Origin of the sequence: Bradyrhizobium betae (genome assembly GCF_004123905.1) — a bacterium.
In the GTDB taxonomy this organism is placed as follows: Bacteria; Pseudomonadota; Alphaproteobacteria; order Rhizobiales; family Xanthobacteraceae; genus Bradyrhizobium; species Bradyrhizobium betae_A.
This window is the reverse complement of the sequence record NZ_MZXW01000054.1, coordinates 229,049-285,192: the sequence shown is the minus strand read 5'-3', so window position 1 is coordinate 285,192 and position 56,144 is coordinate 229,049. Positions and strand designations below refer to the sequence as shown.

Annotated in this window: 54 protein-coding genes and 2 tRNA genes (2 of these 56 running past the window's edge); 36 read left to right on the top strand and 20 right to left on the bottom strand. The window is 64.3% G+C overall.

Annotated features, from left to right (window positions below):
* The 4 genes from B5V03_RS39180 to B5V03_RS39165 all read left to right on the top strand — a co-directional run.
* Positions 1–81 carry the final stretch of an SIR2 family NAD-dependent protein deacylase gene (locus B5V03_RS39180; protein ID WP_129275732.1) on the top strand. 681 nt of this gene lie to the left of the window's left edge, so 81 of the gene's 762 nt are visible here — the last part of the coding sequence; its start codon lies off the left edge, out of view; its stop codon occupies positions 79–81.
* 199 nt (positions 82–280) lie between these two features.
* Positions 281–913: a cold-shock protein gene (locus tag B5V03_RS39175; protein ID WP_164988583.1), complete on the top strand. Its 633-nt coding sequence runs from the start codon at positions 281–283 to the stop codon at positions 911–913.
* Positions 914–1,029: 116 nt separating this feature from the next.
* Positions 1,030–1,515 carry a DUF192 domain-containing protein gene (locus B5V03_RS39170; RefSeq protein WP_129275730.1) on the top strand — a complete coding sequence of 162 codons (486 nt, stop codon included), beginning with the start codon at positions 1,030–1,032 and terminating at the stop codon, positions 1,513–1,515.
* Between the two features lie 74 nt (positions 1,516–1,589).
* Positions 1,590–1,666, top strand: a tRNA-Pro gene (locus B5V03_RS39165).
* A 221-nt stretch (positions 1,667–1,887) separates the two neighbouring features.
* Here the strand turns inward: B5V03_RS39165 and B5V03_RS39160 are convergent.
* On the bottom strand, positions 1,888–2,502 hold the full coding sequence (locus B5V03_RS39160) for a hypothetical protein (protein WP_129275729.1): 615 nt from the start codon (positions 2,500–2,502) through the stop codon (positions 1,888–1,890).
* A 216-nt stretch (positions 2,503–2,718) separates the two neighbouring features.
* Between B5V03_RS39160 and B5V03_RS39155 the strand changes: the two genes are divergently transcribed.
* Together B5V03_RS39155 and B5V03_RS39150 are read left to right on the top strand one after the other, a co-directional pair.
* On the top strand, positions 2,719–2,964 hold the full coding sequence (locus tag B5V03_RS39155) for a hypothetical protein (protein ID WP_129275728.1): 246 nt from the start codon (positions 2,719–2,721) through the stop codon (positions 2,962–2,964).
* Between the two features lie 244 nt (positions 2,965–3,208).
* A complete protein-coding gene (locus tag B5V03_RS39150) occupies positions 3,209–3,934 on the top strand; it encodes an outer membrane protein (protein WP_129275727.1) in 726 nt (241 codons plus the stop codon).
* Between the two features lie 23 nt (positions 3,935–3,957).
* Here the strand turns inward: B5V03_RS39150 and B5V03_RS39145 are convergent, their stop codons facing one another.
* Positions 3,958–4,119 (bottom strand): RNA-binding protein, encoded by a 162-nt coding sequence (locus tag B5V03_RS39145; protein WP_245502484.1) that lies wholly within the window; start codon positions 4,117–4,119, stop codon positions 3,958–3,960.
* A 56-nt stretch (positions 4,120–4,175) separates the two neighbouring features.
* Positions 4,176–4,637 carry a hypothetical protein gene (locus B5V03_RS42645; RefSeq protein ID WP_245502483.1) on the bottom strand — a complete coding sequence of 154 codons (462 nt, stop codon included), beginning with the start codon at positions 4,635–4,637 and terminating at the stop codon, positions 4,176–4,178.
* Here B5V03_RS42645 and B5V03_RS42640 point away from each other — a divergent pair.
* Positions 4,636–4,812: a hypothetical protein gene (locus B5V03_RS42640; protein ID WP_245502482.1), complete on the top strand. Its 177-nt coding sequence runs from the start codon at positions 4,636–4,638 to the stop codon at positions 4,810–4,812. The genes B5V03_RS42645 and B5V03_RS42640 overlap by 2 nt on opposite strands.
* A gap of 813 nt (positions 4,813–5,625) precedes the next feature.
* The gene (locus B5V03_RS39135; RefSeq protein ID WP_129275724.1) at positions 5,626–5,817 is read left to right on the top strand and encodes a hypothetical protein; all 192 of its coding nucleotides are present in this window, start codon (positions 5,626–5,628) and stop codon (positions 5,815–5,817) included.
* 151 nt (positions 5,818–5,968) lie between these two features.
* Here B5V03_RS39135 and B5V03_RS39130 read toward each other — a convergent pair whose 3' ends face one another.
* On the bottom strand, positions 5,969–7,144 hold the full coding sequence (locus tag B5V03_RS39130) for an OpgC domain-containing protein (RefSeq protein WP_129275723.1): 1,176 nt from the start codon (positions 7,142–7,144) through the stop codon (positions 5,969–5,971).
* Between the two features lie 265 nt (positions 7,145–7,409).
* On the opposite strand from B5V03_RS39130, the gene B5V03_RS39125 reads away from it, so the two are divergent.
* Positions 7,410–7,715 (top strand): ETC complex I subunit, encoded by a 306-nt coding sequence (locus B5V03_RS39125; RefSeq protein ID WP_129275722.1) that lies wholly within the window; start codon positions 7,410–7,412, stop codon positions 7,713–7,715.
* Between the two features lie 31 nt (positions 7,716–7,746).
* On the opposite strand, the gene B5V03_RS39120 is transcribed toward B5V03_RS39125, so the two are convergent.
* Complete coding sequence (locus B5V03_RS39120; protein WP_129275721.1) at positions 7,747–9,237, bottom strand: hypothetical protein; 1,491 nt, start codon at positions 9,235–9,237, stop codon at positions 7,747–7,749.
* A gap of 283 nt (positions 9,238–9,520) precedes the next feature.
* Between B5V03_RS39120 and B5V03_RS39115 the strand changes: the two genes are divergently transcribed.
* Both B5V03_RS39115 and B5V03_RS39110 read left to right on the top strand, forming a co-directional pair.
* Complete coding sequence (locus B5V03_RS39115) at positions 9,521–10,006, top strand: Lrp/AsnC family transcriptional regulator (protein ID WP_129275720.1); 486 nt, start codon at positions 9,521–9,523, stop codon at positions 10,004–10,006.
* A 239-nt stretch (positions 10,007–10,245) separates the two neighbouring features.
* Entirely contained in the window at positions 10,246–10,539 is a 294-nt protein-coding gene (locus B5V03_RS39110) for a DUF3551 domain-containing protein (RefSeq protein ID WP_129275719.1), read from the top strand.
* 73 nt (positions 10,540–10,612) lie between these two features.
* On the opposite strand, the gene B5V03_RS39105 is transcribed toward B5V03_RS39110, so the two are convergent.
* On the bottom strand, positions 10,613–11,641 hold the full coding sequence (locus B5V03_RS39105) for an AraC family transcriptional regulator (protein WP_129275718.1): 1,029 nt from the start codon (positions 11,639–11,641) through the stop codon (positions 10,613–10,615).
* A 155-nt stretch (positions 11,642–11,796) separates the two neighbouring features.
* Between B5V03_RS39105 and B5V03_RS39100 the strand changes: the two genes are divergently transcribed.
* Genes B5V03_RS39100 through B5V03_RS39085 form a run of 4 tightly spaced genes read left to right on the top strand, consistent with a single transcriptional unit; the run spans position 11,797 to position 17,474 of the window.
* The gene (locus B5V03_RS39100) at positions 11,797–12,924 is read left to right on the top strand and encodes an isovaleryl-CoA dehydrogenase (RefSeq protein ID WP_129275769.1); all 1,128 of its coding nucleotides are present in this window, start codon (positions 11,797–11,799) and stop codon (positions 12,922–12,924) included.
* 24 nt (positions 12,925–12,948) lie between these two features.
* Positions 12,949–14,553 (top strand): carboxyl transferase domain-containing protein, encoded by a 1,605-nt coding sequence (locus B5V03_RS39095; protein WP_129275717.1) that lies wholly within the window; start codon positions 12,949–12,951, stop codon positions 14,551–14,553.
* 4 nt (positions 14,554–14,557) lie between these two features.
* Positions 14,558–16,561 carry an acetyl/propionyl/methylcrotonyl-CoA carboxylase subunit alpha gene (locus tag B5V03_RS39090; RefSeq protein ID WP_164988581.1) on the top strand — a complete coding sequence of 668 codons (2,004 nt, stop codon included), beginning with the start codon at positions 14,558–14,560 and terminating at the stop codon, positions 16,559–16,561.
* A gap of 1 nt (position 16,562) precedes the next feature.
* On the top strand, positions 16,563–17,474 hold the full coding sequence (locus B5V03_RS39085; protein WP_129275715.1) for a hydroxymethylglutaryl-CoA lyase: 912 nt from the start codon (positions 16,563–16,565) through the stop codon (positions 17,472–17,474).
* A gap of 105 nt (positions 17,475–17,579) precedes the next feature.
* On the opposite strand, the gene B5V03_RS39080 is transcribed toward B5V03_RS39085, so the two are convergent.
* From B5V03_RS39080 to B5V03_RS39065, 4 genes are all read right to left on the bottom strand, one after another.
* Entirely contained in the window at positions 17,580–18,506 is a 927-nt protein-coding gene (locus tag B5V03_RS39080; protein WP_129275714.1) for a dihydrodipicolinate synthase family protein, read from the bottom strand.
* A gap of 68 nt (positions 18,507–18,574) precedes the next feature.
* On the bottom strand, positions 18,575–19,558 hold the full coding sequence (locus B5V03_RS39075) for a TRAP transporter substrate-binding protein (protein ID WP_129275713.1): 984 nt from the start codon (positions 19,556–19,558) through the stop codon (positions 18,575–18,577).
* Positions 19,559–19,581: 23 nt separating this feature from the next.
* On the bottom strand, positions 19,582–20,847 hold the full coding sequence (locus tag B5V03_RS39070; RefSeq protein ID WP_129275712.1) for a TRAP transporter large permease: 1,266 nt from the start codon (positions 20,845–20,847) through the stop codon (positions 19,582–19,584).
* Positions 20,847–21,455 carry a TRAP transporter small permease gene (locus B5V03_RS39065; RefSeq protein WP_129275768.1) on the bottom strand — a complete coding sequence of 203 codons (609 nt, stop codon included), beginning with the start codon at positions 21,453–21,455 and terminating at the stop codon, positions 20,847–20,849. The genes B5V03_RS39070 and B5V03_RS39065 overlap by 1 nt, the downstream gene beginning before the upstream one ends.
* A gap of 231 nt (positions 21,456–21,686) precedes the next feature.
* Between B5V03_RS39065 and B5V03_RS39060 the strand changes: the two genes are divergently transcribed.
* Positions 21,687–22,379: a GntR family transcriptional regulator gene (locus tag B5V03_RS39060; RefSeq protein WP_129275711.1), complete on the top strand. Its 693-nt coding sequence runs from the start codon at positions 21,687–21,689 to the stop codon at positions 22,377–22,379.
* A gap of 116 nt (positions 22,380–22,495) precedes the next feature.
* Here B5V03_RS39060 and B5V03_RS39055 read toward each other — a convergent pair whose 3' ends face one another.
* Genes B5V03_RS39055 through dctP form a run of 3 tightly spaced genes read right to left on the bottom strand, consistent with a single transcriptional unit; the run spans position 22,496 to position 25,424 of the window.
* A complete protein-coding gene (locus B5V03_RS39055) occupies positions 22,496–23,854 on the bottom strand; it encodes a TRAP transporter large permease (RefSeq protein WP_129275710.1) in 1,359 nt (452 codons plus the stop codon).
* Positions 23,851–24,405, bottom strand: a complete 555-nt coding sequence (locus tag B5V03_RS39050; protein WP_129275709.1) for a TRAP transporter small permease — start codon at positions 24,403–24,405, stop codon at positions 23,851–23,853. Before B5V03_RS39050 ends, B5V03_RS39055 begins: the two co-directional genes overlap by 4 nt.
* Positions 24,402–25,424 (bottom strand): TRAP transporter substrate-binding protein, encoded by a 1,023-nt coding sequence (dctP, locus tag B5V03_RS39045; protein ID WP_129275708.1) that lies wholly within the window; start codon positions 25,422–25,424, stop codon positions 24,402–24,404. Before dctP ends, B5V03_RS39050 begins: the two co-directional genes overlap by 4 nt.
* Positions 25,425–25,790: 366 nt before the next feature.
* On the opposite strand from dctP, the gene B5V03_RS39040 reads away from it, so the two are divergent.
* Complete coding sequence (locus tag B5V03_RS39040; RefSeq protein ID WP_129275707.1) at positions 25,791–26,033, top strand: pentapeptide MXKDX repeat protein; 243 nt, start codon at positions 25,791–25,793, stop codon at positions 26,031–26,033.
* Between the two features lie 119 nt (positions 26,034–26,152).
* Here the strand turns inward: B5V03_RS39040 and B5V03_RS39035 are convergent, their stop codons facing one another.
* A complete protein-coding gene (locus B5V03_RS39035; protein WP_129275767.1) occupies positions 26,153–26,500 on the bottom strand; it encodes a DUF6481 family protein in 348 nt (115 codons plus the stop codon).
* Positions 26,501–26,764: 264 nt separating this feature from the next.
* Between B5V03_RS39035 and B5V03_RS39030 the strand changes: the two genes are divergently transcribed.
* The 3 genes from B5V03_RS39030 (at position 26,765) to B5V03_RS39020 (ending at position 28,251) form a co-directional block, all read left to right on the top strand.
* Complete coding sequence (locus tag B5V03_RS39030) at positions 26,765–26,992, top strand: hypothetical protein (protein WP_129275706.1); 228 nt, start codon at positions 26,765–26,767, stop codon at positions 26,990–26,992.
* A gap of 71 nt (positions 26,993–27,063) precedes the next feature.
* Positions 27,064–27,288: a hypothetical protein gene (locus B5V03_RS39025; RefSeq protein ID WP_164988580.1), complete on the top strand. Its 225-nt coding sequence runs from the start codon at positions 27,064–27,066 to the stop codon at positions 27,286–27,288.
* A 174-nt stretch (positions 27,289–27,462) separates the two neighbouring features.
* Positions 27,463–28,251, top strand: coding sequence for a hypothetical protein (locus B5V03_RS39020; protein WP_129275704.1), 789 nt, complete (start codon positions 27,463–27,465; stop codon positions 28,249–28,251).
* 389 nt (positions 28,252–28,640) lie between these two features.
* Here the strand turns inward: B5V03_RS39020 and B5V03_RS39015 are convergent, their stop codons facing one another.
* The gene (locus tag B5V03_RS39015) at positions 28,641–28,817 is read right to left on the bottom strand and encodes a hypothetical protein (protein WP_164988558.1); all 177 of its coding nucleotides are present in this window, start codon (positions 28,815–28,817) and stop codon (positions 28,641–28,643) included.
* 648 nt (positions 28,818–29,465) lie between these two features.
* Between B5V03_RS39015 and B5V03_RS39010 the strand changes: the two genes are divergently transcribed.
* Both B5V03_RS39010 and B5V03_RS39005 read left to right on the top strand, forming a co-directional pair.
* Positions 29,466–29,687 (top strand): hypothetical protein, encoded by a 222-nt coding sequence (locus tag B5V03_RS39010; RefSeq protein ID WP_129275703.1) that lies wholly within the window; start codon positions 29,466–29,468, stop codon positions 29,685–29,687.
* A gap of 290 nt (positions 29,688–29,977) precedes the next feature.
* Positions 29,978–30,196: a hypothetical protein gene (locus tag B5V03_RS39005; protein WP_129275702.1), complete on the top strand. Its 219-nt coding sequence runs from the start codon at positions 29,978–29,980 to the stop codon at positions 30,194–30,196.
* A gap of 135 nt (positions 30,197–30,331) precedes the next feature.
* Here B5V03_RS39005 and B5V03_RS39000 read toward each other — a convergent pair whose 3' ends face one another.
* Both B5V03_RS39000 and B5V03_RS38995 read right to left on the bottom strand, forming a co-directional pair.
* On the bottom strand, positions 30,332–30,550 hold the full coding sequence (locus B5V03_RS39000; RefSeq protein ID WP_245502481.1) for a hypothetical protein: 219 nt from the start codon (positions 30,548–30,550) through the stop codon (positions 30,332–30,334).
* Positions 30,551–30,711: 161 nt separating this feature from the next.
* Positions 30,712–30,788 (bottom strand) — tRNA-Arg (locus B5V03_RS38995).
* A gap of 404 nt (positions 30,789–31,192) precedes the next feature.
* Here B5V03_RS38995 and B5V03_RS38990 point away from each other — a divergent pair.
* The 6 genes from B5V03_RS38990 to B5V03_RS38965 all read left to right on the top strand — a co-directional run bounded on the left by B5V03_RS38990 (position 31,193) and on the right by B5V03_RS38965 (position 42,400).
* Entirely contained in the window at positions 31,193–36,397 is a 5,205-nt protein-coding gene (locus tag B5V03_RS38990; protein ID WP_129275700.1) for an alpha-2-macroglobulin family protein, read from the top strand.
* Between the two features lie 122 nt (positions 36,398–36,519).
* Positions 36,520–38,628: a penicillin-binding protein 1C gene (gene pbpC / locus B5V03_RS38985; protein ID WP_129275765.1), complete on the top strand. Its 2,109-nt coding sequence runs from the start codon at positions 36,520–36,522 to the stop codon at positions 38,626–38,628.
* Positions 38,629–38,678: 50 nt separating this feature from the next.
* Entirely contained in the window at positions 38,679–40,421 is a 1,743-nt protein-coding gene (locus B5V03_RS38980; RefSeq protein WP_129275699.1) for an ArnT family glycosyltransferase, read from the top strand.
* Between the two features lies 1 nt (position 40,422).
* On the top strand, positions 40,423–41,268 hold the full coding sequence (locus B5V03_RS38975) for a phosphatase PAP2 family protein (RefSeq protein WP_129275698.1): 846 nt from the start codon (positions 40,423–40,425) through the stop codon (positions 41,266–41,268).
* Positions 41,269–41,330: 62 nt separating this feature from the next.
* Complete coding sequence (locus B5V03_RS38970; protein WP_129275697.1) at positions 41,331–42,065, top strand: glycosyltransferase family 2 protein; 735 nt, start codon at positions 41,331–41,333, stop codon at positions 42,063–42,065.
* Positions 42,062–42,400, top strand: a complete 339-nt coding sequence (locus B5V03_RS38965; RefSeq protein ID WP_129275696.1) for a lipid-A-disaccharide synthase N-terminal domain-containing protein — start codon at positions 42,062–42,064, stop codon at positions 42,398–42,400. Before B5V03_RS38970 ends, B5V03_RS38965 begins: the two co-directional genes overlap by 4 nt.
* 8 nt (positions 42,401–42,408) lie before the next feature.
* Here B5V03_RS38965 and B5V03_RS38960 read toward each other — a convergent pair whose 3' ends face one another.
* Positions 42,409–44,100 (bottom strand): Na/Pi cotransporter family protein, encoded by a 1,692-nt coding sequence (locus B5V03_RS38960; protein WP_129275695.1) that lies wholly within the window; start codon positions 44,098–44,100, stop codon positions 42,409–42,411.
* 155 nt (positions 44,101–44,255) lie between these two features.
* A complete protein-coding gene (gene metC, locus B5V03_RS38955; RefSeq protein WP_129275694.1) occupies positions 44,256–45,440 on the bottom strand; it encodes a cystathionine beta-lyase in 1,185 nt (394 codons plus the stop codon).
* Positions 45,441–45,819: 379 nt separating this feature from the next.
* On the opposite strand from metC, the gene B5V03_RS38950 reads away from it, so the two are divergent.
* The 5 genes from B5V03_RS38950 to B5V03_RS38930 all read left to right on the top strand — a co-directional run bounded on the left by B5V03_RS38950 (position 45,820) and on the right by B5V03_RS38930 (position 50,965).
* Positions 45,820–46,836, top strand: a complete 1,017-nt coding sequence (locus tag B5V03_RS38950) for an amino acid ABC transporter substrate-binding protein (RefSeq protein ID WP_129275693.1) — start codon at positions 45,820–45,822, stop codon at positions 46,834–46,836.
* Positions 46,837–46,862: 26 nt separating this feature from the next.
* The gene (locus tag B5V03_RS38945; RefSeq protein WP_129275692.1) at positions 46,863–48,068 is read left to right on the top strand and encodes an amino acid ABC transporter permease; all 1,206 of its coding nucleotides are present in this window, start codon (positions 46,863–46,865) and stop codon (positions 48,066–48,068) included.
* A complete protein-coding gene (locus B5V03_RS38940) occupies positions 48,065–49,570 on the top strand; it encodes an amino acid ABC transporter permease (protein ID WP_129275691.1) in 1,506 nt (501 codons plus the stop codon). Before B5V03_RS38945 ends, B5V03_RS38940 begins: the two co-directional genes overlap by 4 nt.
* An 11-nt stretch (positions 49,571–49,581) precedes the next feature.
* Positions 49,582–50,319: an amino acid ABC transporter ATP-binding protein gene (locus B5V03_RS38935; RefSeq protein ID WP_129275690.1), complete on the top strand. Its 738-nt coding sequence runs from the start codon at positions 49,582–49,584 to the stop codon at positions 50,317–50,319.
* 217 nt (positions 50,320–50,536) lie between these two features.
* Complete coding sequence (locus B5V03_RS38930) at positions 50,537–50,965, top strand: DUF805 domain-containing protein (RefSeq protein ID WP_206736243.1); 429 nt, start codon at positions 50,537–50,539, stop codon at positions 50,963–50,965.
* Between the two features lie 19 nt (positions 50,966–50,984).
* Here the strand turns inward: B5V03_RS38930 and B5V03_RS38925 are convergent, their stop codons facing one another.
* A complete protein-coding gene (locus B5V03_RS38925; protein ID WP_129275689.1) occupies positions 50,985–52,019 on the bottom strand; it encodes a cysteine synthase A in 1,035 nt (344 codons plus the stop codon).
* A gap of 661 nt (positions 52,020–52,680) precedes the next feature.
* On the opposite strand from B5V03_RS38925, the gene B5V03_RS38920 reads away from it, so the two are divergent.
* The 3 genes in view from B5V03_RS38920 to B5V03_RS38910 are tightly spaced (at most 36 nt apart) and all read left to right on the top strand, a layout consistent with a single transcriptional unit that may run on beyond the window.
* Positions 52,681–54,132: an efflux transporter outer membrane subunit gene (locus tag B5V03_RS38920; protein WP_129275688.1), complete on the top strand. Its 1,452-nt coding sequence runs from the start codon at positions 52,681–52,683 to the stop codon at positions 54,130–54,132.
* Positions 54,122–55,531, top strand: a complete 1,410-nt coding sequence (locus B5V03_RS38915; protein ID WP_129275687.1) for an efflux RND transporter periplasmic adaptor subunit — start codon at positions 54,122–54,124, stop codon at positions 55,529–55,531. Before B5V03_RS38920 ends, B5V03_RS38915 begins: the two co-directional genes overlap by 11 nt.
* 36 nt (positions 55,532–55,567) lie before the next feature.
* Positions 55,568–56,144: the 5' end (the start) of an efflux RND transporter permease subunit gene (locus B5V03_RS38910; protein WP_129275686.1), read on the top strand. It continues 2,573 nt past the right edge of the window; only the first 577 of its 3,150 coding nucleotides appear in the window; it begins with the start codon at positions 55,568–55,570; its stop codon lies beyond the right edge, outside the window.

Genomic DNA, 56,144 nt, shown 5'->3' with positions numbered 1-56,144 from the left:
CCAACCGAGCAGGACGACATCGCCGACCTCGTCATCCGCCACGACATCGGCGAAACGCTCGGACCCTTTGTCGGGAATTGAGGCGTTAATTTGATTCGCTGCTGTGCAAGCTGTTCATAGGTTCCGGCGAATCTCTTTTTTGTCTATGCGTCGCAACCGGGAGTGTTATCTTTTGAGTCGAAAGATTCGCGTCGCGTCGAAGTGAGAACATTCTCTTAAGACGCGTGATTCGAGCGCCGCCAATGTGGCGGGTTGCATGGCATGTGTGGGGTCCGGGGTTATGGGGTCGTCGGACGGATTTGAGTCCAAGAAGGTTGGGGTTCCCGCGGTCGGCGAACACGGCAGCGGTCGCGACGGCGCGCTCAGCCCTTTCACCGGGTTAGGTGAGGCCAGCGCCAACCTCGTCGAGGTTCACGGCGTCATCAAATGGTTCGACGCCTCAAAGGGCTACGGCTTCATCGTTCCCGATAATGGCTGGCCCGACGTGCTCCTGCACGTTACCGTGCTTAGGCGCGACGGCTTCCAGACCGCCTACGAGGGCGCCCGCATCGTCGTCGAGTGCATCCAGCGCGCCAAGGGCTACCAGGCTTTCCGCGTCGTCTCGATGGACGAATCGACCGCGATCCATCCGGCGCAGATGCTGCCGCCGCGCACCCATGTCACGGTGACCGCGACCAGCGGGCTCGAGCGGGCCCAGGTGAAATGGTTCAACCGGCTGCGCGGCTTCGGCTTCCTGACCTGCGGCGAGGGCACGCCCGACATCTTCGTGCACATGGAGACGCTGCGTCGCTTTGGCATGACCGAATTGCGCCCCGGCCAATATGTGCTGGTCCGCTTCGGGCCTGGTTCCAAGGGCATGATGGCGGCCGAGATCCATCCCGAGACGGGGTCGCCAGGGCTGCAGTCGCACTAGTAGCTTCTCCAATTCCCGCAATCGTGAGCAGAGGCGCGCCGGCCAGCCGGCGCGCCTCTGGCTTTTCGGGCGGTCGCCGCGTAGGACTGTTCCATTCCCACGCCTTGAGTGCCCCCATGAATTTCAATCGAACGGCCGCCTGGTGCTTTGCCCGGAGCTGGCTTGCCGCCGTCCTCGTCATTGCAGGCCTGACCGCCGCCAGCGCGCCTGTTGGCGCCGCCGACTTCCAGCCGCTAGAGATCGTCACGAAGAACGGCGTGCAGGTGTTCTCGGTCGAAATAGCGACGACCGAGCAAGAGAAGCAGACCGGCCTGATGTATCGGAAGGAGCTCGCAGACGGCAAAGGCATGCTGTTCGACTTCAATCCCGAGCAGGAAGTGTCGATGTGGATGAAGAACACCTATGTCTCGCTCGACATGATCTTCATCCGTGCCGACGGCCGCATCCTGCGCATCGCCGAGAACACCGAGCCGATGTCGACCAAGATCGTCTCGTCGAGGGGGCCCGCCCGGGCCGTTCTGGAGGTGGTGGCGGGAACGGCGCAGAAATACGGCATCCGCCCCGGTGACCGCGTCGGCCACCCCTTGTTCGGAAGCAAATAGGGCCAGCCGGCGGCGGCGTTGCCAGCCTTGCTGGGCCGCCTGGAAGCGTGTATCGACGGGGCTCGCCGGACATTCGGGGTATAGCGCAGCCTGGTAGCGCGGCAGTTTTGGGTACTGCAGGTCGTTGGTTCGAATCCAGCTGCCCCGACCAGCAACTTCAAGCACTTACGATAGAAAAGAGCGGTCCGACCCTCCCGGAAATGCCCCTTGGGAAGAAACGGGCAGGACGCTGCCCTCCATCGCAGCCCGATCGCTTGTCGCCATGTCCCGCGGGCCGGCGCGCTCCGGCGGTAAAGCGTGTCGGCCGCTCTAGCCGCTCCGTGTCGTATCGGCGGCGCCCAGCACCGATCAGAGTCCGTCCGGCAAACAACGTCAATCGGTGGAGCGAACGAAGGTGAATTGCTGACTGCCCCGCTCGCGAGGATCCGGTCCACTCTCGCTCAACTGGTATCCGTTGTGAGCGGCAACAAAAGCTCCTTCTGGAATCCAGTGGCGCTCATACTTGACCAGCTTGTCAGTATCCGCTGCGAGCTGGCCCGGGCCGTTGTTGCTGAGTAACGACGTCTGCACTTCTGCCCTCGCAACGTCGCCGATCGGGACGCGATACCAGACCATCCTGGCGGGCCGTGCCGCGCATAGCGCTTCCACGGTTTCGAGGGCGTCGTCGACATACTGGATCGCGCCGTTGGAATGCATCAGGTCGATGCTCCCGAGCCAATTCGCAGCCTTCTGGATGTCGTCGAAAAACTTCAACTGATCGGTCGCCAATTCACTGGCCCTCCGAACCATCGCTGGCGTCTCGACAACAGCCCAGCGAATGCCCGGCGACTGCTGCCGCGCGAGCTTATAATGAATGCCGGCCCCACCCCCGAAATCAAGCACTGCCTTCAAATTCGCGACGAGCGGCCAATCGCCCTCGGGCCGAAAAGCAACGGTCTTGCGATAGATGGTCTCTATGAGCTGATCGTTTTCGTAGCCTTCAATCACGTCCCGGGGCGGGAAAAGTCTTCTACGCAGCCTCTGTATCAAACTCATTAGCGGGGTTGGCCCGAGGTTTCTGGTTGCATGACGCGACGGACACAGCCAGAAACATTTGGAAATGTACAGCCCGAAAGAGAACAATTCCGGTTGATCAATCAAGGGGACCCTTGAAACACGTTGCTTCGGCGATATCCCCATGGGGACCCCGCTTCATGAGGCAACTTGACGCATTTCGACTTGTTAGTCTGGAAAGCGCTTGGTACGTGCCGTCAGGGCAGGTGGGGGCGGCACCAACTTATGGGTAAAGAGAAAAAACCGAAGAAGGCCTTGAAAGGCATCAGTCCGAAAGCAGATGCCGAGAGACTGGAAGCCCACTTGAAGCTGATCGATGATCTCGCATCTGACGCGAAAAAGGCGGAGGGCGAGACCGACGTGCTCAAAAGATCAGACGATGCAGAGTCGGACTGACATGACCAAAGAAGAGCTTGGCCAGCTGATCCGCGTCGGTATCGAAGACGTGCAATAGCTCGCGCGCGGTCCGCGGCCCAAACGATTGATGGTTTGCCTCGGCTTCGACCCGCGGAATCCCCGGTCGTCGCAACCCTTGCGGTCAAGCCGGCAGACCGCTCCCGCGACATCTTGTCCTGCACACAACCTCCGCGCCAGCCTCGCGTACCAATGTCTCCGCGCGTGCAACGGGGAATGTCCGAACATGTTGAGAGCTCTATGCGGCGCGGCGATTCTCGCTTTGTCTGCGACGACGGCGTCAGCGGCTGATTATGCGCTAGCGACGCCTGCGCCTCCGGTCACATTCAACTGGACCGGTTGCTATGTCGGCGTCCATCTCGGCGGCGCCGCGAGCGATGATCGCACGATCAACAGCGCCGGGGGGACACTCGATTTCGGTGCGGCCGGCTTTGTCGGCGGCGGACAGATCGGCTGTGATCATCAATTCGCATCCAACTGGGTCGTCGGCGCCGAGGGCCGTGCCGCGGGAGCGAGCTTGTCGAGCCACCATGGCAGCAGCGTCAGATTTCCCGCGCTCGGCTACATCGCCGTGCCGTCGCAGTTCGGCCTAAAGAACGATTTTCTGGCCTCGATCACCGGACGGATCGGCTACGCCTACGGCCTGGGCTGGCTGTTCTATGCACGGGGCGGCGTCGCCTGGACCCACGAGAAGGTCGACGATGCCTACATCAGTCCGGCCGCAGGTTTTGCGATCGATCCCAGCGCGTCGGTGATGCGGACCGGCTGGACATTGGGCGCCGGCGTCGAATGGGCGTTTGCGCAAAATTGGTCGGCCAATGTCGAATACAATTACCACGACTTCGGCACCAAGGGCCCGATCCAGCTGATCAGTCCCGTCGAAGGCATCACCGTGGCCCATCTCAAGGATACGATCCATGCCGCAACCGTCGGCGTGAACTATCACTATTGATGTGATCGGGGATTGCCGGGACGTCAGAACAGCAGCCAGTCAACGAGGCGCCAGGCGATCCAGGCGAGGGCGCCGACCCAGCCCAGCATCGCAATCCCGGCGACGCCGAGCCCGCACAGAGCGAACAACGAGCTTCCGGTCTCCGGCGCCTCGGCGAGTTTGTCGGTGGTATCGATCTGACTCACAGCATCCCCTTGCCTTGTGGTCCGCTGTTCATTGGTCTCAGCTCGCCTGAATAAATTCACCGGCCGTGCTCCAGCTCACACGGACGTGAGACGAGGTAATTGTCCCGGCAGGCCCCGCTGAGGCGTGGCGGATACCCGGACAGGTGGGAAAGCGGCAACGCGCTGCGCCGCGTTTGGTTGCTCGCCTCGGGCGCGGACATACGTGGCAATCGATTTTTTTCCGCCACCGGCGCCTGCTTCGCGCGCCTGCCGCGTTCAAGGGGAGAATAGGGCGCGCAACTGTTGCTGCGCCCCGGGGCTCTTCCAGGCGAGGCTTTCATGTCGATCAGTGCGATTGCGTCAACCAGCGCGGCGGCGACGACGTCCGCATCGACCGCCACGTCGTCGTCCGCGACAACATCGACATCAGCGACGTCCTCGACCTCGGCGACATCGTCCTCGCAATCGGCGGGCGGAAGCTCGGGCTCGGGCGGCGGTGGCTCGGCCAAGACCGTCGTCAGCGAGGTCTCCATCACCATGGACGGCATCACCACCACGACGATCACCTATTCCGACGGCACGACCGAGGTCGAGACGTCGGGGAGCGCGCAAAACAGTCAAGGCAGCCAGGCGGGACAGACCTACAACGCGCAGGGCTCGCTCGGCACGAATGCTCAGAGTGCTTCCAGTGCCAATGCCAGCGCCGGCATCTAGCCGGACTTGATGGCCCGGAGCAGGCGCCCGGCCTATTGCGTCCCGAGACGTTCGCGCGGACCAGGCCCGAGCGCTCCAAAGCCAGCGATCCAAAGCCTTGGCGCTCATTCCCTGCACAACGCTACTTCCGCGCGATATTTCAAGGCATTGGCGCTGTCCGAGCGGCACAGAATTAGTACGGATTCATCGAACCTTTGGCTGTCGCCGTAGACATATGAGTGTTGGGGGATTTCAGCGCCCAATACCTAAACGGACGCCGCCAAGCGATGATATTCCGCTTGCGCGGCGTTGCGCTTTTCAGACCTTGATTGTTTTCAGATATGTCCCAATCAGCTTGATGCGTGCCAGCCGGGCGGAAACGGCACGAACGGCCAGACCATCTGGTTGTCATTGGCGGGCTTCAGCGGCTCCTGGACCGCCGTCCTGATGAGTGGAGCAGGCGGCGTCGACCGCACCGCCAAGCGCAAACATGCACATTGCAAATTCATTTGTGGTCGCCCCCGGCCCGTCAATGCTTTTTAAAATTCCAGTTCTTTAGAAATCAACGTCAGTTCAAAATTACGATGCGTCCAAAACGGCGCACGCATTCTCAAATCACGTACGCATTGTAGAAAACTCGGCGCCGGCTTTCAACCGGTCTCGATGCTTGCATATGACGGGTAAGGTTGATCGGTTAGGTTAAGGGCGAGCCGTTGTTGCGCTCGCCTTCGTGATTGTTATCAGATCGGTGCCGGCTCGCGATGGGCTGCCTGAATCCGTGCTCACACATGATCACAGTTCGTCGCGGCGCTCATATCCTGTGAGTTCTGCGTCATGTCTTTCGATCGCAACGTCAAAACCGTCCATCCGCAGTCGAGCTGGACTGAAATCTGGCACCTCTGGACCGTGATCGTGCCGCGCCGCTCGATCAACGGGCAGCTCGTGGTCGGAAAAGTCTGGCGCCGCCACGACGGCCGCGACTGGATCTACAAGAAGTTCACCGAGTACGACAGCGAAGCGGCCTGAAGCGCGATGAGGTTGGGTTGAATCGTCATCGCGCAACAGGTTGTTGTTTGCGCATGATCTCCGCCCAAACACGTTCCGCGTTTGTCGCGAGGGAAAACCGCTTCGCACTTTTCCGGATCATGCTTCAGGCCGGCTTCGCCGCCGCGTGGGATCAGGCGGCCTTTGCAGGCGCGCTTGCGGCCGGCTTGGCCGGTGGCTTCAGCGGCTTGTCCTGCTTCTTCGACCACGAAATGTAATAGGCCACCGTCGTCATGATCGCGATGCCGGCGATGCTGACGAAGAGCTGCGCGAACAGCGAGCCCGAGCTCATCGACAGCTCGAAATGGCCGACAAAGGACAGGAACACGCCGACGCAGAACACGGCGAGCGACTGCTGGCCGCACACGATCACCGGATCGAAGATCTTCCATTCGAGGCCCGGCCACTCTTTCGGCACGAAGCGGATCACCAGGATCACGATCACGACGAAGTGGATGAAGCGGTAGGGCGCAAGATTGGTCTTGTCGTTGGGGTTGAAGGCCGAGAACAGCCATTCCGGGAACATGCCGCCAAGGGTGGGGAAGCGGCCGGCCATGGTCATGACCAGCGCGAAGGCGAGGTAGCCGAGGCAGAGCCATAGCGTAACAGGCGAATTGATCACGGCTCCAGAACGCCGGGCGCCGCCCATCGCACACCAGGCGCCGAACACGAACAGCACCTGCCAGGCATACGGGTTGAAGTACCACTGGCCGGCCGGATAGGCGGTCAGATTCCAGCCGAAATGGCGAGCGGCGAGCCACAGCACGATCGACAGCACCATCGTCAAATCGGGCTTGCGCAGCATGAACCACAGCACTGGCGGAAACAGCCCCATCAGCACGATGTAGAGCGGCAGCACGTCGAGATTGAGCGGCTTGAAGCGCAGGAACAGGCCCTGGCGCAGCGTCTCGGTGGCGTTGTCGACGAGGCCGGCGACGTTGAACTCGTTGATCATGTCGGAATCGCCGAACCGCAGCGCGAGATAGCTGATCGAGGCGATGTAGATCACGAACAGGATGATGTGGGCGACGTAGAGCTGCCAGACCCGCTTGGTCAGCCGCGTGGCGCCGACGATGAAGCCGCGCTCCAGCATCATCCGCGCATAGACGAAGGAAGCAGTGTAGCCGGAGATGAAGACGAACAGATCGGCGGCGTCGGAAAAGCCGTAATTTCGCGTCGTGATCCAGTTCACGACGTTGTCAGGGATATGGTCGAGGAAGATCGCCCAGTTGGCGACACCGCGGAACAGGTCGAGCCTGAGGTCGCGGCCTTTCTCGGGGAGCGTAGCGCTGACGTTCAGGAAGGCCATGCGAGGTGGGCTTTCGAAGGAGACGGATAGGTGGGGGACGAACTCTTGGGGGGCGAGGCGGGGGGGCCGGGCAGGATCCCCGGGCGGACGGCGGGTACGCAATTGTCACGGTGCAGCATAATGACTATACCCGTCGACGAGGCATCCGGGGGCCCGGAATCACCGATCAGTTCCCGAAAGGTGTCTGTATACTATGCCCGCGGTTTGCACCAACTGCTACCGTGACGCATCGAATTCGAACGAAAAGACGAGGCCCGGACCGACCATGACCGCACGCATTTTCAAGCCCGCCAAGAACGCGATGCAATCCGGCCGGTCCAAGACCAGGGAATGGCAGCTCGACTACGAGCCGGAGCAGCCGCGCGCGGTCGAGCCGCTGATGGGCTGGACCTCGTCGGGCGACATGAAGCAGCAGATCACTCTGCACTTCCATTCCAAGGAAGAGGCCATCGCCTATTGCGAGCGCAAAGGCATCGCCTACCAGGTGATCGAGCCCCAGGATTCGATCCGCCGCCCGGTCGCCTATGCGGATAATTTCTCGTTCCGGCGCGGCGAGCCCTGGACGCATTGAGCCATCCCGAAGCCGTGACGCCAGAGGATCGTCAGCCCGCAACGTCTGCCGTCGGCGATCTCAGCTCATAAAGGTGATAGATGTTGGCCGCCGGTGTCTCCGGCGGCGCACGACCGGCATACACCTCGCGCGTGGTCCAGCCGCGACCACGCAGGGCCTCGACGAGACCGAATCTGCGATCCCAATCCTGCAACACGAGCAGATATTGCGGGTGGAATGCGTCGGCGATTTCGGCGATCGCTGTTGAGCGGTACAGACCGACGCTCGGGTAGGTCGTCCGCTTGTGGAACTCCATCGCAGCCGGAGTCTTGAGCCCGACCAAATCCACCAGCGCAGCATGTCCGGCATAGGCGACGTAACCGGCGTCATGAACCATCACCAATGGCCTGTCCGGCAGATTGGCGTTCAGCCATGTCACCACGTCGGACAGACTTCCCTGAGTGCCGGCAATCTGCGTCCTGTAGTCGTTCAATCGTGTGATAAATCCCTGCGGCAGGAACAGGATCGAAATCGCGACCAGGCAGAGCGTTTGCTTGCGAAACACCGACGAGAGCCCGCACGCCACGCCAAACAGAACGATCGGCGCGAGCAGATACAAATATCGTCCTCCGTTGTGCAGCAGGCCGCTCGGAAATCTCCAGAAGTAGGCGCCGAGGAAGATCACGACAAACAGCGCGAGCATGCGTCCCACCACGGGCGGCCGCGTGAAGCGGAGGCAGAGAAAGAGCGGAAAGCTCGCCAGGGCGGCTTGAAGGACCGCCAGAAGCATCAGGAACAATTTATCCGACCAATCCGCATAACGTTCGGCAAAATAGTACATCTTGGCACTCACGGTGTTCGGCACCAATGAACCGGTGTCAGACCAGTACCAAAGCAGGAAGGGCATTGCGCTCGAGGCCGCCACCAGCACGGCTGCGATCTTGAAGCGGACGGAGGTCTCGATCTCACTGAACAGGACGAGCATCGATGCGGCGGACAGGACACCGAGCTCCGGCCGGATGAACGGCATGACGCCGCACAGAACAGGAAGCCAGAGGCCGCGCCTCCTGTCCGTCAGCAGCTTGATGGTCCACGCCACCGCGGCCATTGCCAGTCCGGTGTCCATCCCGTTCAGGAGCTGGAACAGCGTGCCGGCGAGAACCAGGCCTCCCAGGGAGATCAGTGCCGCTTCCAGGTCCGGACATCCGAGATTGCGGCACATGAAGAAGAGACCGAGCACATAAGCGACGCCGCTGAGCGTGCCGAGCGCGAACAGTGCGGCAGTATCGGGATAGACAAGCTGCTCGACAGCCAGCAGCAGCGCGAGGTGCGCGCCGCTCGTCGCGCCGACAAGAGCCGGCACGCCGAGATAGGTCTCGTCCTGACCGAGACGCAAGACCCGGGCATTGTGCAGGTTGATGAAGGCATCGTCTGAGGGAAAAGCCGCGCCACCATTGGCGTAGTAAACGATCGCAAAGACGGCGAATGTGACGAGTGCACAGGTTCCAGGAGCGAGCCACCGGCTCCTCAGATCGATCGTCATATTCCGCCGACTCCTGCTATGGTCGAGCCTGCGGGTTACAACCTGTGGTATAAGGTTGCGTTAATTTGAGCGCGCACGCTTTACGTGATGGCCGGGTTCCGTCCAAGTACCCGACTGATTCATGCCAGGGGGAACGGTCGAGCTTGCTCTGATCCGATCCCGGCGCGGGATGCGGTCTGTAACCTCGTGAGACGATCCGCAACTCGCCTGGCATATCCCTTGGCAGCGATTGTTCCGCGTGCTTCGTTGGCGCGGACATGACGGGTTCATGACGAGGGTGGGGATGGCCGGGCGTGACCAGCTCGACGGCGTCGATCTGAAGATACTGTCCGAGCTGCAGCAGGACGGGCGTATCCGCAACAACGAGCTGGCGCTGCGTGTCGGCGTGTCCGCACCCAACTGCCTGCGGCGGCTGAAATCGCTGTTCAGCCGCGGCGTGATCCGGGCGGTGCGGGCCGTCATCGACGAGCGGCTGCTCGGCTATGAGGTGGTGTCGTTCGTCTCGATCCAGCTCGGCAGCCAGGCCCAGCCGGTGCTGGAGGCGTTCGAGAGCTCGATATCAGCGATCCCGCGCATCCAGCAGTGCTGGCGGATTTCGGGCGACACCGACTATCTCTTGAGATGCGTGGCGCCGAGCGTCGAGAGCATGCGGCAACAATTGCTGCATTTTGCGGCGATGCCTGATGTGAAGAACGTCCGCAGCTTCCCGGTGCTGGGCGTCGCCAAGGACGTGCCACTGCCGCTGCAGGAGGGCGTGGCGGCGGGGTAGGGCGACTGCGCGCTTTCCGGCGTGGACCGGGTGGCGATTTCAATAAAACCGAAGAATTGGGCTCGCCTAATACATTAGTAACTCACATAACTGTGACATGTGATTTAGACAGCCCTGCAATGCGCTGAACCGTGATTGTCGGCTTCCGTGCCCCGCCTACATGCGAGGTGTAAATGAACCTTGGCGTGCGCCGCGTGCCGAGGACTCTTCTGTGGGACCCTGAAGCAGGAAAAGACAACATGACCTCGACCTCGAAGACGTTCGTCGCCTCCGCTGCGACGCTGTTCGCCTCTGCGTTTTTCATGATGACGGCGCCGGCTGCGAAGGCCGACGATTACTGCATCACCAACGGTGCCCAGGCCGCGCATGGCTGCGGCTATCCGACGATGGAAGCCTGCCGTCAGGCTGCCGGCGGCATCGGCGGATCGTGCTCGCAGGCCGGCGGCGCGAAGCCCAATAACGACGCGCTCGCGTTCCAGCCGAAGCAGACCCGTGCAAAGACGCGCCCGGCCAAGGACACGTCCTCGAACTAAGCCGATATCTCCAGTTCAGGCGCAAGATGCGGCCTCTGCGTTCGATCGCGGAGGCCGTATCTGTTTGTCGGCTTCACCGATACCGGCCGCGAAATTCGCGAGGGGAGGCGCCGGTCCAGGTGCGGAACGCACGCGAAAAACTCTTCTCGTTGCGGAAGCCGGCGATCTCCGCGATCCGCTTGATCGGCGTGCGGCCGCGCATCAGCTCCTGCTTGGCGAGCTCGAACTTTGCTTCTTCCTTGAGATCGCGCAGCGAGGTCGCTTCCTCGCGCAGGCGCCGGTGCATGGTGCGGGTGGAGAGCGCCAGCTCGCTTGCGACATCCTCGGCGCCGAGACTGCGTCCGCGCGCATCGCGCAGCACGCGGCGGACACGTTCGACCAGCAGGCGGTCGCGTCGATAGGGCAGCACGGTCAGGCGCAACGCGCCCTTGAGCATATTGTCGAGATCGGGCGCGCTGCGCGTCAGTGGCAGCGAGAGATAATGCTTGTCGAAGGTGATGGACGCGTGGTCCGCATCGAAGCGGATATTTCGGCAAAAGATGGTCGGGTAGACCGAGACATGGCCGGGTTCGGGGTGCGGGAATTCCGCGGCGCGGAGCGCGATCCTGGAGTCCACCGCCCAGCAGGAAAAGCCCAGCGCATATCGGAGCAGCGTGACCAGGCAGAATTCGCGCAACGGTCCGAGGTCGCGCAGCTCGCGGATCGACACGGTCGCGGTCTCCTCGCCGATTGCGAGATCGAGCAGCACGTCCTCGGTGAGCAGGCGATGATGCCGGCACCAGCGTTTTAACGCGACTTCGAGCGTCGGTGCCGTGATCGAGGCGCGGCACAGCATGCCGTAGCTGCCCCATGGCAGCCGGCGCGTGAACCAGCCGAGCGCCTCGTCGTCGAGCTCGCGCATGGCATGGCCGGCCAGGGCCTCGAACTGGGCGGCCGTCACCCGTCCGTCCGGAGAATTGACAAGGTCTGGCGCTACCTGACCCCGCGCCAATGCCTCGGCCGGGTCCCGTCCGTACCGCGCATAGGCGGCAACCACGCCGCGAACGAAGGCGGCTGGGGTCACGGCGCGGCGCGGGAGCGCAGTTGCGGTCTGAAAAGGCATCGGATTCCTTTCGGAAATCCTCGCCAAGTTTGGCGGAAAATGCAACCTTTTCGACCGCAGAAGGGCCCTGATGCCGTTAGGTTCGGTCCCCAAAATACGGAGGAATCGCCTTGAACATCCCGAGCATCGATTTCGATCTGGGCGAAGACATCGGCATGCTGCGCGACACGCTCCGCGCCTTCGTGGAGGCGGAGATCGCGCCGCGCGCCGCAGAGATCGAGAAGGCCAATCTGTTCCCGGCCGACCTCTGGAGGCGCCTCGGCGACCTCGGCCTGCACGGCATGACCGCGCCGGAGCAATATGGCGGCTCCAACATGGGCTATCTCGCCCATATCGTCGCCATGGAAGAGATTTCGCGCGGCTCGGCGGCCGTGGGCCTGTCCTACGGCGCCCACTCCAACCTCTGCGTCAACCAGATCCGCCGCAACGGCAACGATGCGCAGCGGCAGCGCTATCTGCCGAAACTGATCTCCGGCGAATATGTCGGTGCGCTCGCGATGTCCGAGCCCGGCGCCGGCTCCGACGTCGTCTCGATGAAGCTGCGCGCCGACAAGCGCGGCGACCGCTATGTGCTCAACGGCTCAAAGATGTGGATCACCAATGGCGGCGACGCCGACGTGCTGGTGGTCTACGCCAAGACCGATCCGGAAGCCGGCCCCCGCGGCATGACCGCCTTCCTGATCGAGAAAGGTTTTAAGGGCTTCACCCACGGCCAGCATCTCGACAAGCTCGGCATGCGCGGCTCCAACACCTATCCCTTGTTCTTCGACGACTGCGAGGTGCCGGAGGAGAACGTGATGGGCAAGGTGGGCGAAGGCGTCAAGGTGCTGATGTCCGGCCTCGACTATGAGCGCACGGTGCTGTCGGGCGGTCCGCTCGGGATCATGGCGGCCTGCATGGACGCGGTGGTGCCCTACATGCATGAGCGCAAGCAGTTCGGGCAACCGATCGGCGATTTCCAACTGATGCAGGGCAAGCTCGCCGACATGTATGCGACCTGGCAGTCGGCGCGCGCCTATGTCTATACGGTCGGGCGCGCCTGCGACCGCGCCGACCACGCCCGCAGCTTGCGCAAGGACGCGGCCGCCGCGATCCTCTACTCCGCGGAAAAGGCGACATGGATGGCCGGCGAGGCGATCCAGGCGCTCGGTGGCGTCGGCTATACATCCGAATTTCCGGTCGGCCGGCTCTGGCGCGACGCCAAGCTCTACGAGATCGGCGCCGGCACCTCGGAGGTGCGGCGCATGCTGATCGGCCGCGAACTGATGGCCGAGACGGCTTAAAACCTTGACCTGATTGGAATCAACATGCCGCTCCATTCCAGCATCGATATTTCTTCATCGGATTTTGCGCGCAACTCCGAGGCCATGCGCGGGCTCGTCGCCGACTTGCGCGAAAAGCTCAGCCAGGTCGCCGGTGGCGGCGGCGAGGCCTCGCGCAACCGCCACACCTCGCGCGGCAAGATGCTGGCGCGCGAACGCGTCGACCTGCTGGTCGATCCCGGCACCTCGTTCCTGGAACTGTCGCCGCTCGCGGCCTACGGCCTCTATGGCGGCGACGTGCATTCGGCGAGCGTCGTTACCGGCGTGGGACGCATCGCGGGCCGCGAATGCGTGATCGTCGCCAATGATGCCACCATCAAGGGCGGCACCTATTACCCCATGACCGTGAAGAAGCATCTGCGGGCGCAGGACGTGGCGCGGCAGAACAATCTTCCCTGCGTCTACATGGTCGATTCCGGCGGCGCATTCCTGCCGATGCAGGACGAGATCTTTCCGGACGAGCGGCACTTTGGCCGCATCTTCTACAACCAGGCGCAGATGTCCTCACAGGGCATTCCGCAGATCGCGATCGTGATGGGCTCCTGCACCGCGGGCGGCGCCTATGTCCCCGCGATGTCGGACGAGAGCATCATCGTGCGCAATCAAGGCACCATCTTCCTCGGCGGCCCGCCGCTGGTGAAGGCTGCGACCGGCGAGGTCGTGACCGCGGAAGAGCTCGGTGGCGCCGACGTGCATTCGCGCCAGTCAGGCGTGACCGATCACTACGCCCAGAACGATGCGCACGCGATCGGCATCGCCCGCCGCATCGTCGGCACGCTGAAGCCGTCGGTGCGGCCGAACCTCAACATGCATCCGCCGCGTGCCCCGCTGTTCGCCGCGGAGGAGATCTATGGCGTGGTACCGGTCGACGGCCGCAAGCCGTTCGACGTGCGCGACATCATCGCGCGTGTCGTTGATGGTTCCGAGTTCGACGAGTTCAAGAAACTCTACGGCACGACGCTGGTGTGCGGCTTCGCTCACATCTGGGGCTATCCGGTCGGCATCATCGCCAACAACGGCATCTTGTTCAGCGAGAGCTCGCTGAAGGGCGCCCATTTCATCGAGCTGTGCTGCCAACGCGGCATTCCGCTGGTGTTCCTGCAGAACATCACCGGCTTCATGGTCGGCAAGAAATACGAGGCCGGCGGCATCGCGCGTGACGGCGCCAAGCTTGTGACGGCCGTGGCGACCGCATCCGTGCCAAAATTCACCGTCGTGATCGGCGGCTCCTACGGCGCCGGCAATTACGGCATGTGCGGCCGCGCCTATTCACCGCGCTTCCTCTGGATGTGGCCGAATGCGCGTATCTCGGTGATGGGCGGCGAACAGGCCTCGATGGTGCTGAGCCAGGTCCGCCGCGACAATATCGAGGCCAAGGGCGATAGCTGGTCTAGGGAAGACGAAGACAAATTCCGCAAGCCCATTCGCGATCAATATGAGAGCCAGGGGCACCCCTATTACGCGACCGCGCGCCTGTGGGACGATGGCGTGATCGACCCCGCCGACACGCGGCTCGTGCTCGGCCTTGGCCTCTCGGCGGCGTCGAATGCGCCGATCGAGCCGACGAAATTCGGCCTGTTCAGGATGTGATGCGATGGATCGCCAAAAACTCTACCGCCGTTTTCGCACGCTCCTGATCGCCAACCGCGGCGAGATCGCCTGTCGCGTCATCCGCACCGCCCGCGCCATGGGCCTGCGCACGGTCGCGGTCTATTCCGAGGCTGATCGCGACGCCATGCATGTCGCGCTCGCGGATGAGGCCGTGCTGCTCGGGCCCGCACGCGCCCGCGACAGCTATCTCAATGTCGAGCGGCTGATCGACGCCGCGCGCAAGACCGGCGCCGAGGCCGTGCATCCCGGTTACGGTTTCCTCTCGGAGAATGCCGAGTTCGCGCAGGCCTGCTACGACGCAGGCCTCGTCTTTGTCGGCCCGACCGCCGCGATGATGACTGCGATGGGCTCGAAATCAGGCTCGAAAGCGCTGATGGAGAAAGCGGGTGTGCCGCTGGTGCCGGGCTATCATGGCGAGGCCCAGGACGACGCGACGCTGGCGAAGGCGGCCGAAAAGGTCGGCTTCCCGATCCTGGTGAAGGCGTCTGCCGGCGGCGGCGGCCGTGGCATGCGTGTGGTGCGGTCCGCTGACGAACTCGGGCCTGCTATCGTCAGCGCCAAGCGGGAAGCAAAAGCCGCGTTCGGCGACGACCGCATGCTGATTGAGAAATATGTCGACAATCCCAGGCATATCGAGGTGCAGATCGTCGGCGACAGCCACGGCAATCTGCTGTCGCTGTTCGAGCGCGAATGCACGTTGCAGCGCCGGCACCAGAAGGTGATCGAGGAAGCGCCGTCGCCGACGCTGAATGCCAGCCAGCGCGAAACGGTTTGTGCCGCCGCGCGAAAGGCGGCCGGCGCGGTGAACTATGTCGGCGCAGGCACCATCGAATTCGTTTCCGACGGCAAGGACGTGTTCTTCATCGAGATGAACACGCGCCTTCAGGTCGAGCATCCGGTGACCGAGCTGATCACGGGGATCGACCTCGTCGAATGGCAGTTGCGCGTCGCCTTCGGCGAGGCGCTGCCGCTGAAGCAGGACGAGATCAAGCTCAACGGGCACGCCGTCGAGGCGCGCGTCTACGCGGAAAACCCGACCAAGAACTTCATGCCATCGGTCGGCAGGATCTCGACCTGGCGCCTCCCAGCCGACACCGGAGGCTTGCGCATCGATGCCGGCTATCGCGAGGGCGATATGGTCTCGCCCTACTACGACGCCATGCTCGCCAAGATGATCGCATGGGCGCCGACGCGGGACGTCGCGATCGAGCGGCTGAATCGCGGGTTGGAGGAATCCGACGTTCGCGGCATCGTCACCAATATTCCGTTCCTCTCCGCGCTGATGACGCACCCGAAGGTGCGAACCAATGCGATCGACACCGGCTTCATCGAGCGCGAGCTGGCGGTGCTGACACAGGCCTCGCCGGCGCCCGGCGAGCTCGAGCTTTGCGCTGCCGTGGCCGCGATCGTGAATGACGAGCGGCAGGCCGCGCAAGCGGGCGCAAATTCGCCCTGGCAGACCTTTGGCTGGCAGCCGGTCGGCCGCCGCCAGCGCAGCTTTGCCTTCCGCGTCGGACACGGGCCGGAACAGAAGGTTACGCTGAACTATGGCAGCGGGCCGTCGACGCTTCTGATTGGCGAGCGCGAACTGGCGTTCGCGATTGTGCCGAAGGATGGCGGCTTCGGCCTGACGCTGGACGGCGTGAAATCGTCCGTTGCCGCCGTGATCTCTGGCCATGAGCTGTATCTGCGCACGCGCAACGGCCGCTTCGACCTGCACTGGGTCGATCCGTTTGGCGGCGAGACCGAGGAGCACGCCGGCGAGGACAAGATCGCAGCGCCGCTGCCCGGCACGGTGGTCGCCGTGCTGGCCGAGGAAGGGGCAAAACTCGAGAAGGGCGCGCCGATCCTGACGCTGGAGGTGATGAAGATGGAGCAGACGCTGCGGGCGCCCTACGCCGGCGTGCTGAAGTCCATCAAGTGCAAGGTCGGCGACATCGTCCAGGAAGGCGTCGAGCTCGCCGTGGTCGAGCCGTCGGGGGAATGAGATGAGCGATCCGGTCCGCATCATCGAAATGGGGCCGCGCGACGGTCTCCAGAACGAGAAGACGCCCGTCAGCGTCGAGGCCCGCATCGCCTTCATCGAGGCGCTGGTCGCGGCCGGGCTCAATACGGTCGAAGTCGGCGCCTTCGTCTCGCCCAAGGCGATCCCGCAAATGGCAAGCTCGGATGCCGTCTTGCGCGGCGTGAGCCATGTGAAGGGTGCCGAATTCCACGTCCTGGTGCCGAACGAAAAGGGCTATGACGCCGCGCGTGCCGCAGGCGCAAAGGTCGTCTCAGTGTTTGCCGCGGCCTCGGAAGGCTTTTCGCGCGCCAACATCAACTGCACCGTCGCGGAGTCCATCGAGCGCTTCAGGCCGGTGCTGGCGCGCGCCAAGGCGGACGGCGTGCCGGTGCGCGGCTATATCTCCTGCGTGCTCGGCTGCCCGTTCGACGGTGAGATCAAGCCGAAGGCGGTCGCCGATCTCGCCAACACGCTGTGGGAGCTCGGCTGCTACGAGATTTCGCTTGGCGACACCATCGGCGTCGGCACGCCTGATAAGGCCAAGGCGATGCTGCGCGCGGTCAGCGCCAACATCCCGCCGGCAAAACTCGCGATGCATTTCCACGACACCTACGGCCAGGCGCTCGCCAATCTCTATGCCGGCCTGGAGGAGGGCGTCCGCGTCATCGATGCCGCCGCCGGCGGCCTCGGCGGCTGCCCCTACGCGCCGGGCGCGACCGGAAATGTCGCGACCGAAGACGTCGTCTATATGCTCGAGGGCATGGGCATCAGGACCGGCGTCGATATGGACCGACTTTTGGCGGCTACCAACGAGATGAGCGGCGTGCTGGGCAAGCCGCCCGTCAGTCGGGTGGCGTCCGCGCTGAATGCGAAGAAGAAGCGGGCTGCTTCCTAGTTCTCCGTCATTGCGAGCGTAGCGAAGCAATCCAGAGTCTTTCCGCGGAGGGATTCTGGATTGCTTCGCTTCGCTCGCAATGACGTGGAGAGAGCTTTCGTCGGATCAGGCCGCCCTCAGCCCGACATCCGGCAGGCGCGGCCGGTTCTTGAGGGCCTTGGCCATCATGGCCTCGACCTCGGCCTTTTCCTGCGGCAACAGCGCCAGGCGGGGCGGGCGGGTCAGTGCGGTGCCGCGGCCCATGATGTGCTCGCACAGCTTGATGCACTGGACGAGGTCGGGGCGTGCGTCCAGATGCAACAACGGCATGAACCATTCGTAGAGCGGCATGGCCTCGGCCAGGCGGCCGGCCTTGGCCAGACGAAACAGCGTCTCGCCCTCGCGCGGGAAGGCGTTCGACATGCCGGACACCCAGCCCACGGCGCCCATGGCGATGCTCTCGACGATGACGTCGTCCAGCCCTGCGAACAACACGAAGCGGTCGCCGACCATGTTCCTGGTGTCGATGAAGCGCCGCGTGTCGCCGGAGGAGTCCTTAAAGCAGACCACGGTCTCGACGTCGGCGAGCGTGGCCAGGATGTCGGGGGTGACGTCGTTCTTGTAGATCGGCGGATTGTTGTAGAGCATCACCGGCAGGTCGGTCGCGGTGGCGACGGCGCGGAAATGCGCGGCGGTCTCGTGCGGCTTGGACGAATAGACCAGCGCCGGCATCACCATTACGCCGTCGATGCCGACGCGCGCGGCTTCCTTCGCCGTCTCGACCGCGAAGGCCGTGGTGAATTCGGCGATGCCGCACAGCACGGGCACGCGGCCTTTCGCGACGGACTTCGCCGTCTCCATGATCGCGACCTTCTCCTTGCGCTCCAGCGAGGTGTTCTCGCCGACCGAGCCGCAGACGATCAGGCCGGAGACGCCGTCGCGGATCAGTCCGTCCATGACCTTCGCGGTCGCGTCGATGTCGAGCGAGAGATCGTCGAAAAATTGCGTGGTGACGGCCGGGAAGACGCCTTCCCAGGAAACGCGGCGGCTCATGATGTGACTCCAGATGGATTGGCCGGCGGGGGGGCCGCCGGCTGCTGTGAAGAGGATGGCGGGTGGGATCAGAGCGTCGCGCCCACCTTGCGCAGCTCGGCGAGAACAGGGGCCTTCGGCAGCCAGACCTTGTCGAACTCGGCGATGATCGCTTCGGTGTCGCCGGCCGGGACCTGGCGGATCGGGATCGGCGCGTTTTTGAAGTTCTCGATCAGCGCCGGCTCGTTGCCGGCGAGCTCGTCGATCTGCGCGTCCAGCGTCGCCTTCACGGTCTTGGCGATCAGCTCGCGGTCGGCCGCTGGCAGCGTCTGCCAGACCCGGCCCGAGACCACCGCCGCCATCGGCATGAAGACGGCATTCATCTGGAGGATCACCTTGGACACCTTGTCGAAGCGCTGGTTCCAGGAGAATTCGAGATCGGCCTCGAGGCCGTCGACCTGACCGTTGGCCATGGCGTCGAACACCTGCGGCGTCGGGATCGGGGTCGGAGCCGCGCCCAGCGAGGAATAGAAATCGCGATAGACCGGCGTCGGATTGATGCGCAGCTTCATGCCCTTTATGTCGGCGAGCGAATTCAGGTCCTTCGAGGAGAACACCGCGCGCATGCCGGTGATGCCCCAGCCGAGCCCGATCGTGCCGGTCTCCTGCGGCAGCACGTCGAACAGTTTTATCGCCGCGGGATGCCGCACGAATTTTGCGACCGCCGGCGTCGAGCGGACGATATAGGGTGCGTTGATCGCGGCGATGTGCGGCACGCGCGAGCCGAGCTCGGCGGCCTGGATGAAGCCCATGTCGAGCGCGCCGGATTGCAATTGCTGCATCATCGCGGGCTCGTTGCCGAGCTGGCCGGAATGAAACACGGTCAGGGTCAGGCGGCCGTTGGTCGCGGCCTTGAGATCGTCGCCGAATTTGAGTGCGGCCTTGTTCCAGGAATGGCCGTTGGGCGTGATCAGGCCGAGGCGGAATTCCTTGGCCTGGGCGAGCGCCAGCGACGGCGCGAACACCGAGGCGGCGGCGCTGGCAGCGAGAAAGCGGCGGCGGGAAAGCGGCATGGTCGGGCTCCTTTGGGACGGGCCTATTTGATCAGGATCAGCGAGAGCGAGGGATAGAGCGAGAGCAGCACCAGGAGGACGCAGGAGATGACGAAGAACGGCAGCGTCACCATGAACATCTTGCCGGGCTTGGCGCCGGTGACGGCGGCTGCGACGAAGAAGCAGAGCCCGACCGGCGGCGACAGCAGGCCGAGCACGAGGTTGATCACCACCACGACGCCGAAATGCCGGGGATCGATGTGATAGACGTCGGTCGCGACCGGCAGCAGGATCGGCACCGTCATGATCAGCCCGGGAATGCCGTCGATGACCGTGCCGATCACCAGCAGGATGACGTTGCAGATCAGCATGAAGCTGATCGGGTCCTTGGCGGCGGACTGGATCCAGCCGGCGGTTTCCTGCGGCACCTTGCCGAAGATCAGCACCCAGGAGAACACGGCCGCGGCTGCGACCAGGAACAGCACGATCGCCGAATAGATCGCGCTACGCAGCATCATCTGCGGCAGCTGGGAGAACTCGAACTCCCTGGTCCAGTATTTTCCGACCACGGCTGCTGCGACCGCGCCGACGGCTGCGGATTCCGTCGCGTTGGCGAGGCCGCTCAGAATCGTGCCGACGATGACGATCGGGATCAGCAGCGTCGGAGACGTCCGCAAGATCGTCATGACGCGCTGGCGCGGCGTCTGATAGTCGGCGCGGGGATAATTGTAGACGTAGCCCATCAGCGCGATGACGAGGCAGAACATCACCGTGAGGATGACGCCCGGCACGATGCCGGCGATCAGCATGTCGCTGACCGAGACCTGCGCCAGCACGCTATAGACCACGAACATCACCGAGGGCGGGATGATCGGGCCGAGCATGCCGCCATAGGCGGTGAGGCCTGCCGCAAAGGTCTTGTCGTAGCCCTTCTTCTCCATCTCCGGCACCATGATCTGGGCCATGATCGCGACCTGCGCGGTCGCCGATCCCAGGATGGAGGAGATGAACATGTTGGCGAGGATGTTGACGTAGGCGAGCCCGCCCTTGAGCGAGCCGACGAACGCCATCGCCATGTCGACGATGCGCCGCGTGATGCCGCCGCCGTTCATGATCTCGCCGATCAGGATGAAGAGCGGAATGGCGATCAGGCCGTAGCTGTCGACGCCGCCGAACAGCTGGAGCGGATAGGACTGGAACAGTACGGGATTGCCGGATGCGGCGATGTAGACGAGGCCGGCAAGGCACAGGCAGAGCCCTATCGGCACGCCGACCAGCATGATCGCGACGAAGGCGGCTGAGGTGACCATCAGTTGACCCCGTCGAGCTCGGAGAGCTGAAAGCCCTTCGGCGGTGTGCGCGGGACCAATTCAAGATCTTCCAAGAGATTGGCGAGGCCGTGAATGGTCATCGACACCGCGAAGATCGGCAGCGTCAGATAGAGCACCCAGGTCGGCCAGTTCAGCGTCTGGGTATGCTCGGTGTAGAGGAAGTTGAAGGTTTCGGCCGCGAGTTTGCGGCCGTCGAAGCCGGCGCGCGCAAGCCCGATCGGGTCCATCCAGAGCATGCAGGTGATGATCAGGGCGATGCCGAATACGACGACGAGGCCGGTCGAAATCACCTTGGCGATCTTCTGGTGCTGCGGCGACAGACGCTCCGTCAGCATGGTGACCGCAAAATCGAGCCGCAGCCGCGTCATCGCGGACGCCCCCACGAAGGTCAACCAGACCACGCAGTAGACCGCGGATTCGTCGATCCAGTAGATCGGGAAACGTGCGTAGCGGGTGATGACGTTCACCAGGATCAAGCCGGTGAGCAGGTACATCAGGCCCATCAGCGCGACGCGCTCGACGGCGAGCAGGGCGCTGGACGCGCGGACGACCATGTGTCGAGCGCTGAATGCACGCGTGGCCGGCATCGTCTGCTCGATCATGAAAGAGGGCCCCAACCCCGGAAATTTATCGTGCTATCGTCGAATGTATAATTTATACATTTTGAGTGTCAAACGGAGATTGCGGTCATTTCGGCGGCAGGACGCGCGTTTGCTGGGCACTGTCTTTTGCCGGCGCCCTGGCTTTTGTTAGGTCCTTCAGCATGCAAGAGAGGGACCGCTTCGGCCGATGAGTCGGGAAGGACAACAGAAGGTCAGATGAAACAGCCTCTGAAGCATCGCACACTGTCGGCGGCGATCGTCGACCAGCTCAGGCAGGCGATCCTCGACGGCACCTATCCCGCGGGCTCGCAGCTGCGGCAGGATGCGCTTGGCGAGACCTACGGCGTAAGCCGCATCCCTGTTCGCGAAGCGCTATTCCAGCTCGAGGCCGAAGGGCTGGTGCGGATCGTGCCGCAGAAGGGCGCCATCGTCTCGGAGCTGTCGCTGGACGAGATCAACGACGTGTTCGACCTGCGCCGCATGCTGGAGCCGCGGCTGCTGGCACAATCAGCGCCGCATTTCTCAGCGGACGATTTCGATGCGCTGGACGACATCCACAGGCAATTCGAGAAGGCAATCAAGGCGAAGAATGTCAGCGACTGGGGGCAGCTCAATGCCGACTTTCATTTGGCGCTCTATATGCACGCCCCGCAGCCGCGCACCCGTGCGATCGTGCTGTCGCTGCTCCAGACCAGCGACCGCTACACGCGTCTCCAGCTCTCCAACACCAAGGCGATGGGGATTGCGGAGAAGGAGCACGCCCATCTGATCGCGCTGTGCCGCGCGCAGAAGGTCGAGGAGGCCTGCCGCTTCCTGGAACGGCACATCGAAGCGGTGCGCAAGGACCTGTTGCAGGTGGTTGCCGGCAGCACGATCGTGCCGAAGGGGCGGCGGAAGAGCGGGCCGTAATCACAGCTCTCGTAGGGTGGGCAAAGGCGCAACGCGCCGTGCCCACCATTGTTTCCGCAGTCGACAGACGGTGGGCACGCTACGCTTTGCCCACCCTACGGCAGCTGGGATTGCCGCTACCTGCTGCCGTCCGGCCCCATCACCAGGTCCGGCAGTGCGGTCGAGATACCCGGCACGAAGCAGAGCAACAGCACCGCGAGCATCATCAGCAGCACAAACGGCAGGGTGCCCCAGATGACCTCGCTCAGGGGAATATCGGGCGCGACGTTGCGGATGACGAAGATGTTGAGGCCGACGGGTGGATGGATCAGTCCCATTTCCATCACGATGGTCATGACGACGCCGAACCAGATGATGTCGAAGTTCGCGGCGCGCAGCGGCGGCAGGATGATCGGCGCGGTCATGAGGATAATCGAGACTGGCGGCAGGAAGAAGCCGAGCACGACGACCATGACCAGGATGGCGAACAGCAACCCCCAGCGCGGCAGGTGCATCGCGACGACGGATTCGGCGACCGACTGCGAGATGTGCAGATAGCTCATCACGTAGGAATAGAGCAGCGACATGCCGATGATCATCATCAGCATGGTCGATTCCCGGATCGTCGATTTCAAGATGGGCGCAAGGTCGCTCGGCCGCCACACGCTGTAGATCGCCGCGATCAGCGCCAGCGCCAAGAGGCCGCCGAGGCCGGCGGTCTCCGACGGCGTGGCGTAGCCGCCATAGAGCGCGATCATGACGCCGGTGAGCAGCAGCACGAAGGGGATCACGCGCGGCAGGACGCTGAAGCGTTCGGCCAGTGTGTACTCGTCGCGGGCGAGGATCGCCGCCTCCGGTCCGCCGTTCTTGTAGATTGCTTCGGCCGCCGCATATTCCTGGCGGAAGCGGATCACGGCATAGGCGCCGAACAGCGAGACCAGCAGCAGGCCCGGCCCGATGCCGGCGAGGAACAGCCGGCCGAGCGATTTTTCCGCGGCCACCGCGAACAGGATCATTGTGATGGACGGCGGAAGCAGAATGCCGAGCGTGCCGCCGGCGGCGATGATGCCGGCCGCAAAGCCGCCGGAATAGCCGCGCTTGCGCATCTCGGGGATGCCGGCCGAGCCGATCGCCGAGCAGGTCGCTGGGCTCGAGCCCGCCATCGCTGCGAACAGCGCGCAGGCGAACACGTTCGCGACGCCGAGGCCGCCGGGCACGCGATGCAGCCAGGCGTGCAGCGCCGAATAGAGATCCTGGCCCGCGCGCGACTTGCCGATCGCCGCGCCCTTCAGGATGAAGAGCGGGATCGACAGCAGCGTGATCGAGGCCATTTCCTCGTAGACGTTCTGCGTCACCGTATCCAGCGATGCCGCTGGCATGTAGATGCCCATGAACACGACCGCGACGGCGCCAAGCGCGAACGCAATGGGCATGCCCGAGAACATCACGACCAGAGTCGCGATGCCGTAGGCGATGCCGATACCGAAAACGCTCATGGACGCTTGGCTCCCGCGAAAGGCAGCGCAAGCTGCACGAGGATCTGGACGCAGAGCAGGCTCATCCCGAGCGCCATGAGCGAATAGGGAATGGCAAGCGGCGGCGACCACATCGAGTTGGAGACCTGGCCGTCGACATAGGCCTCATGGGCCAGTGTCCAGGACTTCCAGGTGAAGAAGGCGCAGAACAGGAACGTCGCGACATCGACCAGCCAGAGGCGGATCTTGTTCGCGAGCGGCGAGAGCAGGCTGACGAACGCCTCGATGCCGATATGGCCGCGGTTCTGCTGCACATAGGCGGCCGTCATGAAGGTGGCGCCGACCAGCAGGAACACGGCGGCCTCGTCCTGCCAGTAATTGGCGGCCTTGAACAGCGCGCGGCTGAGCACGCTGTAGCTCAGGATGGCGCAGGCCGCGATCAACGCGATCGCGGCGAACACGACAATGATGCTGTTGAGGACGGCGAGACCGCGATCAATCGCCGCCGCAAGACCGGTGCTTGCGGCAGCGCTCATCTGGTCGTCACGATCCGGAAGCGGACCGTGGCTCATGCGCCGACGTCGGAGGCGAGCTTGAGCAGGTTCGCCGCGGTCGCGGTCTTGGCGCCGTAATCCTTCCACGCGGTGTCGCGGGCGATGTCGCGCCATTTGCCGACGGTGGCGGCATCGAGCACCGAGACCTTGGCGCCGGCCTTCTCGTAGACCTTGGCGACCTCGACGTCGTCATCCTGTGCGCCCTTGCGGCCGAAGGCCTCCAGCTCGGTGCCGACCGTGAGCAGCACGTCCTGCTGGTTCTTCGGCAGCTTGTCGAAGATCGCCTTCGACATCATCAGCGGCTCCAGCATGAACCAGTAGGAGGCGCCGGCGCCTGAGGTCAGCGACTTCGCGACCTCCTCGAGGCGGAATGAGATCAGGCTGGTGGAGGAGGTGATGCCGGCGTCGCATGCGCCGGTCTGCATCGCCGCATAGATTTCGTTCGACGGCACCGAGAGCACCGAAGCGCCCGCAGTCTGCAGCACCATGTCCATCTCGCGCGAGCCGCCGCGCACCTTCATGCCCTTGGCATCTTCGGGCGCGACGATCGGCTTGGAGCGGCTGGCGACGCCGCCGGCCTGCCAGACCCAGGAGAGCAGGATGATGCCCTTGTCGGCGAGGAAGTCGGTCAGCGCCTTGCCGACCGGCTCCTTCTTCCAGCGCATGCCCTGGTCATAGGTGGTGACGAGGCCGGGCATCAGGCCGATATTGGTCTCAGGCAGCTCGCCGCCGGCGTAGGGCATCGGATACAGCGAGATGTCGAGCGCGCCCTTGCGCATCGCGGAGAACTGCGCGTTGGTCTTGATCAGCGAGGAGTTCGGATAGATCTCCGCGGCGACGTCGCCGTTGCTGCGCTTGGCGACTTCGGCGGCGAACATGCGGCAGAGCCGGTCGCGGAAATCGCCCTTGTCGATGGTGCCACCGGGGAATTGGTGCGAGATCTTCAGCGTGGTCGCGGCATGCGCGGTGCCAATGCCGAAGCGGAGAATGGCGGGTGCGGCGACGGCGGTCGCGATCAGATGGCGGCGCGTGAACATGGTGTAATCCCCTTGGACGGTTCTTTGAACGGTTCTTGTTTGGTGATTTGGGTGAGGTCTTGTGAGACCGGCGTTGAGGCCCATCCTAGCCGGTCTTCCAGGCGATATTCTCTCATCTGATAGTTCGAGACCGAATGCCGCGGCAAGGGCCGGCCTTGCTGCGCTGCACACTTGCCGTCCATCTGCCATCCATCTGGCTTGCGGATTGGGCGGCGCCATGCGCGAACGCGATTGCGGCGAATGCGTGGACGGCAGCAGCCCGCAGAAATTTATCGGTCGGGGCGTAACAACGCTGGCGGTCAATCCGTCGAGATTGAATAGCGGCGTCCGTCGCTGACAAACACCATCCCGAAGGGAAGATGATCCATGACCATTCGCACCCGCATCGCGCTCGGCGTCTCGGCTGCCGTTCTCTCGCTTGGCCTCGCGTTCGCGCCGGCCGCTTTCGCCCAGGACAAGATGGGCAAGGACGACGGCATGATGAAGAAGGACACGATGTCCAAGGACGGCATGAAGAAAGACACCATGTCCAAGGACGACGGCATGAAGAAGGACCACATGTCGAAGGACGGGATGAAGAAGGACGACGGGATGATGAAGAAGAACTGATCGTCTCCCGTCGTCGCGTAGCGTTCGCTGGCGCGCGCAAGTGTTCGGGGGCGGTCACGTGGACCGCCCCCGAAAATGGCGCTTCAGTTCAAATTCAATAGAACGTTACTGGAGAACGTTTACTTCCGCTTGGCCTTGCGGGCGGCGTAGCGGGCGTCGCGCTTGGCCTTCTGTTCGGCCTCCATCTCTGCCGCCTTGGCGATCGCTTCCTCCGCTTCGCGGGCGATCCGTGCGGCCTCAGCGGCTGCAGCTTCTTCCGCGACGCGCTTCTGCTCGGCCTTTTCGGCCTCACGCGCGGCCTTGGTCTCGGCGCGCTTGGCCGCGAGCGCCTCGCGCTCGGCGCGACGTGCCACCACCTCCGGATCGTCGTGACCCGGCTGCGACTTGAATTTGTTCAAAAGATTTTTGCGTGCTTCCTGCGCGGCTTTTTGCCGGTCGGAGAATCCTGGTTCCCTGAATCCACTCATCGAACGAACCTTGTCATCCTCGCTTTCAGTCCTACATAACTGCGTGTTGGTACGTCGGCTGGGCATAGCAGGCGCCGCGCGACGCAGATGCGTGTACATCCACGCGCGCCGCAAAGCCATAGATATTGCAGCCGATCAGGTAGACGAAAAATCGTCCCCAACGATCTCTCGTAGCCCGGAAAAACTGCCGAATTGTGATGTCCCTCATAAGGGAGCACAGGGGCGGGACCTAGCGTCCGTCCCGGTACGAGACGGAGCACGGGCATGACAATCTCAAGACTGAGCCTGAAGGCGCTCGCAATCGCCGTCGCGGTGGCCGCCGTGGCTGGTGCCGCGCTGCTGCTCGCCCGCCCGCAGCCGATCGACAGCGCCGTTCTGGGCGCCGATTGGGAGTGCACCCAGACCGCGTTCGTGCTCACGACCTGCGCACCGCGGGCGACCCCGGCGGTCGAAACCTCGCGCAAGGATCTGGTCCGGCCGACCCGCGGGTAAACTGTCTGAGCGGGATGTGACGCCAGGTCGCAGAGGTGATAAAGCCGGCTCACCTCTGTGATCAGTCAGTCATGTCCGAGCCTGCTTCCAAGCCCGAACCGGGCACCAAGTCCAAATCCCCGGCAAGACCTCAATCGGGCGGTAACCGCCGCGGCGCGATTGCCGGCCTGATCATCATCATTGTGATCCTCGGCGTCGGCTGGTGGCTTGCCCGCGATCTCACCGCCGCCAGCAAGATGCAGGACTGCCTGATGTCGGGACGGCGCAATTGCAACGTGATCGAGCCGGCCCGCTAGAAGCGCTCCAGCGCAGCCCTTTGCAGCCGAAAAATTGCCGTGATCTTAACCATTTGTAACGGGACTAGCCTGTCAAAGCAGGTCAGTTATGTCAGCCGGCATCAGCCCGGCGCGAGGCGAATCGTCTATTGCGCTGAGGACCACGGCAATCGAGAGAGTAGGGGGCAAGCACGCATGAGTGCGTCCAGCCGCATGAAGATCATCATTCCCTTGGTTTCGGCCATGTCATTGCTGGCGCTCTCGGCGCAGGCGCAGGATTCTGGGCCGCCGAGGCACGACGGCCAGCCGCCGCATGGGCCGGGCGCAGGCGCGCCGCCCCAGAACAATCAGAACATGCGCAAGGGTCCGCCGCCGCAGCAGGCTGTCAGGCCCGCGCCGCAGCCCGGTGGTCAACCTCACGCCGGCGGCCCGGGCCCCGGTCCCGGCCCGCGCGGGGCAGGCGGCCCGCCGCCCGGACGCAATTACGCCAGAGGTCCCGCACCGGCGCGCGACTGGGGCGGACACGCCTATCGCGGCCATGTCGCCTGGGATGGCGGACGCTGGCGCCACGAGGTCCATAATGGCCGCTCCGGCTGGTGGTGGGACGTCGGCGGCGTCTGGTATTATTATCCGCAGCGGATGGAAGGCCCACCCGCCTACATTTCGGAGGACTATTACGACGACGTGCCGGTGGCCTACGCCCCTGCGCCGCCGCCGGTCGCTTACGATCCGCCGCCACCTCCGCCGCCGGCCGATCCCGGCGCGAGCGCGCTTGGCGGCGCCATTGTCGGCGGCGTGCTCGGCGGTCTGATCTCGGGCAACGCCTCGGGCGCAGCCGCAGGTGCCGTGATTGGCGGCGCCACCGGCGCGATTGCCGGCGCGACGGCGGCCTCACGTCCCGGCTACTATCTGGCCCAGGGCAATTGCTACTACCGCTATCCGAGCGGCCAATATGTGCAGGCCGATCCGCGCGCGTGCTACTGAGAGTCCGAACTCGAGATCGAGAACGAAGAGGCGGGCGAAAGCCCGCCTTTTTGTTGTGGCGCTGACGCAGCTATCGCGTTCGGCGGTGCACAACAATTGCCTCAAATTAGCGCTGGCGCTCGTTGCCGCTTCTGGCGAATCTCGAAAGAAAACGTCGGGACAAGATTCGCGGGGACGTGGGACATGCTGGATGCAATCCAGATCAGCGTGGCGTTATGGGCCATGATCGTTTGCGGTGGGATCAAGCTGGCGCAGGTGGCGCAGTGCCTGTTTTAGCGCATGATCCGCGGGGCTAAGCATGATCCGGAAAAGCGCGAAGCGGTTTTCCGAAAAGATCATGCGCAAACAAGAAGCCTTGCGCGCAGAGGAGAGGTTGATCGCCTCGCCCGTCAGGACACGAGCCAGTTGAAGAACACCATCACGCCCCAGATCAGGCCTCCGATCCAGGCCAGCATCACGATTCCGATGGTCGCAAGCAGCGTGACGCCGAACAGGTCGGACCTTTCCCGTGGTGTCGGGACCTCCGTCTCGGCTGCTGCTTCCTGTGTCATGACCGGCTGGACCACTGATGTCTTCTCGCGTCCTTGCGAGTGCTAGGCGCTGTTTAGCGGAGACGCCGGACGCAGGTTGTGACGCAATTCACAGATCCGTCTGAATGACGTCCGGTCTCACCATTTCGTGCGGGACATGGCCGGAAACAATCACGCCATTCACGGCTGACCGTGGGCGATCAGCTTCACCGGAATTGAACGCGATCACTTGTCCGGGTTGCCGGGAAATAACACCGCAATCATACGGACGAAATTGCCATCCGTTTGTCCAGATCGGCCGGTTAGGGTGAGGCTCATGTGTACCAAGTACGACCCTCAGCACGAGGCCGAGGCCGCAATGAAGCGCGCCGCGGCGTCCGAAGGCGACGACCGGCAAAGACTGATCCAACTGGCCCTGGCCTGGCATCAGCTCGCCCGCGATCGGCGCGACGAGCAGGCGGACTGATCCGGCCGGCCGACGATCGCCGCCCAACCTTCGGTTTCGGAAAAATGGTATTCGACCGGACGGCGTCATCCGTGACCGGCGGCGAATGCCGGCGCGCAGCTGACGGCACGGCCCTGCGCGGCAGCCGTTGTCGCGATGCGTCGCGGCCTTGCTGTAATTCTCATCGATAGGACAGAAAACCCAATCGTCTCAATGTTAAAATACCTCTGGTTGCTCGATTGCGTTGTTTTTGGGTTTACAGCTTCGTCGGTCTTGGCGGCGTCGGCTCCGCGCGGTTCACCGTGTTCGGCACGATGCCGGCCCGCGACCTCGCGCTGGCCACGGCCGGTGCCGAATGGCGCACCGCGAGCGGCGTCTCGTTCCTGGTGAAGTTCGAGGGCGAATTCAGCGACCGTTCCCAGACCTACTCCGGCACGGGCCGCATTCGTTACACCTGGTAAGCGGGGGCTCGCTGGGGCTCGAGGCGCGAGGCCGGGCATGCCCGCCTCGCGCCTTCGTTTTTGAAGGTGGCATGAGAAAGCCCCGTGCTCGGGGGACAAGCACGGGCCCTTCAAAGCCGACCGGGGCTGGCGGGTCGGCACCACTTGATTTCATGTCATCCAATGCGCCGGTCGTGATCTCGTTCCACGACGCTTTCGCATTTTTCGCGTGCCGCCACGCGTTGCGCGGTGAAGCCGTTCGGCCCGGCTCTCGCGTAGGAACGTTCGTTCCGCACCAACGTTGGCCGGCCATGACCGACACCGAGTTGCGAGCACAGTCTTTCGAGATCGCCTGGACATATCTCGATCAGTGCGGCCTGCTCACAGGCGAGCAGAGGGACTCGGCCCGCTTCATCCTGAACCGGATCGACCGCATGATGCTGCGCGGAGAGCGCCGCAGGCTGCTGCTGTCGAACGCCGCGATCGATGCGTATCGGTTGCGGCCGGTGCTCGTAACGCTGAATGCCTGAACGATCTGGCGAAGCGAAACGCCGCGTTAAGACCTGCGCGGCGCCAGTTTTCTCGGTCGCGATTCGTGCTTTGGGAACGAAGTGGAGTCGGATCGTGAACAAACGAAATTCCGGCCGATCGGTTCAACGGCTCAATCAATCGATCGCCAGGCACTCTTCCACATGCGGCTTCTGCTGGCTTCGCCGCGACCATGCCTGAACGGCGAAGGCGAGTTGATGCTGACTAGCCGCAGCATCGGCAATCGATGCCTTCGCAACCTCAATGCGCTTCGTGACCACACTGGTGTTCACGACGCCTGCATCGATCGCCAAATACGACATCGCGAGGATTGCCACCGCAGATGCGATCGCCATTCTCGTCCACTCGGCTGGCAGCATTGGAGTCCTTAACGGGGCGCAATTCGCCCGGCGCTTAGATAGGGCTCGTCTGCGTGGTTCAAAGGCCGGGGCGAGGGCACCCACGCGTTCGTGATGCACGGCGGATAGGCGACGGTTTGACGGGCAGTGCTCTGATTTGGCGATCCCGGCAGGAATCGAACCTGCAACCCTCAGAGTAGAAATCTGATGCTCTATCCAGTTGAGCTACGGGACCGTCTTGAGCCGCCCCAGTTTGGAGGCTCGCCGTTCATCTACCATGCCAATATGAAAAATCTGGTCTTTCGCCAAGTCTGAACCGAACCGTTTTCGTACCTAAAGCGACAAAGCGGAACGGTGGGGTGTCAGGTGCCGGGTTGAGCGGCAGCGGAGCGGACGATGGTTCACATCGCCGGGAACGCTGAAAAGCTTCCGGGACACGGCCGCCGGTCGACTGGACGGATATGGCTGCGCCATCAGGACGGCGTGCGCGGCGATGTCTGGATCGGTCTCCTCCGGGCTTGCCTTGTCATGGCGCATGCGACGATTTGCACCTTTGGTTCCATCGCCATCAGTCCGTCACCTTCTCCGCGCAGTTCTTGCGACAAGCGGCGTTCGTCCGCGATTTCCGGGAGTCCATCCATGATCGGTCTTGTTCGCGCCGTCACACTCTGCGCCGCGCTGGCGCTCGGCCTTTCGACGGCGCAGGCCGCCGACAAGGCGTTCAAGCGCGACGATCTCGCCGATTCCGCGATCAAGCTGGAGGCCCAGATCAAGAGCGAGGCGGGGCCGGTCGCCAAGACCAATGCGACGCTGAAGACCGACGCCGACGCCGCCTTCCGGCGCAATGACTACCGCACGGGCCTATCGGTGCTCGGCCAGATCGCCGCGACCACGCCGGAGGATGCCGGCAACTGGTTGCGGCTCGCCAAGGTGATCCCCCAGATCTGGCCGAAGAACTCGAGCGAGCAGACTTTCCTGCTGGAGCGCGCCTCGACCGCCGCCTATATCGCCTACCAGCGCGCCAGCAACCCCGGCGAGGAGGCGGATGCGCTCGCCGTCCTCGGCAAGTCGCTCTCTGAGCGAAAACTGTGGCGACCGGCGCTGGATGCGATGCGGCTGTCGCTGGACATGCGCGAGGTCGCCGACGTCCGGGGGAGCTACGAGAAGCTGCGCGACGAGCACGGTTTCCGGCTGCTCGACTATACCGTCGACTCGGACTCGGCGAGCCCGCGCGCCTGCTTCCAGTTCTCGGAGGAGCTGGCCAAGCGCACCGATTTCGCGCCGTACCTCGCGCTGGCTGGCCAGGACAAGCCAGCACTGTCGGCCGAGGGCAAGCAGCTCTGCGTCGACGGGCTGAAGCACGGCGAGCGCTACAACATCAATCTGCGCGCCGGCCTGCCGTCCACCGTCAAGGAGGGCCTGCCGAAATCGGCCGAGTTCAACGTCTATGTGCGCGACCGCAAGCCGTTCGTGCGCTTCACCAGCCGCGCTTATGTGCTGCCCAGGAACGGCCAGCGCGGCATTCCCGTGGTCAGCGTCAACACGCCCGCGGTCAACATCAACGTCTTCCGGATCGGTGACCGCAATCTGATCAACACGGTGGTCGACAGCGACTTCCAGAAGACGCTGTCGAAATACCAGCTCAACGATCTCGGCGGCGAGCGCGGCGTGAAAGTCTGGACCGGCGAGCTCGCGACTGCGATGACGCTGAACCAGGACGTCACCACCGCATTCCCGGTCGACCAGGCGCTCGGCGAGCTCCAGCCCGGCGTCTACGTGATGACCGCCGCCGCCAAGGGCCCGGGCTCGGACGACGACTATCAGCTCGCCACCCAATGGTTCATCGTCTCCGACCTCGGTGTCAGTGCCTATTCCGGCAATGACGGCATCCATGTCTTCGTCAACTCGCTGGCCTCGACCGATCCGGTCGGCAAAGCCGAGGTGCGACTGGTCGCCCGCAACAACGAGATTTTGGCGACGCGCAAGACCGACGAGTCCGGCCACGTGCTGTTCGAGGCGGGCCTCGCGCGCGGTGAGGGCGGCCTGTCGCCGGCGATGCTCACGGTCACGGGCGAGAAGGCCGACTATGCCTTCCTGAGCCTGAAGACCTCGGCCTTTGACCTCAGCGATCGCGGCGTCGCGGGCCGCCCGGTGCCTGTTGGTGCCGACGCCTTCGTCTATGCCGAGCGCGGAGTCTATCGCTCCAGCGAGACCGTCTATCTCACCGCGCTGTTGCGCGACGGGCAGGGCAATGCCGTCACCGGCGGCCCGCTGACGCTGGTGATCGAACGCCCCGACGGCGTCGAATACCGCCGCGCCGTGCTGTCCGACCAGGGCGCCGGCGGCCGCACGCTGTCCGTGCCGCTCAACTCGGCCGTCCCGACCGGCACTTGGCGGGTGCGCGCCTATACCGATCCGAAGGCCGCCTGGGTTGGCGAGACCTCCTTCCTGGTCGAGGATTACGTCCCCGACCGGATCGAATTCGACTTGTCTGCCAAGGACAAGCTAATCAAAGCTAACGCTTCAGTGGAGCTTAAGGCGGACGGCCATTTCCTCTATGGTGCGCCGGCCTCGGGCCTTCAGCTCGAGGGCGATATGCTCATCGCGCCTGCGAGCGAGCGCCCAGGCTTTGCCGGCTATCAGTTCGGCGTCGACGACGAACAGACCACTTCGAACGAGCGTACGCCGCTGGAGAATTTGCCGGAGGCCGACGCCAATGGTGTCGCCACCTTCCCGGTGACGCTGGAGAAGCAGCCGGCCTCGACGCGTCCGCAGGAGGCACAGATTTTCGTCCGCATGGTCGAGACGGGGGGACGCGCCGTCGAGCGCAAGCTGGTGCTGCCGGTCGCGCCCGCGACCGCGCTGATCGGTGTCAAGCCGCTCTTCGAGGACAAGAACGTCGCCGAGGGCGACAAGGCCGAATTCGACGTGGTGTTCGTCTCGGCCGAGGGCGAGAAGCTCCGTCGCGACGGCCTGCGCTACGAGCTCCTGAAGATGGAATCGCGCTACCAATGGTATCGCCAGAACAATTATTGGGAGTACGAGCCGGTCAAGTCGACCTCGCGCGTCGCCGACGGCGATGTGACTGTTATGGCCGACAAGCCGGCGCGGATTTCGCTCGCGCCCCAGCCCGGCCGCTACCGGCTCGACGTCAAGTCGAACGATGCCGACGGCCCGGTGACTTCGGTGCAGTTCGACGTCGGCTGGTATTCCGAGGGCAGCGCCGACACGCCGGACCTGTTGGAGACCTCGATCGACAAGCCGCAATACGCCTCCGGCGACACCATGACGGTGTCGGTGAACGTGCGCAGCGCCGGCAAGCTCACCGTCAACGTCGTCGGCGATCGCCTGCTGACGACGCAGACCGTCGACGTCAAGGAAGGCACCGCGCAGGTCAAACTCCCGGTCGGCAAGGACTGGGGCACCGGCGCCTACGTAGTGGCGACGCTGCGCCGTCCGCTCGATGCGGCCGCGCAGCGCATGCCGGGCCGGGCGATCGGCCTAAAATGGTTCGGCATCGACAAGCAGACCCGCACGCTCCAGGTCAAGCTGACACCGCCGGCGCTGATCCGGCCGAATGCAATGCTGAAGATTCCGGTCAAGCTCGACGGGCTCAATCCGGGCGAGGACGCCAAAATCGTCATCGCCGCGGTCGATGTGGGCATTCTCAACCTCACCAATTACAAGCCGCCGGCGCCGGATGATTACTATCTCGGCCAGCGCCGCCTGAGCGCGGAGATCCGTGATCTCTACGGGCAGCTGATCGACGGCATGTCGGGCACGCGCGGCCAGATCAAGTCTGGTGGTGACGCCGGTGCGGCCGACCTCCAGGGCTCACCGCCCGCGCAGAAGCCGCTCGCGCTCTATTCGGGCATCGTCACCGTTGCCGCCGACGGCACGGCGGAGGTGAGTTTTGACATCCCTGAGTTTGCCGGCACCGCGCGCGTGATGGCGGTGGCGTGGACCGCGACAAAGCTCGGCCGTGCCAACACCGACGTCGTGATCCGCGATCCCGTGGTGCTGACCACGACCCTGCCGCGCTTCCTGCTCAACGGCGACCACGGCACGGTCAATCTCGAGATCGACAATGTCGAGGGGCAGGCCGGCGATTACGTCATCAACGTCAAGACGGGCGGCCCGGTCAAGATGACCGGAAATCCCGCCACCACGGTGAAGCTCGCCGCCAAGCAGCGCAATTCGTTCGCGCTCGCTGTTGACGCGACCGCGGCGGGGCAGGCGACGCTCGACGTCGACATCAAGGGCCCGAACGGCCTGACGCTGGCGCGGCACTATGCGCTCGACGTCAAGGCGGCGACGCAGGTGCTGGCGCGGCGCTCAATCCGGACGCTGGCGAAGGGCGAGAGCCTGACGCTGACCTCGGACATGTTCGCCGACCTCGTGCCGGGGACCGGCAGCGTCTCGGTCTCGGCGAGCCTGTCGACGGCGCTCGACGCGGCGACGATCCTGAAGGCGCTCGATCGCTATCCCTATGGCTGTTCGGAGCAGATCACGAGCCGCGCCCTGCCGCTGCTCTACGTCAACGACCTCGCGGCCGGTGCGCACCTCGCCATGGACACCGAGGTCGATCAGCGCATCCGCGACGCCATCGAGCGACTTTTGGCCCGTCAGGGCTCCAACGGCTCGTTCGGCCTGTGGTCGGCCGGTGGCGACGATGCGTGGCTCGACGCGTATGTAACGGACTTCCTGACCAGGGCCCGTGAAAAGGGCTTTGCGGTGCCGGATGTCCTGTTCAAGAACGCGCTGGATCGCATCCGCAACTCGGTCGTCAACGGCAACGAGCCGGAGAAGGACGGCGGCCGCGATCTCGCCTACGGCCTCTACGTGCTCGCCCGTAACGGCGCAGCACCGATCGGCGATCTCCGCTATCTCGCCGACACCAAGCTTGCCAACCTCGCAACCCCGATTGCGAAGTCGCAGCTTGCGGCGGCGCTGGCGCTGGTCGGCGACCGTAACCGTGCGGAGCGCGTCTACGGTGCCGCGCTCGACAGCCTCGCGCCAAAGCCTGTGCTGGAGTTCGGCCGCACCGATTACGGCTCGCAGCTGCGCGATGCCGCAGCGCTGGTCTCGCTCGCCAGCGAAGGCAACGCGCCGAGGGCGACGCTGACGCAGGCTGTAACCCGCGTCGAGACCGCGCGCGGGCTCACGCCCTACACCTCCACGCAGGAGAATGCGTGGCTGGTGCTGGCCGCACGCGCGCTCGCCAAGGAAAACCTCTCGATCGAGGTCGACGGCCAGAGCGTCAAGACCGCGCTCTATCGCAGCTACAAGGCGGACACGCTGAGCGGCAAGCCGCTGAAGATCACCAACACCGGCGATGCGCCGATACAGGCGGTGATCTCGGTGTCGGGCTCGCCGGTGACGCCGGAGCCGGCGGCATCGAACGGCTTCAAGATCGAGCGCAGCTATTTCACGCTCGACGGTAAGCCCGCCGACATCAGCAAGGTCAAGCAGAACGACCGCTTTGCCGTGGTGCTGAAGATCACCGAGGCCAAGCCCGAGTACGGCCACATCATGGTGTCCGACTATCTGCCGGCGGGCCTCGAGATCGACAATCCAAAACTGGTGTCGTCGGGCGACAGCGGCACGCTGGGCTGGATCGAGGACGGCCAGGAGCCGAAGGATACCGAATTCCGCGATGACCGCTTCACCGCGGCGGTGGACCGGGCCTCGGATTCCAAGGCGGTCTTCACCGTCGCCTATGTCGTGCGTGCGGTCTCACCCGGCAAATACGTGTTGCCGCAAGCCTATGTCGAGGACATGTACAACCCCTCGCGCTATGGCCGGACGGGCACGGGCAATGTCGAGGTGCGGGCGGCGAAGTGAGTGGCGATTGGATGAGCGAAGCTGAGCCCCATACTCCGTCGTCATGCTCGGGCAAAAGCGCGAAGCGCGTCTTCACGCAGAAGTCCCGGGCATCCACGGACTTTGGTGCCGCGGGCAAGAACGTGGATGGCCGGGACAAGCCCGGCCATGACGGAGCAAGGGGCTGGGGCGTTCGTGTCCTCTCGGCCTTCGCGTTCGCGTTCATCCTCGCCATCATCGGCTGCGTCGGCTGGGTCTACGCCCTCGGCCCGCTCCCGCTCGACGAAGCCCGCCAGGTCTCCACCACCATCGTCGACCGCAACGGAAAACTGCTGCGCGCCTATGCGATGGCGGACGGCCGCTGGCGTTTGCCTGTCGAGACAAAAGCCAACGTCGATCCGACCTATCTGAAGCTGCTGCTCGCCTATGAGGACCAGCGCTTCTACGCCCATAACGGTCTCGACCCGCTCGCGCTGGTGCGCGCCGCGTTGCAGCTCACCACACGCGGTCACATCGTCTCGGGTGGCTCGACGATCTCGATGCAACTGGCGCGGCTGATGGAGCCGCGGCGGCAGCGCTCGCTCTATGCAAAGCTGCGGCAGATCGTGCGTGCGATCGAGATCGAGCGCAGCATGAGCAAGGCTGAGATTCTCGACCTCTATCTCGCGCTCGCGCCGTTCGGCGGCAATCTCGAAGGCATCCGCGCCGCCTCCGTCGCCTATCTCGGCAAGGAACCGAAGCGGCTCTCGCTCGCCGAAGCCGCGCTGCTGGTGGCGCTGCCGCAATCGCCGGAGACGCGCCGGCTCGATCGCTATCCCGATGCGGCACGCAAGGCCCGCGACCGCGTGCTCGACCGCATGGTCGAGGAGCATGTCATCAGCGCGGATGACGCGACGCAGGCCAGAGCCGTACCCGTGCCAAAGCTGCGCAAGCCGATGCCGATTCTGGCGCCGCATGCCTCCGACACCGCGCTGTCGACGGTCAAGGATACGCCGGTTATCAAGCTGACGCTGGATGCCAACTTGCAGAAAGTGCTGGAGCCGCTGGCGCGCGACCGTGCCATTGCGCTCGGGCAAAACATCTCGGTCGGCATCATCGTGGTCGACAATGAGAGCGGCGACGTGCTCGCCCGCGTCGGCTCGGCCGATTATTTCGACGAGAGCCGGGCGGGGCAGGTCGACATGACCCGCGCCGTCCGCTCTCCGGGCTCGACGTTGAAGCCGTTCATCTATGGCCTCGCCTTCGAGGACGGTTTTGTTCACCCCGACAGCCTGATCGACGACCGCCCGGTCCGCTTCGGCTCCTACGCGCCGGAAAATTTCGACATGACCTTCCAGGGCACCGTGCCCGTGAAGAAGGCGCTTCAACTGTCGCTGAACGTACCGGCGATCGTGCTGCTCGACCGCGTCGGCGCGAGCCGGCTGGCCTCGCGGCTACGGCAGGCCGGCGGCAATCTCGTTCTGCCGAAGGACGAGGCGCCGGGGCTTGCGATGGGCCTCGGCGGCGTCGGCGTGACGCTCCAGGACCTTGCCCAGCTCTATGCGGGCTTTGCCCGGCTCGGCACCACCAAGCCGCTGCGCGAGATCATGGCTGAAAAGGACGACCGCGAGCCGCTGCGGCTGCTGGACCAGGTCGCGGCCTGGCAGGTCGGCAATGTGCTGCTGGGCACCCCGCCGCCGGAGAACGCAGCCCACAACCGGATCGCCTTCAAGACGGGCACGTCCTACGGCTATCGCGATGCCTGGTCGGTCGGGTTCGACGGCCGCATGACCATCGGCGTCTGGGTCGGCCGGCCCGATGGCGCGCCGGTTCCCGGCCTGATCGGCCGCGTCGCCGCAGCACCGATCCTGTTCGACGCCTTCGCCCGGACCGGCAAGACGCTGGTCCCGTTGCCGAAGCCGCCGAAGGGAACCCTGGTCGCCAGCAACGCGAAGTTGCCGTTGCCGCTCAAGCGGTTCCGCCCGGTCGGAGAACTGGTGCGGACCGGCGGCGAGCAGGCGCTGCACATCCAGTTTCCGCTCAACGGCTCGCGGATCGACGTCGATCGGTCGGGCGGGCCGGAGGCCGCCGCCATGCCCGTCAAGGTTGCCGGCGGGGTGTTGCCGGTGACTGTCATGGTCAACGGCACCGCCCTCGGGGAGATCGACGGACGCCGCCAGCGGCTGATCGATCCGCCCGGCCCGGGCTTTGCACGGCTCACCGTGATCGATGCCACGGGCGCGGCGGACACAGTCGTCATTCGAATTCAATGACCTTGCCTTAAGCGGTTGTGGCGATGGCGGTTTCAGCGTAAGCGGAACCAATGGCCGAGACCTATCCGACACCCCGTTTTGGAGCGCCCCGCGAGCCCAAATCCCCCGTGAATCCGGGCAGCCGGCTCGTGACCATGCTCGACTTCGCCACGGCCAGCCATGCCCGCGCGGTCGCCTTCCTGCTGCTGTGCGCGCTGCTGCTGTTCCTGCCCGGCTTCTTCACGATTCCGCCCGTCGACCGCGACGAAGCGCGGTTCGCCCAGGCCACCAAGCAGATGGTCGAGAGCGGCGATTATGTCGACATCCGCTTCCAGGAGGACGTCCGCTACAAGAAGCCGGTCGGCATCTACTGGCTGCAATCGGCGGCGGTCGAAGTCGCGACCGCGCTGAAGTTGCCGAAGGCCGAGTTGCGGATCTGGGTCTACCGGCTGCCCTCGCTGATCGGCGCCATCGGCGCCGTGCTGATGACCTATTGGACCGCGCTCGGCTTCGTCACGCGGCGTGCCGCGGTGCTGGCCGCGCTGCTGATGTGCGCCTCCGTGCTGCTCGGTGTCGAGGCGCGGCTCGCCAAGACCGACGCGATGCTGCTGTTCTGCGTGACTGCGGCGATGGGCGCAATGTCGCGCGCTTATCTCTCGTGGCAGCGCGCCGAGGACGAAACGCATCCGCCGTGGAGCTGGCCCGCGATCTTCTGGACCGCGCTTGCCGTCGGCATCCTGATCAAGGGCCCGCTGATCCTGATGTTCGCAGGCCTGACCATCGTCGCGCTGGCGATCCAGGACCGCGATGCCTCCTGGCTGTGGAAGCTGCGCCCGGTCTGGGGCCTGATGTGGATGCTGGTGCTGGTGCTGCCCTGGTTCATCGCGATCTTCTGGCGCGCGGGCGATGCCTTTTTTGCCGACTCCGTCGGCGGCGACATGCTGAGCAAGATCGGCGCCCAGGAATCCCATGGCGCGCCGCCCGGACTGTACCTCGCGCTGTTCTGGATCACGTTCTGGCCGGGCGCGCCGCTCGCCGCGATGGCGGCGCCTGCGGTGTGGCGGGCGCGACGCGAGCCCGGTGCGCAGTTCCTGCTGGCTTGGCTGATCCCGTCCTGGATCGTGTTCGAGGCGGTGCTGACCAAGCTGCCGCATTACGTGCTGCCGCTGTACCCCGCGATCGCGATCCTCACCGTCGGCGCGCTGGAGCGGCGCGTGCTGTCGCGCTCCTGGCTGATGCACGGCTCGGCCTGGTGGTTTGCGATTCCTGCGGCGGCCTCGATCATCGCTGTGGTTAGCGCGGTGATGCTGACGCGGCAGCCGGCCTTCGTGGCCTGGCCGTTCATCGCGGCCTCGCTGATCTTCGGCCTGTTCGCCTGGTGGCTGTTCGACACCAATCGCGCCGAGCGCTCGGTGCTCAACGCGCTGGTCGCAGCGCTGATGCTGGCGTTCGTGGTCTACGGCATCGTGTTGCCGTCGCTGACGCCGGTGTTTCCGAGCATCGAGGTCGCGCGCGCGCTGCGCAACGTCACCTGCGTCGGGCCGAAGGCGGCGGCTGCCGGCTATCATGAGCCGAGCCTCGTCTTCCTGACGGGGACGCAGACGCTGCTCACCGACGGCTCGGGCGCGGCGGACTTCCTGCGGCAGGGGAGCTGCCGCTTCGCGCTGATCGAGCAGCGCTCGGAGCGCAGCTTCGTGCAGCGCGCCGAGGCGATCGGGCTGCGCTACAAGGTCGGCGCGCGTATCGACGGCTATAATTTCTCGCAAGGACGCGCGATCTCGATCTCGATCTTCCGCTCCGAAGGCACCGAGTAAGATGCCGGCCTCTACCGACATCGCGCCGCGCCCGGGTTATCCTGCGCAACTGCTCACCGTCGCCGGGCGCGCGCTGACGCAACTCGTGCGCTCGCCCTCGCATTCGCGCCGTGCCGAGGCCGCCCGTAAGCTGGCGCGGCATTCGCTATGGTTGAGCGCTGCGGGCGCGGCCCTGGTCATCGTGCTGATGGTCGCGTTCGACCAGACCGAAATCCAGCTGATGCCGGCGCGCGGCACGCCGAGCCTGTGGCCGATCGCTATTCTCACTGATTTCGGCAAGGACGAGTATGTGCTTTCCGTGCTGGGGATTGTGCTGGTGAGCGTGGCGCTCGTTGCGGCCGGGCTTCGCGGCACACGCCGCACGTTGCTACTCGGTCTCGGCACGCGGCTGCAGTACCTGTTTCTGTCTGTTGCGCTGTCGGTGTTCGTCGCCGAGATCCTGAAATATCTCATCGGCCGCGGGCGGCCGTTCGTCGGCGGCAAGGCCAATCCGTTCAACTTCGTCCCGCTGGAGGGGACGGGAGCCTATGCCAGCCTGCCGTCGGGCCATGCGGTGACGGCGTTTGCATTGGCGTTTGCGGTCTCGGCGCTGTGGCCGCGCCTGCGCGTGTTCATGTTCACTTACGCAATCGTGATCCTGCTGACGCGCCTGGTGCTGCTTGCGCATCATCCGAGCGATGTCGTGGCCGGCGCCCTGGTCGGCATGGTCGGCGCCATGGCGGTCCGCTACTGGTTTGCGGCCCGACGACTGAGCTTTGCCATCCGTGCCGATGGCACCATTGTGCCCCTTCCGGGGCCGGTCCCGGGCCGCCTCAAAAGGGTTGCTCGCGGGGCGTCAGCCCCATAAAAGCGGCTGCCTGCCGGGGCCGCCGGTTCCTCAGGCCGCCCATTCCAACCACGAGCCTCGATTTGTCGACGTCCCAGCCTTCGGTTTCCATTGTCGTTCCCGTGCGCAACGAAGCCGACAACATCGCGCCCTTGATCGCCGAGATCAGTGCGGCGCTGGATGGCCGCTGGCCCTATGAGATCATCTACGTCAATGACGGCTCGACGGACGCGACCGGCGAGCGGCTCGCGTCGATCATGGCGCAGCGGGCCAATCTGCGGCAGCTTCGCCACGCCAAGTCGACCGGCCAGTCGGCCGCGGTGCGCAGCGGCGTGCGCGCGGCCCGCGGCACGATCGTGGCGACGCTCGATGGCGACGGCCAGAACAATCCGGCCTTCCTGCCGGACCTGATCGCGGCGGTGGAAAAGGGCACGCATGTCGGGCTTGCCGCGGGCCAGCGCGTCGGGCGCAAGGATACGGGCTTCAAGAAATTCCAGTCGCGTGTCGCGAACAAGGTTCGCAACGCGATCCTGAACGACGGCACGCGCGACACCGGCTGCGGCCTGAAGGCATTCCGGCGCGACGTATTCCTGATGCTGCCCTATTTCGACGGGCTGCATCGCTTCCTGCCCGCGCTGGTGCGCCGGGAGGGCTACGAGATCGCCTATGTCGACGTGATCGACCGGCCGCGCCATTCCGGCGTGTCAAACTATGGTTTCTTCGACCGGCTGTGGATCGGCATCATGGATCTCGCCGGCGTGTGGTGGTTGATCCGTCGCAAGAAGCCGACACCAGACGTGACTGAGGTGAAGGCATGATCATTCAATACGGCCAGGCGCTGAGCAACTATTTCTACGACGTCTTCGTCGCCAAGTTCGACTTCTGGCTCGCGTTCGGTCTGATCGCGCAACTGTTCTTCACTGCACGATTCCTGGTGCAGTGGATCGCGAGCGAGCGGGCCGGCAACAGCGTGGTGCCGATCGCGTTCTGGTTCTGCTCGATGGGCGGCGGCCTGATGACCCTGGTCTACGGCGTCGTGAAGCGCGAGCCCGTCATCATCATGGGACAGCTGTTTGCGACCATCATCTATATTCGCAACATCATGCTGATCTGGAAGAACCGCGGCACCGCGTCGAAGACGCTGGATAGCTGATCCAGGTATTAGCGCGGCAGCGCCGAGGCAGCGCCCGTTGCGGGCAGGGCGGCCGTCTCCGCCTCGCTCCTGCGATAGGGCTCACCCGCCGCATCCAGCACCGGATAGGCCACCGAGCAGATATGCGAATGGATGCGCCTGAGATCGCGCAGCACGTCCAGATGCAGCGACGTGGTCTCGATGGTCTCGGAGCGGCCTTCGCGCAGGCGGTCGAGATGGCGCTCGACGGCGGAAAGCTCGGTGTTCTTCAGCGCGGTCTTTTCCACCAGCAGCTTGCGGGCCTCGTTGGCATCGCCCGACATGAATACGCCGAACGCGATGCGCAGCGAGTCCATCGTGCGCTTGTGGAAGGCTGCAAGCTCCTCGGCGCCCTCGGCCGAGAACTGGAGGCGCCGCTTGATCTTCTTGGTCGCAAGCTCGCTCAAATTCTTGTCGATGATGTCGCCGATATGCTCGAGGTTGATGGCGAAGGAGATGATCTCCATCGCGCGCCGGCCCTCGCTCTCGTCGAGGCTGCCGCGCGTCAGTTTTGTCAGGTAGAGCTTGATGGCTTCGTCGAGGCCGTCGACGGTGTTGTCCATCTTCGTGACCTGATCGACCAGCGCGCGGTCGCCGGTCATCATCGCAGCCATCACTTTTCGCAACATGGATTCGACGAAGTCGCCCATGCGTAGCGTCTCGCGGGCGGCATCGGCGAGCGCCAGCGACGGCGTCTCCAGCGCGGTCTCGTCGAGATAGCGCGGCCGGGCCGGGTCGGTCTCCTGCACGCGGTCGGGCAAGAGGCGCGTCAACAGGCGCGACATGGTATCGAGCAGGCCGATGAAGACGGCGGCCGTGCCGACGTTGAAGGCGATGTGGAAGGCGGCCGTCATCCTGGCGAGATCCGGCTGCCAGGCGTGCATATGCTCGGCGATCGCGCTCAGGAACGGCAGCACCAGCGCGATTCCGATCACGCGGTTGACGAGATTGCCGACCGGCAGGCGATAGCTCGCGGGATCGTCGCGTTTCGCGCCTTCAAACACAGGGTTGATGGCGCTGCCGAGATTGGCCCCGAGCACCAGCGCCAGCGCGGCGTCGGGCGTGATGAATTGCGAATAGGCCAGCGACATGATCAGCAGCACGCTGGCGACGCTCGAATGTACCGCCCAGGTGACCAGCGCAGCGATCACGATGCAGAGCACGGGATCGGCTGTGATCGCAGACATCATGATCCGCATGCCCGGCGCATTCTCGGCCGGCGCCAGCGTGTCGAGCAGGATGTGCAGCGACAGCAGCATCAAGCCAAGACCGATCGAAATACGGCCGATGTCCTTGATGCGCGAGCGTGGGCCGGAGCGGAAGGCAACGAGCCCGAGCACGAACAGCACGGGGGCGACAGCTGCGATGTTGAATGACAGCGCCTGCACGATCAGCGTGGTGCCGACATTGGCTCCCAGCATGATGGCGAGCGCGGCGGTGAGGCTGACGAGGCCCTCGGCGGCAAATGAACTGGTGATCAGTGCGGTCGCCGTGCTGCTCTGGAGCACCGCGGTGAGCCCGAGGCCGGCGGCGAACGCGTTGATGCGGTTGCCGAGTGCCTTGCCGAGCAGGCGACGCAGGTCGGGGCCAAAGGCGCGCAGGATGCCGCTCTGGACCATATGAAGGCCCCACAGCAGCAGCGCGACGCCGCCCATCAGATCGAGCAGTACCAACGTTCCCATGCTCCGTGTCCAGATGAGAGTCGATTGGTGAGGCTAGCGCCAAATGTCTGGGGATCAAACCCCTTGTTGGCGCATCGGCGCTAACGTTTGCGTTGGCTGCACGTTCCCGCGGCGCGCGTTGGCGCGTCCGCAGGCGAGGTGCCTTGTGAGCAGGCTCACATTGCCGCCTTGAGGGCAGCGAAGCCGCGATCGAGATCGGCCTTGAGGTCGTCGACGCTCTCGAGCCCGATGTGGAGTCGCAGCGTAGGGCCACCCGGCGCCCATTTGGTCGCGGTGCGATAGCCGTCACAGTCGAAGGGAATCGCAAGGCTCTCGAAGCCGCCCCAGGAAAAGCCCATGCCGAACAGTTTGAGCGTGTTGAGCATGGTGTCGACGGCGGTCTGCGGCGCCGGCTTCAAGACGATGCTGAACAGGCCGGAGGCGCCGGTGAAGTCGCGCTTCCAGATCGCATGGCCCGGATCGGTCTCGAGCCCCGGATGCAGCACGCGCGCGACCTCGGGTCTGGCAGCGAGCCAGCGCGCCATGTCGAGCCCGGAGCGATGATGCTGCGCGAGGCGCACCGACAGCGTGCGCAGGCCGCGCAGTGCGAGGAAGACATCGTCGGGGCCGGCGCAGACGCCGAGCAGGCGGATGCCCTCGACGATCTGCGGCCAGGCCTTGGCGTTGGCCGAGATGGTGCCGAACATGATGTCGGAATGGCCGCCGATATATTTGGTGGCGGCCTGCATGCTGATGTCGACGCCCTGCTCTAGCGAGCGGTGATAGAGCGGGGTTGCCCAGGTGTTGTCGTCGATGACGAGCGCGTCGCGGGCATGCGCGACCTCGGCGATGGCGCGGATGTCAGGCATCTCGAACGATTGCGAGCCCGGCGCCTCCACCAGCACAGCGCGGGTGTTGGGCTTGAACAGCTTCTCGATCCCGGTGCCGATCATCGGATCGAAATAGGTGGTCTCGACGCCGTAGCGGGCCAGCATGCCGTTGCAGAAATTGCGCGAGGGACGATAGACGTTGTCGCAGACCAGGATGTGGTCGCCGGTCTTCAGCACAGCGAGCAGCGTGGTGGAGATCGCCGAGAGCCCCGACGGCACGATGCCCACGCCGGCGCATTGCGGGCCCTCCAGCGCCATCAGTGTATCCTGGAACGCCCTGGTCGTCGGGGTGCCGTGGCGGCCATAGGTGAACTCGCCGCGATGGGCATGGAGGTCCTCGGCGGTCGGATAAAGCACGGTCGAGCCGTGGAACACCGGCGGATTGACGAACCCCTTCTGTGCCTTGGTGTCGCGGCCGGAGGTGACCAGCCGGGTCTCGGCCTGCTGCGGGGAGAGGTGCGAGGAATCCATGCGTCTGCTTTCAAAACCGCGTTTCCGCTCAACGCCTGGCGCTTGACGGGCGGGCCGGAGGCCGCTGACGTTAATAACAGAACACAGAAGAGTCCCGTCAACCCCTTGACCCGGCTCGCCAGTCGTTCTGTGATGCGCAGGTGCTATTCAGTCGCCGCATGTTGAGGGGCCTGCCGCGACCTTCGATCCATCGTCTGACCGGACCTTGCGCCACGGCCATAATGGCGGGCGCCAGCGGCGGGGATTAAGGTATGGCCTCCCGAGGTCGGCGAGTGTTCGGCTAGGTTTCCAGCATGACTCTTGCAGGGGCTCCCCTCGGCAGAGACGATTCTGAGACAACATTCCTGACCTTGAGACGACCTTGAAAGGCCTTCAGCCCATGAAACGCGTAACTTTGGCTCTCACTCTTGCTCTCGCCGCCGGCCTGACTGCCCAAGCCGCCGATGCGCAAACGCTCAAGACCATCAAGGACCGGGGCACGCTGTCCTGCGGCGTCAGCCAGGGCCTCCCGGGCTTCTCCTCGCCCGACGACAAGGGTAACTGGACCGGCCTCGACGTCGATGTCTGCCGCGCCATCGCGGCTGCCATCTTCAACGACCCGACCAAGGTCAAGTACGTGCCGACCTCGGCCAAGGACCGCTTCACGGCACTGCAATCCGGCGAGATCGACGTGCTCTCGCGCAACACCACCTGGACCATCTCGCGCGATACGTCGCTCGGCGCCAACTTCACCGGCGTGACCTATTATGACGGGCAGGGCTTCATGGTGAAGAAGTCGCTCAAGGTGAATTCGGCGCTCGAGCTCAACAGCGCTTCGGTCTGCGTGCAGACCGGCACCACCACCGAGCAAAATCTCGCCGACTACTTCAAGGCCAACAACATGAAGTACGAGGTGATCGCGTTCGGTACCAACGACGAAACGGTCAAGGCCTATGAAGCCGGCCGCTGCGACGTCTTCACCACCGACCAGTCGGGCCTCTACTCCAACCGCCTCAAGCTTGCCAATCCCGGCGATCACATGGTGCTGCCCGAGATCATCTCGAAGGAGCCGCTCGGCCCGATGGTGCGCCATGGCGATGACCAGTGGTTTGACATCGTCAAATGGACACTGTTCGCCCTCGTCACCACCGAAGAACTCGGCATCACCTCCAAGAACGTCGACGAGAAGTCCAAGATGGAAAATCCGGAGCTGAAGCGCGTGCTCGGCACCGACGGCAATTTCGGCGAACAGCTCGGCCTCACCAAGGATTGGGTGGTCCGGATCGTGAAGGCCACCGGCAATTACGGCGAGGTGTTTGATCGCAACGTCGGCTCCGGCTCGCCGCTCGGCATCGCCCGTGGTCTCAACAATCTCTGGAACAAGGGCGGTCTCCAGTACGCGCCGCCGATCCGCTGATCCCGCCTGATCAGCGGCTCGCGGCCATGAGCACCGAGGCCCGAAAACCGCCGGCCCAGATCGCGCTGAAGATCAGGCGTGTTCTGGGCGGCAAGACAGGCTGGAACGGCATCGCCGTCCAGCTTGTCTTCGCGGCAATCCTGGGGTGGATCGGCTATGAGATCGTCTCCAACGCCCGCGCCAATCTCGAGAACCAGCACATTGCCGCCGGCTTCGGATTCCTGCGGAACAATGCCGGCTTCGACGTCAACCAGACCCTGATCTCCTACACCGGCTCGGACACGTTTTTGCGCGTGTTCGTGGTCGGGCTTCTGAACACGCTCGTGGTCTCGGTGGTGGGCATCGTCTTCGCCACCGTGATCGGCTTCATCGTCGCGCTGTGCCGGCTGTCGCCGAACTGGTTACTGTCACGCATCGGCGAGATCTATGTCGAGATCATCCGCAATTTGCCGGTGCTGTTCCAGATCCTGTTCTGGTACCTGGCCGTGCTCGCCGCCTTGCCCAATCCGCGACAGAGCATTTCGCTGTTCGGCATCGCGTTCGTCAGCAACCGCGGCCTGGTCATTCCCCGCCCGATCGGCGAAAGCGGCTTCGAGGCGTTCCTGGCGGTGCTGGTATTCGGCATCGTGGCATCACTGTCCCTGCGCTTCTACGCGCGGCGCGCGCTGTTTCAGCGGGGGCAGGTCATCCGGATCTGGCCTTATATGCTGGGCTTGCTGTTTGGGCTTCCACTGGTCACGATGCTGGTATCAGGCCTGCCCTTCACCTTCGAGCTGCCGCAGCTCAAGGGATTCAATTTCGCCGGCGGCTCGCGGGTCATCCCGGAGTTCGTGGCGCTGACGCTGGCGTTGTCGACCTATACTGCCGCCTTCATCGCCGAGATCGTGCGCGCCGGCATCCTGTCGGTGCACAAGGGACAGATGGAGGCGGGAGCCTCGCTGGGCCTCAGCCGCGGCAGCACGCTGCGCCTGATCGTCGTGCCGCAGGCGATGCGCGTCATCGTGCCGCCGCTGACCAACCAGTACCTCAACCTCACCAAGAACTCGTCGCTCGCGGTAGCGATCGGCTATCCTGACCTCGTGTCGGTATGGGCCGGCACGTCGCTGAGCCAGACCGGGCAGGCGATCGAGATCATTGCCATGACGATGGGCGTCTACCTTCTGATCTCGCTTCTCACCAGCGCGATCATGAGCGTCTACGGTTGGCGCGTCAGCCGGAGCCTCGGCGCATGAGCGATATTGCCTCGTCTGTTTATGTTCGTCGGGATTTGCTCGCCGAGCGACCGGCGCCGGTGAAGACGACGGGCTTCGTCGGCCTGGTGCGCACGCGCCTGCTCAATTCGCCGACCAACATCCTGATTACCATCGTCAGCGCTCTGTTGCTCTGGTTCACCATCGTTCCCAGCGTCAAATTCCTGTTTGTCGATGCGGTCTGGACCGGCACCGACCGCACGGCGTGCCTGACCGAGAATGGCGCCTGCTGGCCCTACATCCAGGCCAAGCTGCCGCAGCTGATCTACGGTTTCTATCCCGAGGCCGAGCGCTGGCGGGTCGATCTCACGTTCTTCCTCGCGGCGGTCCTGTTGGTGCCCATGCTCATTCCGCGCCTGCCGGCGAAGGGCCTCAACGCCAGCTTGTTCTTCTTCGCCTTTCCCGTGGTTTCGTTCTTCCTGCTGCTTGGCGGAGGCATCACCGGCTTTGGCCTGAGCTGGACCGCCGGCCTGCTGCAATTGTTCGATGACAGCATCATCGGCGCCGGGCAGGTCCTGCTCAACCTGAGCAAGACATCGGCCATCGCGCCGCTGCTGTGGGTCCTCGGCAACCTCATCGTGCTGGTCGGCACGGCGATCTACTGGCTGATCTTTCCGCTGACCTGGCTGCGCGACCAGCTCGAGGGCACGGGCCAGTCGGTCTGGACCGACTTCGCCATCACGACCGCCGCGGTGTCCTTGATTTCCTTCGTAATGGGCGGCGGCGTGCGCACGGGATGGCGCCCTCTGGCGTCGACCATCGTGACTTTCATCGCCATCGCGATCGTGATCAAGCTGATGGGCCTCGATCACGGCGGGCTGCCCGTCGTGCAGACCAGACTCTGGGGCGGGCTTCTGGTGACGCTCGTGGTCTCCGTCGCCGGCATCGTCACCTCGTTGCCGATCGGTATTGCGCTGGCACTCGGTCGCAGGTCCACCATCCCCCTGATCCGGATCTTCTCGATCGCCTTCATCGAGTTCTGGCGCGGCGTGCCGCTGATCACCGTGCTGTTCTTCGCCACCTACATGCTGCCGTTGTTCCTGCCGGGCAATTTCACGGTCGACGGACTCGTCCGCGCGCTGATCGGCATCGCGCTGTTCACGGGGGCCTATCAGGCCGAGAACGTCCGCGGCGGCCTTGCCGCAATCCCGCGCGGGCAGGGCGAGGCGGCGGCGGCTCTCGGCCTGTCCTGGTGGAAGACGACGTCTCTGATCGTGCTGCCGCAGGCACTGCGCCACGTCATTCCGAACCTCGTCAACAGCTTCATCTCGCTGTTCAAGGATACGTCGCTGGTTTCGATCGTCGCGCTGTTCGATCTGCTGGGCTCGCTGCGAGCCTCGTTCGCGGATCCGAAGTGGTCGGCGCCGTCGACGTTGTTCACCGGCTTTGCCTTCGCCGGCATCATCTACTTCCTGTTCTGCTTTGGAATGTCGCGCTACTCGCTGTTCGTCGAGAACCGCCTCAACGCTCACCGCCGCAACTGATCGAGCTCACCATGACCGACTCCATCGTCAAGATTACCGGCCTCAACAAATGGTACGGCGAGTTTCACGTGCTGCGCGACATCGACCTCGAGGTCCACAAGGGCGAACGCATCGTGATCTGCGGCCCCTCGGGCTCGGGCAAGTCGACGCTGATCCGCTGCATCAATGCGCTGGAGGAATTCCAGGAGGGCGAGATCGTCGTCGACGGCATCGAGCTCGGGCCGAACCTCAAGCACGTCGACGCCGTGCGTCGCGAGGTCGGCATGGTGTTCCAGAGTTTTAATCTGTTCCCGCATCTGACCGTGCTCGACAATTGCACGCTGGCGCCGATCTGGGTGCGCAACATCCCCAAGCGGGATGCCGAGGCGACCGCGATGAAATTCCTGGAGCGGGTCAAGATCCCGCACCAGGCCAACAAGTTTCCTGGCCAGATGTCCGGCGGCCAGCAGCAGCGCGTCGCCATTGCCCGCGCGCTGACCATGAATCCGAAGGTGATGCTGTTCGACGAGCCGACTTCGGCGCTAGACCCCGAAATGGTCAAGGAAGTGCTCGACACCATGGTCGACCTCGCCGAGGAGGGCATGACCATGCTGGTCGTGACCCACGAAATGGGCTTTGCCCGCGAGGTCGCCAACCGCGTCGTGTTCATGGACGCCGGCCAGATCATCGAGGCCAACACGCCGAACGAGTTTTTCGCCGCGCCCCAGCATGCCCGGACCAAGCTGTTCCTGAGCCAGATCCTGCGGTGATCTCGTAGGGTGGACAAAGGCGCTCTTGCGCCGTGCCCACCATCTTTCAGTTGTCCAGATAGGGATCGTGGGCACGCTTCGCTTTGCCCACCCTACGGCACCGTCGATTTGAGCTACGGTTCGTAAACTCTCCTCAACCATATCCAAGGTTGCACCTCCATCGCTTCACGCGTCTGAAAGCTCTTTCTGCGCCTATGGCCTGAAAACGGAGGCGCTCGTGCTCGACCTCGTTTTCGGCCTGAATTCCCGCCTGGGACGCTTGCAGTTCTTCCTCGCCACGCTCGTGCTCGCGGTCGTGATGACCGCGATCTGCGTCGCGATCGCGATGTCCGTGCTGCGCAACGTCACGCCGGCCAATATTCGGCCTGACGATATCTTGAAGAGCTCGGGGATCATCGCGGCGATGGTGTTCTTCGCGCTGGCGACCGTCACCCTGTATTCGATGCGCTTTCGCGACATCGGCTGGGATCCGGTTTGCGTGGTCCCGGCCTGGATCGCGCTGATGATCGTCGATTACGTCGTCGCGATGAAGTTTCCGGCGTATGCGATCGGCCAGGAGCACACCGGCACGATGGTCGGTGCCATCGCCAATCTCGTGCTGACGCTGGCGCTGTTGTTCTGGCCGGGCCGCGAACGCTACGGCTAGCGGCCGCGATCAGACCGGCCTAGACGAACGGCAGCTTGATGTTGCTGCGCTTCTCCAGCCATTCCGGCACCGGGAGATTCTTGGCGCGCATGAAGTCTGCGTTGAACAGTTTTGACTGATAACGGCTGCCGGAATCGCAGAGCACGGTGACGATGGTCTTGCCGGGCCCGAGTTGCTTGGCGAGCCGCATCGCACCGACGATGTTGATGCCGGTGGAGCCGCCGAGGCACAGGCCTTCGTGCTGGAGCAACTCGTAGATCACAGTGACCGCCTCGGCATCGGGAATGAGATAGGCGTCATCGACCTTCGCGCTCTCGACGATCGCGGTCGCGCGGCCAAGCCCGATGCCCTCCGTGATCGAGCCGCCGGGGCTCGCCTTGGGGTCGCCGGTCCTGAAGTATTCATACATGCCGGCGCCATGGGGATCGGCGCAGGCAATCCGGATGTCCTTGTTCTTCTCTTTCAGATAGCGGCTGACGCCGGCGAGCGTGCCGCCGCTGCCGACCGAGCAGACGAAGCCGTCGACCTTGCCGTCGGTCTGCTGCCAGATCTCGGGTCCGGTCGACTCGTAATGCGCCTTGGCATTGTCGAGATTGTTCCACTGGTCGGCGAACAGCACGCCATTGGGCTCGGTTTTGCGCAATTCGTCGGCGAGGCGGCGGCCGACATGCTGGTAATTGTTCGGATTGGAATAGGGCAGCGCCGGCGACTCCAGCAGCTCGGCGCCGCACAGCTTCAGAAAATCCTTCTTCTCCTGGCTCTGCGTCTCCGGGATCACGATCAGCGTCCGGTAGCCGCGCGCGCTGGCGACGACCGCAAGCCCGATGCCGGTGTTGCCGGCGGTCGCTTCCACCACGAGGCCGCCCGGCTTGAGCTCGCCGCGCTTCTCGGCCTCCAAAATCATCCATTTGCCGGCGCGGTCCTTTACCGACTGGCCGGGATTCATGAACTCCGCCTTGCCCAGGATGGTGCAGCCGGTCAATTCCGAGGCGCGCTTGAGCTTGATCAGCGGGGTGTTGCCGATGGCTTCGACAACGTCATTTCGAATGGTCATGTCAGGGGAAATCACTGGCAAGGGGTTGATCTGGCTGGCCAGAACCTAGTGCTTGGCAGGTCAAAGGGGAAGGCTTTTGCGCTGCGGCGAAAGTGGTGCAAGCGGCCGGCGGAGCAACCATATTCCGCAAGGAAAGGTCGGCGCGGGATGCTCGCCGCGGCGCTCGATATCGGTGGAATGATATGTCCTGCCATCGCCGGGGCGCGGAAGATTATGGTCTTCACAGGCAGCCTTCGATGCCGATCGCAAGGCCACGCAAGACCGCCTTTTGAGAATGGCCTGGCTCGCTGTGAGACCGGTACAGCCGCATCAAATGGCGCCCGTGCGTGTGTGGCGCCAATATCACATGAAATCTTGGTAAGCTTGCCCTCGTTTCCGGAGGTTTCGGCGATGGAAAAAGTCGCTGCAAGAGAGGTATATCTTGCATTTTAGCGCCTCGAATGCCGGTGCTCCAGGCTGTGTGCTTCGCAGCTGCGGGACTGTCCCGCAGTTCCGCGTCCGGCTAGGATGAATGTCAGGTTCCGCAGAAAGCATCACCTGTGAAAGAGTTGCCCAAAGCCCGCCGACTGTCTGCCTGCGAATCGGTTAATCCGTTCGCGCGGCGGCGGCTTGATCTGCCCGGCAGGGGGTGGATGTGAGACAGGATGGTCCGGTGGTCGCCATGCGGCGATCTCTTGGTCTTTCGTCCCGGACGCGTCGTGCGGCGCGCTGGCTCGGAGTGCTGTGCCTCGCAGCAAGCTCGGGTGCGTGCGTGCTGACGCAGGATCTTCCGGATCCCGCGCTCGACGTTCCCACGACTTACAAATATGCCGGGAAGGGCGATGCGCCGCCGTCGCTGGATTGGTGGCGCGGCTTCCGCTCCAGTGAGCTGACGCAGCTGATGGAGGAGGCGCAGACCGTCAACCTCGATATCGCAGCCGCGGTTTCGCGTATCGTCGAGGCCGACGCCCAGGCGCGGCAGGCCGGCGCGGCGCTGCTGCCAAGCCTGTCCGGCACCGGGCAGGAGACCTATTCGCGCACATCAGGCTCGTCAGCCTCGGGGCTGACCAATGGCGGCCGTGAGGTCGTCAATTATCAGGCTTCGCTCAGCGCGAGCTACCAGCTCGACTTCTGGGGCCAGAACCGCGATGCGCTGCAGACGGCCGAGGAGACCGCGAATGCCAACCGGTTCGATCGCGACACCGTCGCGCTGACGACGCTGGCAAGCGTCGCCAATGCCTATTTCCAGGTGCTGGCCTCGCAGGATCGCATCAGGACCTCGCAGAGCAACATCGCGAGCGCGCAGCGCATCCTCGATGCGGTCAGGGAGCGCCGCAAGGCCGGCACCGGCACCGATCTCGACGTCGCCCAGCAGGAGAGCGTGCTGGCGAACCAGAAGGCGCTGGTGCCGCCGCTGCGCCAGACGCTCGACCAGAACAAAAACGCGCTTGCCGTGCTGGTGTCGCGGCCGCCGGAAAGCGTGCGCATCGGCGGCGGCTCTTTGAACAATGTCGCGATCCCGCGCGTCACGCCCGGCCTGCCGTCGGAGCTTTTGACGCAGCGGCCGGACATCCGCCGGCAGGAGGCGCAGCTGGCGTCCGCGACCGCGAACGTCGGCAATGCCCGCGCGCAGTTCTTTCCGACCATCCAGCTGACCGGCAATGGCGGCTATCAGAGCTCGGCGCTGGTCTCGCTGTTCCAGCCGCATGCGGCGTTCTTCCAGCTCGTCGGCAGCGCGACGCAGCCGATCTTCGACGGCGGCAAGATCCTCGGTAATTTCGAATTCGCCAAGGCGCGTCAGGACGAGTTGCTCCAGACCTACCGCAAGACCATCGTCCAGGCCTTCACCGACGTCGACAACGCGCTGTTCTCGATCAAGCAGACCACGATCAGGCTGCAATTGCAGCGCGATGTCGTCACGGCGTCACGACGCGCCTTCGATCTGTCGGAGCAGCAATTGCGGGCCGGCACCGCCGACATCGTGACCGTGCTCAACACCCAGCTGACCCTGTTCCAGGCGGAAGACGCGCTGTGGCAGGCGCAACTCGCACGGCTTCTCGCCATCGTCAGCCTGTATCAGGCGCTCGGCGGTGGCTGGGAGCCGCGAATGGAGAAACCGGTCAATGCTCTTTAAGCCGGATAACAAGCAAGGCGCGAAGGAGGGCACGGCGAAGCGGTCGCGCGGCCGCGGCTTCGTCATGACCCTGATCACGCTCGCGATCCTCGGCGGGCTCGGCTATTACGGCTGGACCATCTGGCATCAGCAGCCGCAGCAGGCCAACAACCGCAACCAGCGGCCCGATCTGCCAGTGCCGGTGCTGGCGGCGACGACCCGCATCCAGGACGTGCCGGTCTATCTCGACGGCGTCGGCGCCATCCGCGCGCTCAACACCGTGACCGTGCGTTCGCAGGTCGACGGCAAGCTGATTGCGGTCAACTTCACCGAAGGCCAGGACGTCAAGAAGGGCGATGTGCTCGGCGAGATCGATCCCGCGCTCTATCAGGCGACGTATGACCAGGCGGTCGCCAAAAAGGCGCAGGACCAGGCCCAGCTCGCCAACCAGCGCATTGATCTGACGCGCTACGAGCAGCTCGCGGCTTCCAACGCCGGCTCCAAGCAGCAGGCCGACACCCAGCGTGCGCTGGTCGCGCAGACCGAGGCGCTGGTCAAGGCCGACCAGGCCGCGATCGACAATGCGGGGGCAACCCTGAGCTACACCAAGATCGTGGCGCCGCTGTCGGGCCGTGCGGGCCTGCGCCAGGTCGACCAGGGCAACATCATCCACGCCTCCGATACCACCGGCCTCGTGGTGATCACGCAATTACAGCCGATCGCGGTGTGGTTCAGCCTGCCGCAGCAGCAGATCATGCGCGTCAACGCGGCGGCATCGAAGGGTACGCTCGCGGTCGACGTGTTCGGCAATGACGGCGTCACCGTGATCGACACGGGTAAGCTGACCGGCATCGACAACCAGGTCGACCAGACCACCGGCACGCTCAGGCTCAAGGCCGAATTCCCCAACGCCAATTACCAGCTCTGGCCGGGCCAGTTCGTCAATGTCCGCCTCAAGGTCGAAACCTTGACGCAGGCGCTGGTGGTGCCGACATCGGCCGTGCAGCGCGGCCCGATTGGCACCTTCAGCTACGTCATCGGCGAAGACAATATCGTCGCGGCCAAGCCCGTGACGGTGACGCAGCAGAACGAGCATGATGCCGTGATCGCCAGCGGTCTGTCGGCGAACGACCGGGTCGTGACGACAGGCTTTGCCAATCTGTCCGACGGCTCCAAGGTGATCGTTGGCCGCGACGACCAGACCCCATCGGCCGATCTCGCCCCGCGCAAACGCTCGCGCGCCCCTGATGGCCAGAAGAAGGACGGTCAGGCCAAGGAAGGCCAAAAGGACGGCCAGAAGGACGGCGAGCTGCGTGCCAAGCGGAGCAGCGGCGAGGGCGACCAGAAGGGGCAGACCGGGCCGGCACCGGGGCCTGTATCCAATCCTGGGGCATCGGGAAGTGGAGCCAAACAGCCATGATCCCGACAACAGCCGCCTAGGCGGTAGGCAGATCCCATGGGTGTCTCCGAACCCTTCATCCGCCGTCCGATCGCGACCTCGTTGCTCGGCATCGCCCTCCTGATCGGTGGGCTGCTCGGCTATTTCGCACTGCCGGTCTCGGCACTGCCGCAGGTCGATTTCCCGACCGTGCAGGTGACGACGCAGTTGCCGGGCGCAAGTCCCGACGTGATCGCTTCGCTGATCACCGCGCCCTTGGAGCGGCAGCTCGGCCAGATCCCGTCGCTGTCGGCGATGAACTCGACGAGCTCGTTCGGCGTCAGCCAGATCTCGCTCCAGTTCGATCTCAACCGCGACATCGACGGCGCCACCCAGGACGTGCAGGCCGCGATCAATGCGGCGGCCGGCGTGCTGCCCAAGACGCTGCCTTACCCGCCGACCTACGCCAAGGTGAACCCGGCGGACGCGCCGGTCATGACGCTGGCGCTGCGCTCGGACACGATCTCGCTGCGCGCGATGAGCGACATCGCCGACACGCTTCTGGCGCAGCGGCTTAGCCAGATCTCTGGCGTCGGCCGCGTCTCCGTGCTCGGCGGGCTGAAGCCGGCCGTGCGTATCCAGGCCGACCTCGCGC

Bases quoted from the DNA above. Each gene is read 5' to 3' on its own strand.
- B5V03_RS39070 (WP_129275712.1), bottom strand. From the start codon at position 20,847: ATGGTCACCTCAGCCGCCTTCGTCGCGATCATGCTGGTCGGCGTGCCG.
- B5V03_RS39020 (WP_129275704.1), top strand. From the start codon at position 27,463: ATGAGTGCGTCCAGCCGCATGAAGATCATCATTCCCTTGGTTTCGGCC.
- B5V03_RS39105 (WP_129275718.1), bottom strand. From the start codon at position 11,641: ATGCCTTTTCAGACCGCAACTGCGCTCCCGCGCCGCGCCGTGACCCCA.
- B5V03_RS39040 (WP_129275707.1), top strand. From the start codon at position 25,791: ATGACCATTCGCACCCGCATCGCGCTCGGCGTCTCGGCTGCCGTTCTC.
- B5V03_RS39050 (WP_129275709.1), bottom strand. From the start codon at position 24,405: ATGAGCCACGGTCCGCTTCCGGATCGTGACGACCAGATGAGCGCTGCC.
- metC (WP_129275694.1), bottom strand. From the start codon at position 45,440: ATGGATTCCTCGCACCTCTCCCCGCAGCAGGCCGAGACCCGGCTGGTC.
- B5V03_RS39085 (WP_129275715.1), top strand. From the start codon at position 16,563: ATGAGCGATCCGGTCCGCATCATCGAAATGGGGCCGCGCGACGGTCTC.
- B5V03_RS39005 (WP_129275702.1), top strand. From the start codon at position 29,978: ATGACCGACACCGAGTTGCGAGCACAGTCTTTCGAGATCGCCTGGACA.
- B5V03_RS39080 (WP_129275714.1), bottom strand. From the start codon at position 18,506: ATGAGCCGCCGCGTTTCCTGGGAAGGCGTCTTCCCGGCCGTCACCACG.
- B5V03_RS39100 (WP_129275769.1), top strand. From the start codon at position 11,797: ATGCTGCGCGACACGCTCCGCGCCTTCGTGGAGGCGGAGATCGCGCCG.
- B5V03_RS38925 (WP_129275689.1), bottom strand. From the start codon at position 52,019: ATGACCATTCGAAATGACGTTGTCGAAGCCATCGGCAACACCCCGCTG.
- B5V03_RS39120 (WP_129275721.1), bottom strand. From the start codon at position 9,237: ATGACGATCGATCTGAGGAGCCGGTGGCTCGCTCCTGGAACCTGTGCA.
- B5V03_RS39135 (WP_129275724.1), top strand. From the start codon at position 5,626: ATGTCTTTCGATCGCAACGTCAAAACCGTCCATCCGCAGTCGAGCTGG.
- B5V03_RS39025 (WP_164988580.1), top strand. From the start codon at position 27,064: ATGTCCGAGCCTGCTTCCAAGCCCGAACCGGGCACCAAGTCCAAATCC.
- B5V03_RS38940 (WP_129275691.1), top strand. From the start codon at position 48,065: ATGAGCGATATTGCCTCGTCTGTTTATGTTCGTCGGGATTTGCTCGCC.
- B5V03_RS39030 (WP_129275706.1), top strand. From the start codon at position 26,765: ATGACAATCTCAAGACTGAGCCTGAAGGCGCTCGCAATCGCCGTCGCG.
- B5V03_RS39090 (WP_164988581.1), top strand. From the start codon at position 14,558: ATGGATCGCCAAAAACTCTACCGCCGTTTTCGCACGCTCCTGATCGCC.
- B5V03_RS39095 (WP_129275717.1), top strand. From the start codon at position 12,949: ATGCCGCTCCATTCCAGCATCGATATTTCTTCATCGGATTTTGCGCGC.
- B5V03_RS38960 (WP_129275695.1), bottom strand. From the start codon at position 44,100: ATGGGAACGTTGGTACTGCTCGATCTGATGGGCGGCGTCGCGCTGCTG.
- B5V03_RS39000 (WP_245502481.1), bottom strand. From the start codon at position 30,550: ATGGCGATCGCATCTGCGGTGGCAATCCTCGCGATGTCGTATTTGGCG.
- B5V03_RS38935 (WP_129275690.1), top strand. From the start codon at position 49,582: ATGACCGACTCCATCGTCAAGATTACCGGCCTCAACAAATGGTACGGC.
- B5V03_RS39130 (WP_129275723.1), bottom strand. From the start codon at position 7,144: ATGGCCTTCCTGAACGTCAGCGCTACGCTCCCCGAGAAAGGCCGCGAC.
- B5V03_RS38965 (WP_129275696.1), top strand. From the start codon at position 42,062: ATGATCATTCAATACGGCCAGGCGCTGAGCAACTATTTCTACGACGTC.
- B5V03_RS38920 (WP_129275688.1), top strand. From the start codon at position 52,681: ATGCGGCGATCTCTTGGTCTTTCGTCCCGGACGCGTCGTGCGGCGCGC.
- B5V03_RS42645 (WP_245502483.1), bottom strand. From the start codon at position 4,637: ATGGTGATGGAGACCTCGCTGACGACGGTCTTGGCCGAGCCACCGCCG.
- B5V03_RS39125 (WP_129275722.1), top strand. From the start codon at position 7,410: ATGACCGCACGCATTTTCAAGCCCGCCAAGAACGCGATGCAATCCGGC.
- B5V03_RS38915 (WP_129275687.1), top strand. From the start codon at position 54,122: ATGCTCTTTAAGCCGGATAACAAGCAAGGCGCGAAGGAGGGCACGGCG.
- B5V03_RS39150 (WP_129275727.1), top strand. From the start codon at position 3,209: ATGTTGAGAGCTCTATGCGGCGCGGCGATTCTCGCTTTGTCTGCGACG.
- B5V03_RS38945 (WP_129275692.1), top strand. From the start codon at position 46,863: ATGAGCACCGAGGCCCGAAAACCGCCGGCCCAGATCGCGCTGAAGATC.
- B5V03_RS39115 (WP_129275720.1), top strand. From the start codon at position 9,521: ATGGCCGGGCGTGACCAGCTCGACGGCGTCGATCTGAAGATACTGTCC.
- B5V03_RS42640 (WP_245502482.1), top strand. From the start codon at position 4,636: ATGGACGGCATCACCACCACGACGATCACCTATTCCGACGGCACGACC.
- B5V03_RS38980 (WP_129275699.1), top strand. From the start codon at position 38,679: ATGGCCGAGACCTATCCGACACCCCGTTTTGGAGCGCCCCGCGAGCCC.
- B5V03_RS38990 (WP_129275700.1), top strand. From the start codon at position 31,193: ATGATCGGTCTTGTTCGCGCCGTCACACTCTGCGCCGCGCTGGCGCTC.
- dctP (WP_129275708.1), bottom strand. From the start codon at position 25,424: ATGTTCACGCGCCGCCATCTGATCGCGACCGCCGTCGCCGCACCCGCC.
- B5V03_RS38975 (WP_129275698.1), top strand. From the start codon at position 40,423: ATGCCGGCCTCTACCGACATCGCGCCGCGCCCGGGTTATCCTGCGCAA.
- B5V03_RS39075 (WP_129275713.1), bottom strand. From the start codon at position 19,558: ATGCCGCTTTCCCGCCGCCGCTTTCTCGCTGCCAGCGCCGCCGCCTCG.
- B5V03_RS38950 (WP_129275693.1), top strand. From the start codon at position 45,820: ATGAAACGCGTAACTTTGGCTCTCACTCTTGCTCTCGCCGCCGGCCTG.
- B5V03_RS39065 (WP_129275768.1), bottom strand. From the start codon at position 21,455: ATGCCGGCCACGCGTGCATTCAGCGCTCGACACATGGTCGTCCGCGCG.
- B5V03_RS39060 (WP_129275711.1), top strand. From the start codon at position 21,687: ATGAAACAGCCTCTGAAGCATCGCACACTGTCGGCGGCGATCGTCGAC.
- B5V03_RS39035 (WP_129275767.1), bottom strand. From the start codon at position 26,500: ATGAGTGGATTCAGGGAACCAGGATTCTCCGACCGGCAAAAAGCCGCG.
- B5V03_RS39175 (WP_164988583.1), top strand. From the start codon at position 281: ATGGGGTCGTCGGACGGATTTGAGTCCAAGAAGGTTGGGGTTCCCGCG.
- B5V03_RS39055 (WP_129275710.1), bottom strand. From the start codon at position 23,854: ATGAGCGTTTTCGGTATCGGCATCGCCTACGGCATCGCGACTCTGGTC.
- B5V03_RS39170 (WP_129275730.1), top strand. From the start codon at position 1,030: ATGAATTTCAATCGAACGGCCGCCTGGTGCTTTGCCCGGAGCTGGCTT.
- B5V03_RS39110 (WP_129275719.1), top strand. From the start codon at position 10,246: ATGACCTCGACCTCGAAGACGTTCGTCGCCTCCGCTGCGACGCTGTTC.